This window comes from Brevundimonas sp. TWP1-3 (genome assembly GCF_049896085.1).
Lineage (GTDB): Bacteria > Pseudomonadota > Alphaproteobacteria > Caulobacterales > Caulobacteraceae > Brevundimonas.
Genome location: NZ_JAFCTP010000001.1, coordinates 387807 through 445477, shown reverse-complemented (window position 1 = coordinate 445477; position 57671 = coordinate 387807). Strand labels below are relative to the sequence as shown.

At 63.0% G+C, this 57671-nt stretch carries 49 protein-coding genes (2 of these 49 cut by a window edge); 22 read left to right on the top strand and 27 right to left on the bottom strand.

All coding sequences use genetic code 11. The features are described from left to right. Together ACP693_RS02215 and ACP693_RS02210 are read left to right on the top strand one after the other, a co-directional pair. Positions 1-116: the final stretch of a ferritin-like domain-containing protein gene (locus tag ACP693_RS02215; RefSeq protein ID WP_409717453.1), read on the top strand. The gene continues 385 nt to the left of window position 1, outside the view; only the last 116 of its 501 coding nucleotides appear in the window; the start codon falls outside the window, past its left edge; the stop codon is at positions 114-116. Between the two features lie 150 nt (positions 117-266). Next, positions 267-1619, top strand: a complete 1353-nt coding sequence (locus ACP693_RS02210; RefSeq protein WP_426019264.1) for a sensor histidine kinase — start codon at positions 267-269, stop codon at positions 1617-1619. Here ACP693_RS02210 and dapD read toward each other — a convergent pair whose 3' ends face one another. Genes dapD through argB form a run of 3 tightly spaced genes read right to left on the bottom strand, consistent with a single transcriptional unit; the run spans position 1620 to position 4086 of the window. After that, positions 1620-2489, bottom strand: coding sequence for a 2,3,4,5-tetrahydropyridine-2,6-dicarboxylate N-succinyltransferase (gene dapD, locus ACP693_RS02205; protein ID WP_426019267.1), 870 nt, complete (start codon positions 2487-2489; stop codon positions 1620-1622). Beyond that, the gene (locus tag ACP693_RS02200) at positions 2486-3127 is read right to left on the bottom strand and encodes a pyrimidine 5'-nucleotidase (RefSeq protein WP_426019642.1); all 642 of its coding nucleotides are present in this window, start codon (positions 3125-3127) and stop codon (positions 2486-2488) included. The genes dapD and ACP693_RS02200 overlap by 4 nt, the downstream gene beginning before the upstream one ends. Positions 3128-3156: 29 nt before the next feature. Then, complete coding sequence (gene argB, locus ACP693_RS02195; protein ID WP_426019269.1) at positions 3157-4086, bottom strand: acetylglutamate kinase; 930 nt, start codon at positions 4084-4086, stop codon at positions 3157-3159. A 156-nt stretch (positions 4087-4242) separates the two neighbouring features. Between argB and ACP693_RS02190 the strand changes: the two genes are divergently transcribed. Further along, positions 4243-5538: a glycosyltransferase family 4 protein gene (locus tag ACP693_RS02190; protein WP_426019271.1), complete on the top strand. Its 1296-nt coding sequence runs from the start codon at positions 4243-4245 to the stop codon at positions 5536-5538. Here the strand turns inward: ACP693_RS02190 and ACP693_RS02185 are convergent. The 4 genes from ACP693_RS02185 to ACP693_RS02170 all read right to left on the bottom strand — a co-directional run bounded on the left by ACP693_RS02185 (position 5507) and on the right by ACP693_RS02170 (position 13231). Next, the gene (locus ACP693_RS02185; RefSeq protein WP_426019273.1) at positions 5507-7627 is read right to left on the bottom strand and encodes a glycosyltransferase; all 2121 of its coding nucleotides are present in this window, start codon (positions 7625-7627) and stop codon (positions 5507-5509) included. The genes ACP693_RS02190 and ACP693_RS02185 overlap by 32 nt on opposite strands. 142 nt (positions 7628-7769) lie before the next feature. After that, a complete protein-coding gene (locus ACP693_RS02180) occupies positions 7770-9008 on the bottom strand; it encodes a methyltransferase domain-containing protein (RefSeq protein WP_426019275.1) in 1239 nt (412 codons plus the stop codon). Between the two features lie 51 nt (positions 9009-9059). Further along, positions 9060-9968, bottom strand: a complete 909-nt coding sequence (locus ACP693_RS02175) for an NAD-dependent epimerase/dehydratase family protein (RefSeq protein ID WP_426019276.1) — start codon at positions 9966-9968, stop codon at positions 9060-9062. A 2-nt stretch (positions 9969-9970) separates the two neighbouring features. Continuing rightward, on the bottom strand, positions 9971-13231 hold the full coding sequence (locus ACP693_RS02170) for a glycosyltransferase (protein ID WP_426019278.1): 3261 nt from the start codon (positions 13229-13231) through the stop codon (positions 9971-9973). A 125-nt stretch (positions 13232-13356) separates the two neighbouring features. Between ACP693_RS02170 and rfbC the strand changes: the two genes are divergently transcribed. Genes rfbC through rfbA form a run of 4 tightly spaced genes read left to right on the top strand, consistent with a single transcriptional unit; the run spans position 13357 to position 16757 of the window. After that, positions 13357-13929 carry a dTDP-4-dehydrorhamnose 3,5-epimerase gene (gene rfbC / locus ACP693_RS02165; protein WP_426019279.1) on the top strand — a complete coding sequence of 191 codons (573 nt, stop codon included), beginning with the start codon at positions 13357-13359 and terminating at the stop codon, positions 13927-13929. 14 nt (positions 13930-13943) lie between these two features. Beyond that, positions 13944-14999, top strand: a complete 1056-nt coding sequence (rfbB, locus tag ACP693_RS02160; protein ID WP_425986882.1) for a dTDP-glucose 4,6-dehydratase — start codon at positions 13944-13946, stop codon at positions 14997-14999. Next, complete coding sequence (gene rfbD, locus ACP693_RS02155) at positions 14992-15894, top strand: dTDP-4-dehydrorhamnose reductase (protein ID WP_426019280.1); 903 nt, start codon at positions 14992-14994, stop codon at positions 15892-15894. Before rfbB ends, rfbD begins: the two co-directional genes overlap by 8 nt. Next, on the top strand, positions 15891-16757 hold the full coding sequence (gene rfbA / locus ACP693_RS02150; protein WP_425986884.1) for a glucose-1-phosphate thymidylyltransferase RfbA: 867 nt from the start codon (positions 15891-15893) through the stop codon (positions 16755-16757). Before rfbD ends, rfbA begins: the two co-directional genes overlap by 4 nt. Before the next feature lie 42 nt (positions 16758-16799). Here the strand turns inward: rfbA and ACP693_RS02145 are convergent, their stop codons facing one another. The 5 genes from ACP693_RS02145 to putA all read right to left on the bottom strand — a co-directional run bounded on the left by ACP693_RS02145 (position 16800) and on the right by putA (position 23553). Then, positions 16800-17651, bottom strand: a complete 852-nt coding sequence (locus tag ACP693_RS02145; RefSeq protein ID WP_426019282.1) for a hypothetical protein — start codon at positions 17649-17651, stop codon at positions 16800-16802. Between the two features lie 5 nt (positions 17652-17656). Continuing rightward, on the bottom strand, positions 17657-18328 hold the full coding sequence (locus ACP693_RS02140; RefSeq protein WP_425986887.1) for an ABC transporter ATP-binding protein: 672 nt from the start codon (positions 18326-18328) through the stop codon (positions 17657-17659). Continuing rightward, on the bottom strand, positions 18328-19518 hold the full coding sequence (locus ACP693_RS02135; RefSeq protein ID WP_425986889.1) for a chain-length determining protein: 1191 nt from the start codon (positions 19516-19518) through the stop codon (positions 18328-18330). The genes ACP693_RS02140 and ACP693_RS02135 overlap by 1 nt, the downstream gene beginning before the upstream one ends. Next, complete coding sequence (locus tag ACP693_RS02130; RefSeq protein ID WP_425986890.1) at positions 19519-20298, bottom strand: ABC transporter permease; 780 nt, start codon at positions 20296-20298, stop codon at positions 19519-19521. 123 nt (positions 20299-20421) lie between these two features. Further along, positions 20422-23553 carry a bifunctional proline dehydrogenase/L-glutamate gamma-semialdehyde dehydrogenase PutA gene (gene putA, locus ACP693_RS02125; RefSeq protein ID WP_426019283.1) on the bottom strand — a complete coding sequence of 1044 codons (3132 nt, stop codon included), beginning with the start codon at positions 23551-23553 and terminating at the stop codon, positions 20422-20424. Between the two features lie 109 nt (positions 23554-23662). Here putA and ACP693_RS02120 point away from each other — a divergent pair, with 109 nt between their 5' ends. The 7 genes from ACP693_RS02120 to ACP693_RS02090 all read left to right on the top strand — a co-directional run bounded on the left by ACP693_RS02120 (position 23663) and on the right by ACP693_RS02090 (position 30814). Further along, the gene (locus ACP693_RS02120) at positions 23663-24124 is read left to right on the top strand and encodes an Lrp/AsnC ligand binding domain-containing protein (protein WP_035305865.1); all 462 of its coding nucleotides are present in this window, start codon (positions 23663-23665) and stop codon (positions 24122-24124) included. A gap of 124 nt (positions 24125-24248) precedes the next feature. Beyond that, positions 24249-26315 (top strand): sugar phosphate nucleotidyltransferase, encoded by a 2067-nt coding sequence (locus ACP693_RS02115; RefSeq protein ID WP_426019287.1) that lies wholly within the window; start codon positions 24249-24251, stop codon positions 26313-26315. Between the two features lie 108 nt (positions 26316-26423). Beyond that, positions 26424-27509 (top strand): glycosyltransferase family 4 protein, encoded by a 1086-nt coding sequence (locus ACP693_RS02110; RefSeq protein ID WP_426019289.1) that lies wholly within the window; start codon positions 26424-26426, stop codon positions 27507-27509. Between the two features lie 10 nt (positions 27510-27519). Next, positions 27520-29019, top strand: a complete 1500-nt coding sequence (locus ACP693_RS02105) for a phosphomannomutase/phosphoglucomutase (protein ID WP_426019291.1) — start codon at positions 27520-27522, stop codon at positions 29017-29019. Between the two features lie 70 nt (positions 29020-29089). Next, positions 29090-29353, top strand: a complete 264-nt coding sequence (locus tag ACP693_RS02100; RefSeq protein WP_426019292.1) for a DUF6894 family protein — start codon at positions 29090-29092, stop codon at positions 29351-29353. After that, complete coding sequence (locus tag ACP693_RS02095) at positions 29350-30093, top strand: Crp/Fnr family transcriptional regulator (RefSeq protein WP_426019294.1); 744 nt, start codon at positions 29350-29352, stop codon at positions 30091-30093. Before ACP693_RS02100 ends, ACP693_RS02095 begins: the two co-directional genes overlap by 4 nt. A gap of 52 nt (positions 30094-30145) precedes the next feature. Further along, positions 30146-30814 (top strand): Crp/Fnr family transcriptional regulator, encoded by a 669-nt coding sequence (locus tag ACP693_RS02090; protein ID WP_426019296.1) that lies wholly within the window; start codon positions 30146-30148, stop codon positions 30812-30814. On the opposite strand, the gene glmS is transcribed toward ACP693_RS02090, so the two are convergent. Continuing rightward, positions 30775-32589: a glutamine--fructose-6-phosphate transaminase (isomerizing) gene (glmS, locus tag ACP693_RS02085; RefSeq protein WP_426019298.1), complete on the bottom strand. Its 1815-nt coding sequence runs from the start codon at positions 32587-32589 to the stop codon at positions 30775-30777. The genes ACP693_RS02090 and glmS overlap by 40 nt on opposite strands. A gap of 162 nt (positions 32590-32751) precedes the next feature. On the opposite strand from glmS, the gene glmM reads away from it, so the two are divergent. After that, positions 32752-34101 carry a phosphoglucosamine mutase gene (gene glmM / locus ACP693_RS02080; protein WP_426019299.1) on the top strand — a complete coding sequence of 450 codons (1350 nt, stop codon included), beginning with the start codon at positions 32752-32754 and terminating at the stop codon, positions 34099-34101. A gap of 10 nt (positions 34102-34111) precedes the next feature. Here the strand turns inward: glmM and ACP693_RS02075 are convergent, their stop codons facing one another. Further along, positions 34112-34573, bottom strand: coding sequence for a hypothetical protein (locus tag ACP693_RS02075; protein WP_426019300.1), 462 nt, complete (start codon positions 34571-34573; stop codon positions 34112-34114). Positions 34574-34637: 64 nt separating this feature from the next. Continuing rightward, positions 34638-35363, bottom strand: coding sequence for a ribonuclease PH (gene rph, locus ACP693_RS02070; RefSeq protein WP_426019301.1), 726 nt, complete (start codon positions 35361-35363; stop codon positions 34638-34640). A gap of 98 nt (positions 35364-35461) precedes the next feature. Between rph and hrcA the strand changes: the two genes are divergently transcribed. Further along, complete coding sequence (hrcA, locus tag ACP693_RS02065) at positions 35462-36520, top strand: heat-inducible transcriptional repressor HrcA (protein ID WP_426019302.1); 1059 nt, start codon at positions 35462-35464, stop codon at positions 36518-36520. Continuing rightward, positions 36517-37158 (top strand): nucleotide exchange factor GrpE, encoded by a 642-nt coding sequence (gene grpE / locus ACP693_RS02060; RefSeq protein ID WP_426019304.1) that lies wholly within the window; start codon positions 36517-36519, stop codon positions 37156-37158. The genes hrcA and grpE overlap by 4 nt, the downstream gene beginning before the upstream one ends. A 24-nt stretch (positions 37159-37182) precedes the next feature. On the opposite strand, the gene ACP693_RS02055 is transcribed toward grpE, so the two are convergent. From ACP693_RS02055 to ACP693_RS02025, 7 genes are all read right to left on the bottom strand, one after another. Next, complete coding sequence (locus ACP693_RS02055; RefSeq protein WP_426019306.1) at positions 37183-39267, bottom strand: S8 family peptidase; 2085 nt, start codon at positions 39265-39267, stop codon at positions 37183-37185. Between the two features lie 240 nt (positions 39268-39507). Further along, positions 39508-40407, bottom strand: a complete 900-nt coding sequence (locus ACP693_RS02050; RefSeq protein WP_426019308.1) for a dienelactone hydrolase family protein — start codon at positions 40405-40407, stop codon at positions 39508-39510. Between the two features lie 140 nt (positions 40408-40547). Further along, on the bottom strand, positions 40548-42152 hold the full coding sequence (purH, locus tag ACP693_RS02045) for a bifunctional phosphoribosylaminoimidazolecarboxamide formyltransferase/IMP cyclohydrolase (RefSeq protein ID WP_426019309.1): 1605 nt from the start codon (positions 42150-42152) through the stop codon (positions 40548-40550). A gap of 80 nt (positions 42153-42232) precedes the next feature. Further along, positions 42233-44071 carry a heparinase II/III family protein gene (locus tag ACP693_RS02040; RefSeq protein WP_426019311.1) on the bottom strand — a complete coding sequence of 613 codons (1839 nt, stop codon included), beginning with the start codon at positions 44069-44071 and terminating at the stop codon, positions 42233-42235. Next, the gene (rpe, locus tag ACP693_RS02035) at positions 44068-44745 is read right to left on the bottom strand and encodes a ribulose-phosphate 3-epimerase (protein WP_426019313.1); all 678 of its coding nucleotides are present in this window, start codon (positions 44743-44745) and stop codon (positions 44068-44070) included. The genes ACP693_RS02040 and rpe overlap by 4 nt, the downstream gene beginning before the upstream one ends. Before the next feature lie 47 nt (positions 44746-44792). Beyond that, positions 44793-46133: an RsmB/NOP family class I SAM-dependent RNA methyltransferase gene (locus ACP693_RS02030; protein WP_426019315.1), complete on the bottom strand. Its 1341-nt coding sequence runs from the start codon at positions 46131-46133 to the stop codon at positions 44793-44795. 47 nt (positions 46134-46180) lie between these two features. Beyond that, positions 46181-48157, bottom strand: a complete 1977-nt coding sequence (locus tag ACP693_RS02025; protein ID WP_426019316.1) for a potassium transporter Kup — start codon at positions 48155-48157, stop codon at positions 46181-46183. A 168-nt stretch (positions 48158-48325) separates the two neighbouring features. Between ACP693_RS02025 and ACP693_RS02020 the strand changes: the two genes are divergently transcribed. Further along, a complete protein-coding gene (locus tag ACP693_RS02020; RefSeq protein ID WP_372691563.1) occupies positions 48326-48796 on the top strand; it encodes an Rrf2 family transcriptional regulator in 471 nt (156 codons plus the stop codon). A 7-nt stretch (positions 48797-48803) separates the two neighbouring features. Then, positions 48804-49601, top strand: coding sequence for an SDR family NAD(P)-dependent oxidoreductase (locus ACP693_RS02015; RefSeq protein WP_426019318.1), 798 nt, complete (start codon positions 48804-48806; stop codon positions 49599-49601). Positions 49602-49604: 3 nt separating this feature from the next. On the opposite strand, the gene lpdA is transcribed toward ACP693_RS02015, so the two are convergent. The 5 genes from lpdA to ACP693_RS01990 all read right to left on the bottom strand — a co-directional run bounded on the left by lpdA (position 49605) and on the right by ACP693_RS01990 (position 55591). After that, positions 49605-51002 carry a dihydrolipoyl dehydrogenase gene (lpdA, locus tag ACP693_RS02010; protein WP_426019320.1) on the bottom strand — a complete coding sequence of 466 codons (1398 nt, stop codon included), beginning with the start codon at positions 51000-51002 and terminating at the stop codon, positions 49605-49607. Next, positions 50999-51439 (bottom strand): hypothetical protein, encoded by a 441-nt coding sequence (locus ACP693_RS02005; RefSeq protein ID WP_426019322.1) that lies wholly within the window; start codon positions 51437-51439, stop codon positions 50999-51001. The genes lpdA and ACP693_RS02005 overlap by 4 nt, the downstream gene beginning before the upstream one ends. A gap of 132 nt (positions 51440-51571) precedes the next feature. After that, positions 51572-53215, bottom strand: coding sequence for a 2-oxo acid dehydrogenase subunit E2 (locus tag ACP693_RS02000; protein WP_426019324.1), 1644 nt, complete (start codon positions 53213-53215; stop codon positions 51572-51574). A 1-nt stretch (position 53216) separates the two neighbouring features. Then, positions 53217-54341 carry an alpha-ketoacid dehydrogenase subunit beta gene (locus ACP693_RS01995; RefSeq protein ID WP_426019326.1) on the bottom strand — a complete coding sequence of 375 codons (1125 nt, stop codon included), beginning with the start codon at positions 54339-54341 and terminating at the stop codon, positions 53217-53219. 2 nt (positions 54342-54343) lie between these two features. Further along, entirely contained in the window at positions 54344-55591 is a 1248-nt protein-coding gene (locus tag ACP693_RS01990) for a thiamine pyrophosphate-dependent enzyme (protein WP_426019327.1), read from the bottom strand. A 148-nt stretch (positions 55592-55739) separates the two neighbouring features. Here ACP693_RS01990 and ACP693_RS01985 point away from each other — a divergent pair, with 148 nt between their 5' ends. The 3 genes from ACP693_RS01985 to ACP693_RS01975 form a co-directional block, all read left to right on the top strand. Further along, entirely contained in the window at positions 55740-56228 is a 489-nt protein-coding gene (locus tag ACP693_RS01985; protein ID WP_135194232.1) for an Lrp/AsnC family transcriptional regulator, read from the top strand. A gap of 175 nt (positions 56229-56403) precedes the next feature. Continuing rightward, complete coding sequence (locus tag ACP693_RS01980; RefSeq protein WP_426019328.1) at positions 56404-57342, top strand: pirin family protein; 939 nt, start codon at positions 56404-56406, stop codon at positions 57340-57342. Between the two features lie 187 nt (positions 57343-57529). Further along, positions 57530-57671 carry the 5' portion of a WD40 repeat domain-containing protein gene (locus ACP693_RS01975; protein ID WP_426019329.1) on the top strand. The gene runs 824 nt beyond the window's last position, so 142 of the gene's 966 nt are visible here — the first part of the coding sequence; it begins with the start codon at positions 57530-57532; its stop codon lies off the right edge, out of view.

The following is a 57671-nucleotide window of genomic DNA, read 5'->3' as shown; positions in this document are numbered from 1 at the left end:
AGGACGCCGCCGCCCTGCTGGACGAGACATTGCAGGAGGAATCCCAGACTGACGAAGACCTGACCGGCATCGCCGATGCCGCCGTCAACGCCGCCGCCATGAAGACGGCCGCCTGATAGAACCGGAGGCGGTTTCGCGACCGCCTCCGACTTTTTTCTTTCAAGCCTTAAGTCCGAGACCGAACACAGAGCCTCTATAAAAGTCAGCGTTCACTGTATCTTAGGCGAACTGACCGAAGTTGCGTCATCGCCCTAGAGACCTCGACGATGACGCAACCAAAGACCGCCCGAGACCGGACCTTCCTGCAGCACCTGATCGAAGCCGGTCATATGCGGTACTGGATCATCGCCAGCTGGGCGGTCGCTCTGTTCACCGTCACCGACTTAAAGACCGCCGCCGCATGGTTCGTCGCGGCGACGCTCTCGGGCCTGCTGCGAACCTTCGTCGAGCGCGGACTGGTCATGTCGGATGCCGCGATGCATGGGCGGATCAAGCTAGGCGCCGCAACCCTCTCCTGCTTCGCCTGGGCGGCCGCGCCCTTGCTGGCCTTCCTCCATGGCGGAGCCTACGGCGTGCCGCTTGGCGTCGCCCTGCTTATCGCCGGCTATGTTCTGGTCTTCACCCAGATGCGCGCCGCGCCTCGCGAGGCCCTGATCGTCTCCGCCCCCTATTCCATCGTGGTGGCGATCCTGTTCGCCCATCTTTGGGGCACGCCGGGATTTTGGGTGGTGCTCAGCACGGTCCCCGTCCTGGCCCTGGCTCTGGTGATCAAGGTCGCCATCACCCAGATGAAGGACGGCGACCTGGAGGCGGTGAACCAGCGTCAGGCCGAACTGATCGCAGAGCTGGAGACGGCGCGCGACCGGGCCGACGCCGCCAGCGCCGCCAAATCCAACTTCCTGGGCGTCATCTCGCACGAGCTGCGTACGCCGATGAACGGGGTGCTGGGCGCGGCCCAACTGCTGCAGATGTCCAGCCTGGACGACCGTCAAAAGGAGTTCGTCGGCGTGATCCGCAACTCGGGCGAAGGTCTGATGGTGCTGCTGAACGACATCCTGGACATCACCAAGATCGAGTCCGGCAAGATGGAACTCGACATCGCCGACATCGAGACCGACACGTTGCTGACCCGGCTGACCGGGCCGTTCAAGGCCCAAGCGGAGGCGCGCGGCCTGACGTTCGCGACCGAGATCCGAGGCGATCTTCCGCCTGTCCTGAAGATGGACCCGCTGCGCCTGGCCCAGGTCACGCACAACCTTCTGTCCAATGCGATCAAGTTCACGCCGCAAGGCGAGGTGCGTCTGGTCGTCGAAAGCGAACCGCGCGCCGAAGGCCGCATCGCCCTGCGCCTCACTGTCTCGGATTCCGGCATCGGCATCGCTGACGACGATCTGTCGCGCCTGTTCCAGCCCTTCTCCCAGGTGGACGGCTCGTCCACGCGCCGGTTCGGCGGCACCGGCCTGGGCCTCAGCATCTGCCAACGCCTGGCCGTTCTGATGGACGGAGAGATCACGGTGACGTCGATCCCCGGCCAGGGATCGACCTTCACCCTTCACGCCACTTTCGATGCGCCCTCGATCGAAGGGGCCCAGATCGAAGCCGCCCGCGCGGCCGCCTGATCAGTCGCGCAGCAGTTCGTTGACGCCGGTCTTGGCCCGCGTCTGGGCGTCCACCCGCTTGACGATGACGGCGCAGTACAGCGACGGCCCGCCGTTGGGATCAGGCAGCGCACCCGGCACCACGACCGAATAGGCCGGCACCTCGCCGCGGAAGACTTCGCCCGTCGCCCGGTCCACGATCTTGGTCGAGCCCGACAGATAGACGCCCATGGCTAGGACCGCGCCCTCGCGCACGATCACGCCCTCGGCGACCTCGGCCCGGGCGCCGATGAAACAGCCGTCCTCGATGATGGTCGGATTGGCCTGAAGCGGCTCCAGCACACCGCCGATGCCCGCCCCGCCCGACAGGTGGACGTTCTTGCCGATCTGGGCGCAGGAACCAACTGTGGCCCAGGCGTCGACCATCGAACCCTCGTCCACATAGGCGCCGATGTTCACGAACGACGGCATCAGCACGACGTTTCTGGCGATATGGGCGCCGTGACGAACGATGGCGCCGGGCACCGAGCGGAAGCCCGCCGATTGGTAATCCGCCGCCGTCCAGTCGCCGAACTTGTTGGGCACCTTGTCCCAGAAGGGTCCGACAGCCGCAGGATGATCCGCCGACAACGGCATGACCGACGCAGGGCCGGCGCGCATGATCTGGTTGTCGTTCAGGCGGAAGGACAGCAGCACCGCCTTCTTCAGCCATTGATGTGTGGTCCAGACGCCGTCCTCGTCGCGCGAGGCGACGCGCGCCTGGCCGGAATCCAGCAGGGCCAGCGCCGTCTCGACGGCGTCGCGGACCTCGCCGTGTGTGGCGGCGGACACCTCGGCGCGCTGTTCCCAGGCGGCCTCGACGACGGATTCGAGATGCGACAGATCGGTCATGCGGCGTCCTTGAAGGTCAGGTCGGAGAGGAAGTCGAGAAGGTCGGGGGCCACATGGTCGATGTGGTCGCCCAGCGGCTTGCCGCGGCCGTCGCCGATCAGGACCGTGGCCATGCCCAGCGCCTTGGCTGGCTCCAGGTTCTTGGGCGTGTCCTCGAAAAAGGCGGCCTGGTGCGGGTCGATGTCGAACCGTTCCAGCATCCGGCGGAAGGTGGCGGGGTTCGGCTTGGGCGTTAGATCCCCGTCCTCGATAGCGAAGACGTCAGCGAAACAGTCGGCGATCCCGATCCGCTCCAGCACCCGATGCGCATACTCCCGCGCGCCATTGGTGAAGACGTAGCAGCGGCCGGGCAGGATCTTCAACCGTTTCGCCAAGCGTGGATTGGGCTCGACCCCGTCCAGCGGCACGTCGTGCACCTCGTGCAGGAACCGCTCGGTATCGACCGCATAGTTGGCCATCAGACCGGCCAGGGTGGTGCCGTGCTCGTCCAGGAACTGACGCTGCATCGCCGCCGCCGCCTCAGGCTCCAGCCCCACGGCCTCGACCACGAAGGCGTTGATCCGCGCCTGCACCAGCTGCATCAGCCCCTGCTCGCGCGGATACAGCGTGTCGTCCATGTCGAACACCCAGGCCCGCACATGCCCAAGGGATGCAGAATGGGGATCCGTCAAGACGCCTTCACCAGGGTGCCGGCGCCGAATTCGGTGAACAGCTCGACCAGCATGGCGTGGGGCCGACGACCGTCCAGAATGACCACAGCCTCGACGCCCGCACGCACGGCCGCCATGGCCGTTTCCAGCTTGGGGATCATGCCGCCGTGGGCGACGCCGCTGTCGATCAGAGCCTGCGCCTCCTCCAGCGTCATCTGACGAATGATGTCGCCGTCCGCGCCCTTGACCCCCGGCACGTCGGTCAGCAGCAGCATCCGCTTGGCGTTCAGCGATCCGGCGATGGCGCCCGCCACGGTGTCGGCGTTGACGTTGTAGGTCTGGCCGTCCTCGGCCACCCCGATGGGGGCGATGACCGGCACCCAGTCCTCGGTCTCCGACGCGATCAGGCCCTTGATCAGCTTGGGATCGACCTTGGTCGGTTCGCCGACATAGCCCAGGTCGACCTCGTGCTCGATCATGCTGTCAGGATCGCGCTTGGTGCGGCGCGTCTTCTCGACCGTCAGCAGGCCGGCGTCCTTGCCCGACAGACCGACGCCACGCACGTCCGCCTCCTTGCCGGCCATGGTGATCCAGTGGGCGATTTCCTTGTTCACCGCGCCCGACAGGACCATCTCGGCGACTTCCATCGTCGCCGGGTCCGTGACCCGCAAGCCATCGACGAAGCTGGACTTCACCCCCGCCTTTTCCAGCATGGCGCTGATCTGGGGCCCGCCGCCATGCACCACGACCGGGTTCACCCCCATCAGCTTCAGCAACACGACATCGGCCGCGAACTGGCGCGCCACGGCGCTCTCGCCCATAGCGTGGCCGCCGTATTTGATGACCAGGGTCTCGCGGTCATAGACCTGAATATACGGCAAGGCCTCGGCGAGCGTCTTCGCCGTCTCCCAACTGCGTTCTTCCGACTGGCGTTCTGTTTCGTTCATCACGCGCGCGAGATAGCGGGGGATGGGGGCGGTGTCACGATCAAAACCCCCGCATTGCTGAAAGGGTCGGCGTTGATGTAACGGCTCCTAAACCCCTACCCGGATTACTCCGGCAATCGCCGCGCATAATTCCTAGCTAAAAAAGAACGGGTCCCGATGACTACAGTTTGCATTGATGGCTTTAACCTTGCGCTCCAACAAGGGTCGGGAATTGCGACCTATGCTCGCAACCTTTTGATCGACCTAAATGCCATCGGCTACGAAACGCAGGTCCTTTATGGCCCAAAAGGGAAGAGAGGGAATGACGATGCCCTCAACGAAGCAATACTGGTTGACAGCGAACGCTCTGGAAAACCTCCAAAGCGTGCCTCCCGCTATCTTCGAACAATGGCAGCCACGGTTGGTGTATCTGCTCATTTCATTCCGCGTACCGGCCGTGTGATTTGGCCAGACGACGGAGCCGCGCAACCTCCTGCCGCCTCGTTTTGGAGCAGCCGCGACCTGTTTCGCACCTCCCATCGCGCATTTCAGCGGTACGGGACCACATCACGCCTGCATTTCACCGGCGCGCCCAAGCCAGATATAGTCCATTGGACTACTCCACTCCCCTTACACGCAGCAGGGTCGGTAAACGTCTGCACAATTCACGACCTTATACCCTTACGGCTTCCTCATAGCACCTCGGAAGACAAAAAGAACTTCTACGATTTGTTCAAAAAATCAGCCGCAACTTCGGATCACATTATTACCGTTTCCGAGACCACAAGGAATGATGTCATATCCTCTTTCGGAGTTCCGGAAGATAAAGTTACAAATGTCTATCAATCGATATCCATACCTAAGAACGCCCTGGCTTTATCAGACTTAGATGTTTCCACGCACTTATTTGACGTTTTTGGCCTAAAATGGAAAGATTACTTCATTCACTACGGAAACGTCGAACCCAAGAAAAATCTCGGACGCATATTTGAAGCTTTTTCTCAGGCCGATACTAGGAGAACACTGGTCATCATTGGCGGAAAAGGCTGGCTTCGTGAAAACGAAATATCTTTAATGCAACAAGTTATTGCATTGGAAAGTCCCTTATCGAAAAGAGTTATCTATCTAGAGTACCTTCCACTCATAACTCTGGTGGGTTTAGTGAGGGGCGCTCGCGCTACCCTTTTTCCCTCTCTATATGAAGGATTTGGCTTACCTATCGTCGAGTCGATGGCATTAGGCACTGCTGTAATGACTTCTAACTTGGGAGCACCGAAAGAAATCGCAGGCTCAGCAGCCGCTCTGGTCGATCCATTTAGCGTTGCGTCCATTAAACTCGGCATAGAAGCATTAGACAGAGACGACGATCTATTACGTGCACTCGAACACCACGGCAGAAAACGCGCGCTCCACTTTTCTCCAGAGCGCACCCAAGCGCGAATCAAAGAGGTGTACCGGCGGCTTCATCATTGAAAAGCCCATTTTCCACCCGTTTTAATGACCACGGCCTGCTCTTATTCGACCGCTCGACGTAGTCTACCATCGCCCTAAAGTTGGGCTTAGCGTAGCCACCCAATGGGCTGTGAATGTGACGAGACCATATCGGGCTAACGAATGGATCCTCGACAACAGCCCGTCCCCACCTGCGGCGCAATTCAAACAGTTCACCTTCGTCCCAAGCTATTTTGGCCTGAGTATCATTGAGTCCACGGGTCTTTGATTCCCTGTGAATGAGTTCTATTTCTGGGTCGTAGACAACAATATAGCCGAGCTCTCGGACACGGAGGCAGAAATCGACATCGTTGTAGCCAATCGGAAGTGAAACCTCATCGAAGCCTCCCGTCTTATGAAACAATTGGGCCGGGACGGCGAGGAAAGCCCCCGTCACAGCAGCTGCACCCCTGCGACAACTCCACCTCTCATTTGGTCCATTGTCAGATCTAGGGGAAAACAGACCTTCATGTTTCGGGGCGCCATTGTCGAATCCCAAAACAATTCCCGCATGCTGCTGCTGATCATCGGGATACCAGAGGCGTGCTCCGATTACGCCTACGTTTGGATCAGAAAAAATACGCCGTAGCTGATCGTCCCACCCATCGGACAACATGACGGTATCGTTGTTACAAAATACGACGATGCCTTCTTGCACGCCTGAGCTAGCCGTGTTGTTTAGCAGAGACCAGTTAAATCCTGCGTCATCCCTTATCGTTTTAATTCCATAAATGCGCTTCATTCGGTCGATGGCGACCTGCGTCTCTGGAAGATCGCTTCTATTGTCAACGACAATGACCTCGAGGCGAGCCCGAGATTTGCTACGAGCATAGAGACTTTCTATACATTCAACGAGCATGGATGACTGGTCTTTAGTCGGTATTATCACCGTCACTGGCAAATCCAATACCTGTTCGTTTCGCTTCAGAATTCGTATTGGTCTTATTGTTTCACTATTTTCTATTAACGATGCCGCATCAGGCAAAATTAGCTTGCTGGCCAAGCTCAGAGGTATGTGTGGAACAGGACAAATTCCTATCCGACTTTTGAGCAGCTTGTAGTGAACATAGTTAATGTCTGCGCGGCCGCCCTCAACAACTTCTAAATATGAGAGTGCCAGCTCATCAAATATTTTGATGCTGCCGGCTAGAAGTAAAGGCATCTGCGATTTAGCTTCCATCAATACAGGATCCGCCATTCCATATAAAGTTGGATCACTATATATCCGACCACAAGACCACTGCTCTCTCAGCCGGTCATGATCACAATACAATAGTTCAGCACCTGTTTGGCTAAGGCCCCAACCTAGCCATGACAAAGCTCGATCATCAAGAATGGTACCTGCAGCGATCGATACTACTACGTCATAGCTTTCGGCATGGACAGAGCCCAACAAGCCATCAAAGTCATTCTGAAATTTGATCCGCTCATCCGTACGTTGAAATGATGTGACGCTGTGAGAATTATCCGACATCCCCACTATGATTGCTGTCCAATTATCAGCCGATTGATCGATCAAACTCAAGAGCGTGCGCCGCAAAAGCGCAGGGTGTCCGACGCTCGCGTCTACGATTACTAAGTATTTTTTTGCAGCCACTAACGGTGCATCAGTGATCGGAAAGTCTCGCTTGAAAGCGTTCCACGCACCTCTCGGATAAGTCGAATTGGCGTTCCTTTGATTCAAAGCTGACATAACGTTCTGAAGGCTGGTTTCGAGCCTCAAGAGGTCGGACTGCATGATATCTGGACCCGAGAGAGTCTTAGCAACTCGTCCGTTGGCGCCCATTATCAGCAACATATAGCGCGCTTCGCGAGAATTCTCGTCAAGCTCTAATGCTTGGGCAAAACTCTCTATAGCGTCAGCAGACTTACCTACCTGCCGTAGCGCATGACCTAGGTGTATTAGGGTACTGGCTTTTGGTCCATTTTTGTCGATTATCTCACGATACCGAACAATTGCCTCGCCCGTCGCTCCGATATCCTTAAGGGCGTTTGCAAGCTTTAGCGCGGGACCAGATCTTGCAGGATCAAGCGAGCTTGCCATCTGATACGCGGCAATCGCAAGAGCCATGTCTCCTTCAGATGCGGCACGGTTTCCAATTCGCAAGGCGACATCAGCTTGTTTACGACCACCTCGGCGCGCGAGCCTGCTAAATCTCAGAATGGCGTTGCGTAGCTTGTCGATGGGGGTCACGCTGATGTACCATTCATATCTAAGGCCGCTTGGGGCTCGCTCGCATCAAGACTCTTCGATTTATCCAGCGCCTGAATCTTTGAACCTGCCATCTCGGCCCTTTTCTCGCTTGGCGCTGCCTTTCTAAATTTAGGCTAGCTTCATGCGCCTGGGATTGTTCAGCTAAAGAACCAAGCACTCGATCCCGCGTGTGTACCAAGCCCTCTGCATAGCCGTTCAGAACGTTCGCCGCTGCTCTAAACTCTTCTACATCCAAGGGATTGTTAACCAAGCTTCGCGCAAGTGTTGACTTTAGCCAACCCGGTTCTAGTTCGGGAATATCATAATCAAGCGGGCCTGCTCTCAGTTCAAAAAAATGTGAAACTTCATGATGGCGATGAATAACAGCCATTCTGGCCGAATAGAATTCGGCTCGCACTGTTCTCGACGAATGGTCAGATTTTTTCAAAAAGTCATAACCATCTGGCTTCCTGGCGACCACCACGAAACTCGCGGCTAAAGCTCGTCTAGCGTACTCCGTCATGTATTGATCAGGACACCCATCGTGATCGGACAGATGCGCAAGAAATTCGGTGAGTGACCCAGTCTTGAGCGCAGTCGCCAATGAGGGAGGCAGGAATCCTAAATATCGCTCAACCTGAGTGTGTATAGCGTTAGATGGACCCGCATATTTTGGTACTTGCGAGTCTTCGAGAATGAAATCGTCGCAAAGAACAGTTTCAACTGCCTGGGGCGTTAGATTAAAGTAATGGCTGGGAAATCCATGGTATCCCTGCATAAAAGCAGTGTCGATGACGAGCCTGCCCCCATCCTTCAAGACCCTTCTTGCTTCTTTTACAGATTTTATTGGGTCACGTAAGTGCTCAAACACCGCGCCAGAGACGACGAAATCTATGACTCCATCGGCAAACGGCAGAGCTTCAGCTTCAGCGACGATATCAACATTCTCGTTTGGTAGAACGTCCATCGATATCACGCGGCGATCAGATGCCGGTACGTTTCCCGAACCTAGATGAAGACATACACCATCAGATGAGAGCCATTCAGGCGGATAGTAACTGTCAATATTTTGCGATATTACTTGTGCCGACGGCGCAGCCAGGTGAAACGGCTTAACATCTCTGACAAGGATCGGACGGCCAGCGACTACGGGATAACGGTGATCGCCGCTAACCAACCAGTCGCCTTCGATCTTCAGTTCACCTTTAGTGATAGGACAACGAAGTATTGGCAACATCTCTCCCAGACTTTTAGCCATCGGCTGTAACCTCTCTAAAAATCTAAGATAATTTCTTGGTGATACACAAATTTAGCGAGTTCGGCACCGCTCACGCCACGTCCTCTCAATTCCTTGATCAAAATTGACCTTAGCGCTCCATCCCAACTGCGCGTGCGCCAAAGAGCAATCAAGGATATTTATAGGCACATCAGATTTTCGAGACGACTTGTAGATGACGTTAGAACTTATTCCCGACACCTTCTCGATCGCTGAGATGACTTCGTTTAATGTGCGGCCAATCCCAGATCCAATATTGTAGGTTTCATAGTCACCGCTATCATCCAAACATGTCGATATAGCCTCAACTACGTCATCTATGAATATGAAGTCTCTCACTATGCTACCGTCACCCCAAATCTCGATCGGCTCCCCGTTGCGGATGCGGTCAATGAATATGGGAATCACCCCCTGCGCCTTAGCCGCTGCTTGCGAGGGGCCAAAGGGGTTGGCGAGACGAAGGATCCGATGCTGCAAACCGAACTGATATTTATACACGGCGAGATAGCCCTCCAGAGAGGCTTTAACCGCACTGTACGCCGTCGTTGGACGCAGAAGCGCAGTCTCGGGCGTCGGCAGTAGATCAGGCGCTCCATAGATTGTTCCGCCAGATGACGTAAATATCACACGCTTAACAGACGCTTCGACGCACTTCTGAAAAAGCGCGACGCCGCCACGGAGATTCAGCTCCAGGTCCGCCAGCACATCCCCATTGGAGTTTGCTGGTCCACTGGATGACGCGAGATGGACGCAAACATCAGCATCCTTGACTAGGGCAGAGATGGCGTCGGACTCCTGAAGCGTCCCGACCAACACCTCGGCACCTTCGACGAATAATCCTGGCGCTCTTCGTAGACAGATGAGCGTATGGCCATCGGCTATGAGACGGCGGCACAGCGCTTTCCCAATAAATCCCCCACCACCAGTCACTGCGATCCGCATGGTTAGGCGCTCGCCGTTCTAACGGGCTTCGCCAAAGCCGTATCAAGCCGTTTGGCGAAGCTATCGACCGTGAAGTTCTTGAGAAAGACTTTCCTTCCCGCTTTTCCGATCCGCAAACACGCTCCGTCGTCGGCCAGCAACCCCGTCAGCGCAGCGGCGATATCTTGGGGCGAGTTGTGTTCCAGGATCACCGCAGATACGCCGTCCTTAAGGTATGCCGACGTTCCCGTCTGGCGGCTTACGACAAGGGTCTTTGCGAAGGACAAGGCGTCTAGAGAGACCAAAGGCAGCGTGTCATCTCGTGATGGCACCAGAACGACATCACACTCACGCAGTGAGGCTAGATACTCGCCGTATGATAACTCACCCTTCAAAGCGACCGTGGCAAAGCCCCGCGCCTTCTTGCCAATTGCATCTCGGAACCCCACGTCCAAGGTCCGCCCGTATGCAACGAAGTGAATTCTCGACTGAACTTCGGGAGGCAGCAGCAGCATAGCTTCGACAGCGAGATCCTGCCCCTTTCTTGGCTCGTACGAACCGAACAGTCCCACCCTGATTTTTACTTGTGCCAAAGCATCAGACGCATCTTCCACGCCATACTCAAGGACAAGAGGGTCCGCGCCGTAGGGCTCGAGCGCTTCAGCGGCCAGGCGGCTGCCGGACCAGATTGCGGCCGGCTTGAGCAGTGCCTCCTTGAAACCAGGCTCGGCCGCAAAATGATCGACTAGGGCCGTCTCGTGAGTGTACCAATAGACAGGCACCAAATCGCTGATCGCGCTGACCGTACGCCAACACACGATCGTATTCGCAATCACGATGTCGAAGTGAGATAGCGGCGCGGTCGCTGCATCGTGCCCGGTCAAGATCAATTCATCCACGACAACCGCAATACCAGCATCAAGCAGGCGTTGCCGCATCGGGCCGTCAGTCGGAGAAAACACCACGACGAACATCCCACTGGACTTAAGCGTGACGGCCAAATCGAGCGCTACTTTTGGAGCTCCGCTTCCAGTCAAATCATGCGAAATGATCGCCACAGATCTCGAATTAGAAGAATCATACGGCTCACCGTCAGGGAGAAGGAGACCGAATTCTTCTTGAGAATCAATATAGATTAAGTCTCGCATAGCCGGCGTAAAGAACGGATCTCTTGCGATAAACTGGCTCCAACGCCGCAATAAAAATACATCGGCCGTATCTTTTTTCTTCGGCGTTTTGACGTAGCTCTCGTCGCCAATAGACATATGACCAATATGTACCAACGTTGCGTGAGGATTATAGACGCAGCTATAGCCAGCCTCACGCGCCCTAAAGCATAGATCGACATCTGAGTGGTTTATCGGCGTGTTAAGGGCGTCATAACCGCCTATCTCGTTGAAGACATTGGCAGGCATCGCGAGCAACGCACCAATTATAACTGACACTTCCCTCACGCATTGCGCCATATTGAAATGGGCAGAAGTGTTGGAAGGATATGTGTGAAACGCCGTCCCCGTGAATCGCCGAACACCCGTGACTATGCCTGCATGCTGGATGGAGCCGTCCTCATACAGAAGCTTTGGCCCCACAACTCCCACACCAGGCAAAGTCAAATACTCTATGTGGCACTCAATCCAGTCTGGGGTTATGACACGGACGTCGTCGTTGAAAAATATCAGGTAGTCGCCAGAAGAGCTCGCTGCTCCGGCATTGCACTTCCCAGAAAAATTATAGGGCAAATCGTAAGCAGACCATTTAACCGCAGCATTTGAAATCTCGCGCATCAACTGATCGATAGTTTCCGATCTGGTGACGATGATTATTTCATAGTTCTTGTATGTGGACTTGCTCGTAATGGAATCGATCGTGGTCTTGATGTTTTCAATGTTGTCAGATGGGATTATGATTGACACTAGCGGGTGATCAATTTCAGAGCGGACCAACCGATTGCATGTCGGAAGCCCGACCGCTTCTCCTCCCCACCCCCTTCTATCGGCAGCATCCTGCAGGGCCGCCAAATTGCTGATGCGGGCATGAGGCTTCCCACCGGCCGCGCCCGACCCTTCGATTGCACGCCACCCATAAAGATAGCGCTCGACGTGAGCCACCTTAAGGTCCATCTCCGCCATGCGCAGCGCAAGATCGTAGTCTTGCGAAAAGTCATACTGAGAACGGAAACCGCCGGCTTTCAAAACTGCCGAGCGCCGATAAAGCGTCAGGTGGCCAGTATACATATAGTTCAAAAGAAACAGCGGCGACCAATCCGGCTTTGCAAAAAGCTCAGAAGGAACATTGCACTCATCGACCTTAAATTCGTCGCTGTAGAGCCAGTCTGGGTCAGTTCTGTTTATCTCACGAACCATCTCTTCGAGAGCGTCAGACGTTAGAATGTCATCGTTATCGACTAATGCGACATATCTTCCGGATGACATGGCCAATGCGTCATTAGATGCGGCCGATATCCCCCCGTTGTTCTGTCGCAACAGCACCTTGATACGTGGATCGTGAGATCCCAAACGCACCACAGCGTCTCTAGTCGATGCATTTGTGGAGCCGTCATCAACCAGACAAAGCTCCCAGTTTGCATACGTCTGGCGAAGAATTGAGTCCGCCATTTCAATAAGCCAACGCTCTTCAACGTTGTAGACGGGTGTCAAAATTGATATCAGCGGGCCGGTAAGGTCCACTGGCGGCATGTTGGCTAGCCGTGCCGAAATATCGGACATCTGCCGCGCCCGCTTTCGCTCCATCGGAGTCGCGTATACTGGCGCGGCAACGATGGCCGGGAGAGCCACCGTATCAGTTGCCTCCTCCGGCAAACTCGGTTGCGATTGATCCGGCTGATCTGCAGGAAGGATCGCGCGCGCCACATCGGCCGCAGCGAGAAGCGAACTAAGTTCGACATTTGCGTCTGTAATTGCCCCGCTCTGATGGGCCATCAAGTAAAATTTTGAGGCCTGCGGCAAGTCTCCTGCTCTTTTTGCTAGGTGACCGCGTGACATCATTAGATCAGGATCGTCCGATCTCAGTTCGGCTGCTTTGGCATACGCAGAACTCGCCGGGCCGATCTGACCCGCTTCCTTGAGCACATGCCCGAGCTGCACCCAGATTGCGTAGTCGCGCGGCCTACGAAGAAGATGGCGCTGATAATGAGAAGCAGCAGCTAGCCAATTTTTTTCTCCGCGTGCGAGATCGCCCTTTCGTCGCGCACTGCGCCCGATAGTTCCGCCACTCAAACGAGAGATTAGCCTGCGACCACGCGGCGGGATGACATTCAAGTTCATAAGTCTGTTTCTCCAGAGCGCACACAGCGCCGCGCACTCTGTGAAGGCTCTGCCATACACATTGACGCCGAGGTCGCATTTCGTTTAGGCCGTTGCAACCGACTTTATATCAATAGCGAGCGTTTATGCCCTGCCGCGTAATTTTTCTTCAGCCTCGCCGGTTTGGTGACGAACGGGGATGGTTTATGGAAACTTACTCTGAAGCGTCTGCGCTTGCGGCGGGTATTGATTCTCGTTTCGTGCAAGACAACCAGTCGTTTTCTGCCGCCGAAGGCACGATACGGGGCCTGCATTTCCAACGACCCCCATACGCCCAAGCCAAGCTTGTTCGCTGCGTGCGCGGGTCAATCATGGACTACGCCGTGGATGTGCGGCGCGGGTCGCCTACCTACGGGCAGTACGTCGCCGCAAAACTGACCGCAGAGGGCGGAGAGCAGTTGTTCGTTCCCATAGGGTTCGCGCATGGCTTCGTCACGCTCCAACCGGATGTCGAAATCGCCTACAAGGTGTCTAACGTCTATGCGCCGGACTGCGATGGAGGCATCGTCTGGAACGATCCGACAATCGGCATCGATTGGCCGTTGCCGGTTTCGGGCGCAGTCTTGTCTGACAAGGACAAGATCCTCCCCACCCTGGCTGAATTCGACAGCCCCTTTGAGTATGATGGCTGGCCGCTTGAGCCGCTGCCCATACTCTAACAGAAAGACCCCCAATGCGTATTCTGGTCACCGGCGGCGCCGGCTTCATTGGCTCGGCCCTCGTGCGGCGCTTGATCGAACACACGGATCACCAAGTTCTAGTGTTTGACAAGCTGACCTATGCTGGCGTGCTCAGTTCGCTTCAGACGGCGGCGTCCAGCGAACGCTATTCCTTTGTTCAAGCCGACATCTGCGACGCCGAGGCCGTGTCAAAGGCCCTGCGTGAGTTCAAGCCCGATGTGGTCGCGCACCTGGCGGCCGAGAGCCATGTCGATCGTTCGATCGACGGCCCTGGCGAGTTCATCCAGACCAATATGGTCGGCACCTTTGTGATGCTAAACCAAACTCTCGGGTACTGGCGAGAATTGGATGAGACGGGCAAGGCGGCCTTCCGTTTCCACCATATATCGACCGATGAAGTATTCGGCTCTCTGGGCGAGGACGGCTTCTTCACAGAGACCACGCCCTATGATCCCCGATCACCCTATTCTGCATCGAAGGCAGGGTCGGACCATCTGGTGCGCGCTTGGGGTCATACCTACGGCTTGCCGGTGTTAGTAACCAATTGCTCCAACAACTACGGCCCCTATCACTTCCCTGAAAAGCTGATCCCGCTGATCATCATCCGGGCCTTGAACGGCGAGCCCCTGCCGGTCTATGGCGACGGATCGAACGTGCGCGACTGGTTGTTCGTCGATGACCACGCCCGAGCACTGCAAGCCGTGTTTGAGACCGGCACTCCAGGCGAGACCTACAATGTCGGCGGAAACGCAGAGAAAAAGAACATCGATGTAGTCACAACCATCTGCTCTATCTTGGACCGGCTGCGGCCCAAGGCAGATGGTAAATACATCGACCAGATCACTTATGTGACAGACCGTCCAGGCCACGATCAGCGCTACGCTATCGACGCCTCGAAGATCCGATCAGAGCTTAATTGGACGCCGTCGGTGACCTTCGAGCAGGGTATCGAACAAACGGTGGCCTGGTACCTAGAGAACCAAGCCTGGTGGCAAGACATTCTGGACGCCCGCTATTCGACACAGCGTCTAGGCGTAGCCAATGCCTGATCCTGTACACATCCTAATCACAGGCGGCGCCGGCCAAGTGGGGCTCGAACTGCAGAGTGCCGACTGGCCTCAAGATGTGGTCCTCCACGCGCCGTCACGGGCCGAACTGGACTTGGGTGATGCCGGCTTAGTCCGCGCCGTTCTCGCCGCCACCCCATTCGCCGCGGTGATTAACTGCGGCGCTCACACCGCCGTAGATAAAGCCGAGACTGAGGTGGCCGTCGCCTTCGCGGCCAACGCCATGGGACCCGCCGTGCTGGCCGACGCGACGCGGGAGGCGGGCATCCCGTTGATCCAGGTCTCGACGGACTATGTTTTCGATGGGTCCAAGGATGGCCCGTATGTCGAGACGGATCCGGTGGGCCCGCTAGGCGTTTATGGCGCGTCCAAGTTGGCGGGCGAACTTGCAGTCCTCCAAGGCAATCCTCGGTCGGTCGTGTTGCGCACGGCTTGGGTTCTGAGCGTCCACAGAGCCAATTTCCTAAAAACCATGCTGCGCCTCGCTGCAGATCGGCCCGTATTGCGTGTCGTTGGCGACCAACACGGCTGCCCTACCTCGGCGCGCGACATTGCCGCCGCCCTGAAGACCGTCACATTAAAAATGATCGCTGACCCGCATGCGCCGACGGGAGTCTACCACTTCGTTAACACCGGCGACACGACCTGGGCGGGGCTAGCCTCTGAGATTTTTGCGCTCAGCGGCGCATCCGGCGGACCATCCGCGACCGTCGAAGCGATCGCCTCGCGCGAATACCCCACCCCGGCCAAGCGCCCGGCCAACTCGCGCTTGGCGACAGATAAATTAACCCGAGACTTCGCGATCACGCCTCGATCTTGGCAGGACGCCGTCGCAGAGATCGTCACCGAACTACACGCTGAAAGGACCTTCTCATGAAGGGAATCATCCTGGCCGGAGGTTCGGGCACCCGCCTGCACCCCATGACCTTGGTTACGTCAAAGCAGCTGATGCCGGTCTACGATAAGCCGATGATCTACTATCCGCTGTCAACCTTGATGCTGGCAGGCATCCGGGAGGTGCTCATTATCTCTACCCCCCGAGACATCCCTAGCTTCAAGACATTGCTTGGTGACGGCTCGCAGTGGGGAATGGAAATTCAGTACGCCGTTCAGCCCAGCCCAGATGGGCTGGCCCAAGCTTACCTCATCGGCGCGGATTTTGTCGGAGCCAATCCCTCGGCGCTCATCTTGGGGGACAACATTTTCTACGGCCACGGCATAAATAACCTCTTCACCAGCGCCATGGATCGGCCTGATGGGGCTACGGTGTTCGCGTATCACGTCAATGATCCGGAACGCTACGGAGTGGTCGAGTTCGACGAACATATGCGCGCCCTGTCCATCGAGGAGAAGCCGGCCGCGCCGCGTTCTAGCTGGGCTGTTACCGGTCTCTACTTTTATGATTCCGACGTGGTGAACGTCGTTCGAGACATCAAACCTTCACCGCGCGGTGAACTGGAGATTACCGACGTCAATCGCGTTTACCTCGAACATGGCAAGCTGTCGGTCGAGATTATGGGACGCGGCTACGCTTGGCTCGATACAGGAACGCCGGACAGTCTGCTGGAAGCCGCTGAATTCGTACGGGTCTTGGAGAAACGCCAAGGCTTCAAGATCGCCTGTCCCGAAGAGGTGGCCTTCGAGAAAGGCTTCATCACTCAATCTGAGCTTGAGAAGATAGCCAATTTGGCTGGAAAAGGAACCTACGGCGAATACTTGAGAGCTTTGGTTTATCGCTGATTGCCGTTGACACAAAAGACCGCCCTCCGTCCACCTTCTACTTTACTTAGAATTGGGCGAACTCCTGATATAGCATCCGGCAAACACAACTTTGCCCTCAAATGCCGGATGCGTCAGAATTCTAAATTGTGCAGCGCCAATATTAGACCATTTCTTCCGTAACTTAACGTCATACCAACCTCGTTTTTTTATGACGCCACTCCACGAGACGATATCCACGCCCCCGACGCCCCAGTCGACTACCAGGTTAGCCTGTGAACCAAACGGGTCCACGAATATCTTTGCGTGAACTTCCCAGTCTCCGGGTGGAAGATCTATATGTGGCCCATGGATTAGCCAGCGGCTGCGTCCTGTGAGATCAAACGCGACGCTGTTATCAAGGCGCTGGGCTGAGGAGTCAGTCTCAAATAGACTCAGAGGCCAGATAGTCTCCCCAGCAAACCCGGGTACATACATCGACAAAACGTCACAGCTTTGATTGGGCTCATCATTACGTTTTGGTTCAAACGTAAAACTTTCGAAGCCGTCAAGATATATAATATCTTTTCGAACATCAAAACATGGCGCGCCTAAAGACGACAGTAATGAAGATGCGGCGTGTTCGCTCGCCGTCCGCTGGATCGCTTCTTTTAAGGAGAGCCCATTTCTCTCAAAAAAGCTGACACCATTACCCGTGTCGTCGGAAACCACCATCCAAGGCGCTGGAGCAAAGGCATCTGCTGCATTCAACAGATTACAAAGTAAAAAGTCGGGTCGCTCATTCTCGAAATCCGATTTATTGAGCGAGGTATTTATTCTTGTGTCTAAAAAGTTGAACCCTGCTCCATTGGCCTTGGAGATGAATTCATCTACCCAAGAATCAGTGAGGTCTGAGCTAATAATAAATATATTCATTAATTCTATGCTCGAAGCCAACTATAAACGTCAATCGCTTCGTCAATATCATTAAATATTTTGGCTTGGCCGTTCTCAACGATCAACGCTCTGCTACAAAGGTTCCGAACCATAACCATGTCATGGGATGCCATTATAAATGCACGATTAGATCGGGTGTGAAAAAGCTCAGCATTACACTTGGCTTGAAACCGCGCATCACCAACGGAGACTAGCTCATCGATCAAGTAACAATCAAACTCGATGGCTAAGGATAAGCCGAATGCAAGCCTTGCTCTCATACCAGATGAGTAATGCTTCACAGGTTGCCGCAGGGCAATTCCTAGCTCCGCAAAATCATCAACTCGGTCTCTAAGTTCGCTATATTCCCGGTCGTAAACTCGCGCCAAGAAGCGAATGTTGTCTAGGCCGGACAAACTGCCTTGGAATCCCCCTCCGAATCCGATCGGCCAAGATGAGGTCATGGACCAATCTACTCGGCCCTCGTCCGGATCCAATATGCCGCCCAAAATCCGAATGAGCGTCGACTTGCCCTGGCCGTTACGGCCCAGCAGCGCCAATCGTTCGCTTTTCTTGACCGTAAAGCTGAGTTTTTGGAAAACAGGACTGCCTTTTTTCCCAGCGAAAGAGTGGCTCAGTCCAGTAACCGCCAAGCCGACCTCATCGTCTCGAAGCATCAACTCTGTCCATGCTCGCGTACTCCCGCCCACACCAACCAACCCACGCCGTACGTTATCAGACACGATGCAAAAATCGTCAGCAGCCTGAGCCATCTCTTTGGCAGAGAGGGTTCATCGGGAAGATTTGGATTTACTACGCGCTCTAGGTAAAGCTTCTTTCTAGTGGAATCGAGCTGAGCGGTATTGAGCGCAATACTAGCAGCGGACAGCTCTCGCTCTGCGAGCTCCCTTTCCAAGACCAGGCTTTCGTACTCACTGATCTTCCCTGATAGTGAAGAATTGTTGCCCGCAATTCGTCGCCGCTCTTCACTAACCTGCCCCTCAAACGCTGCAATTCGTCGATCTAGAGATGGCAACTGCGGGCTGTTGGGCGCTTCTTCGGCCAACTGCGATCGTTCTGCACGCAGGTTCGCCAGTGAAACCAGCAGTTCGCCGATAAGGTCTCCTCCCGCAAGTGCCTCGCGCTGCGGATCTATAATCTGCTCGCGGTTCCGAAAGGCGCTCAACTGAGTTTGCGCCGAGGTCAATCTATCACGCGCTTGCGCCTGCGCATCGATAGCGTTCGCGACTGCGTCCGTCCCTGCACGCGCATTAAGCCTATTTACTAAACCCTCACCACCCACGAGGAGCTGAGTGGCTGCCGCTTTGGCATCTTGAGGATTAAAGGCTCTTACTCGAATTGTGCTAATCCCAGTTGTAGAGTCGTAGCCTACAGTTACAAAGCGTTGAAATGCCTCAAATGTCCCTTCTTTAGTGCGCTCCTCCCAAGGCGATGGATACCTCGAGATGAAATCGGCACCCCTTCTGGATAGAAACCCATCCACATCCACTACCTTCGATAACTCTGCTACTCCGTCCCGAGATCGAATGTACTCATGCACTGCGAATGCATCAGTTTGGGTCGATGACAAACCCACACCCTGAAGAGCCACCCCGAGGGAAGACGGTTGGGCTTGGTTCGACGATCGAACAATGAACCTCGCCTCAGAGACATAGATCGGGCTGGCGATAAGAAAATAGTAGAACGCTCCGAGCGCAGTGGGGGCAACGACCACCGATGCAAAGGCCCAAGGGAACCGTCGTCTTTGACGCCGGCTATCCGTTGATGAACTCAGCGAATCCATGTCGCCAGCATAGGTGACTTGCGAGCCGCTCTGAATTTGATCTTGGTCGTGACGGTTAGGCATCTACTCGATATCCACCAATCGCTTCGCGCGTGCTAGCAATAAAAGGCCTATGAGATTGAGGAGCGTTCCCCAGGCCAAGGGATACCACCATGTGTAATAGGTTTTCACAAACTCACCGAACACGCCCGCACGCACCATCTCCACAGTATGTGGGATCGGCACCCACAACAGCACTTCTCTGTATCCAGTAGGAATAAAAGAAAGCATAAAGAATGCACCGGACAGCGGTATTAGAATATAAGTGATAACCGGGACTAGTCGCTCCACCACATCAGAGTAAAGCGCCATACCGCTCAGCGTCAATGCTAACCCCATGGAAAGCCAAGCCAGCGAGAACCAGCCAGCGTAAAGTATCATTGGGTCTGACGGCAGATGAACCTGGCCCATACCAAACAGTATGGCATAAACTATTATGAACGCGACTGTAGTACCTGCAAATTCTAATATGTTACGAGAAAGATATATATGCAGTATGCGGACACTTCTGTGATGGAGAAGACCTATGTTGGCTTGAAGCGCAGTTAAACTCATCGAAATGGCATGCCTAAGTAACAACAAGCAAACGTACCCTGTCATCACAAATGGCCCGACACGTATTCCATGTTCGTATTCCGGCTTGATCGCCGACCAAAGAACGAGAACACCAATACAGAACAATAGGGGCTCACCGACCAGCCAAAGAAATCCGATGCCCTCGCGACCATACCGGGTCACAATTTCGCGCATCATAAGCGCCCCGATAATACGCGCGTGTTTGGAAAGGGATTTAAACAGGTTCAAATCTCGCACTAGGGCAAAGAGATCGGCGCGTCTCCACAGGCGACGGCGCTGGCTAGGCTATTCCTGTTGCTTGTGCAACAGGCGATATTAAGGCGCAGACTGAGCCGTAAACCGCAGCACTAGCTATAGGTTCAGCAGCGCCGGATCCCCACCCTGCGCGGCGATGTTCACGCTGATCGCTTTTTCGGCCGCGTAGCGGATCAGGCTGTTAGGCCCGCCGGCCTTCGGCCCCGTGCCCGACAGGCCTTCCCCCCCAAAAGGCTGCACGCCGACGACGGCGCCGGTGATCGAGCGGTTGACGTAGACATTGCCGGCCGGAACCAGGTCGATCACTTCGGCGGCGAAGGCTTCGATGCGGCTGTGAACGCCCAGGGTCAGGCCGTAGCCGCGCGCGGCCAGCTTGCCGGCGACCGACTTCAGGTCGGACGGGGCGTAGCGATAGATGTGCAGGATGGGGCCGAACACCTCGCGTTCGAGGAAATCAGGCGTGGAGATTTCGGCGATTGTCGGGGCGAACAGATCGCCTTTTTCGGCGCCGAGCGGCAGGTCGGCGCGGGCGATGATCTTCGCTTCCTTCGACAGGCGTTCGACGTGAGCTTCCAGGGCGCGGCGCGATTCCGGGTCGATGACGGGGCCGATGTCGGTCTTGGGATCGGCGGGGTCGCCGACGGTCTGGACGGCCAGGGCGCCCTTCAGGCCCTCGATCAGGGCGTCAGCCGAATCCTTGGGCACATAGAGGACGCGTAGGGCCGAGCAGCGCTGGCCGGCCGAGCCGAAGGCCGACTGGATCACGTCGTCGATGACCTGTTCCTTCAGCGCTGTCGTGTCGATGAACATGCCGTTCAGACCGCCGGTCTCGGCGATGAAGGGGATGATGGCGCCGGGGCGGGCGGCGATCGAGCGGTTGATGGCCGCGGCCGTGTCGGTGCCCCCGGTGAAGGCGACGCCGTCGATTCCGGGGTGGGTGACCAGGGCCGCGCCCACCGTCTCGCCGCGCCCTGGGACCAGGGCCAGCAGGTCGGGGTTCAGCCCGGCCTTGTGATAGAGGCGCACGGCCTCGGCGGCGATCAGGGGGGTCTGTTCGGCGGGCTTGGCCAGGACGGCGTTGCCGGCGGCGAGAGCCGCAGCGATCTGGCCGGTGAAGATGGCCAGGGGGAAGTTCCAAGGGCTGATGCAGGCGAAGACGCCGCGTCCGTGCAGGAACAGCTGGTTGGTCTCGCCGGTCGGGCCTTTCAGCGTCTCGGGCGCGGTGAAGTCGCGTTCGGCCAGCAGGGCGTAGTAGCGGCAGAAGTCGGCGGCCTCGCGCACCTCGGCGACGCCGTCGTTCAGGGTCTTGCCCGCCTCGCGGCTGAGCAGGGCGACCAGGCGGTCCAGATCGGCTTCAAGCGCATCGGCCATGGCGCGCAGGATGACAGCGCGTTTGGCGCCGCCCTGACGGTCCCAGTGAACCTGGGCCTCAGCGGCGGCCTCGACGGCGGCGTCGATGTCAGCGGCTTCGGCCTCGGAGACATGGCCCAGCACCTGCGACCGGTCGAAGGGGTTGGTCACGGGCTGGGCATCGATGCCGGCGCGCAGGCGGCCAGCCACGATGGGGCCGGAGGTCAGTTTTTCGCGATCGACCCCTTCGAGCGCCTTGGCGTGGGCTTCACGGTCGGCGGCTTGGGAATAGTCGCGGCCGAGGGAGTTCTGACGATCGCCGTACATGTCTTTCGGAACCAGAATCTTGGGGTGACGGTCGGGCGCTTGCTCGACCAGGGAGATGGGATCGGCCGCGACAGCCGAGGCGGGCACGCGCTCGTCCAGCAAGGCGTGGACGAAGGAGGAGTTGGCGCCGTTTTCCAGCAGGCGCCGCACCAGATAGGGCAGCAACTCCTCATGACCTCCAACGGGAGCATAGGCGCGGACGATGACGGTCTCATCAGCCCAAGCCTCGTGCGCCGCGTCGTAGAGCGCCTCGCCCATGCCGTGCAGGCGTTGATGCTCGACCACCACGCTCCGCTCGCGGGCCATGCGGCGGACGGCGGCCAGGGTGTGGGCGTTGTGGCTGGCGAACTGGCTGTAGATCGCCGGCGCGGCCTCGATCATGGCCTTGGCGCAGACGAGATAGTTCAGGTCGGTCGCCGCCTTGGTCGTATAGACCGGATAGTCGGTGCGGCCGAAGACCTGGGCGCGCTTGATCTCGGTGTCCCAATAGGCGCCCTTGACCAGCCGCACCATCAGGCGGCGGCCAGAACGGCGAGCGAGGTCGGCGACCCGTTCGATCGTCTCCAGACCGCGCTTCTGATAGGCCTGAACCGCCAGACCCAAGCCGGTCCAGCCGCCCAGCGACTGCTCGTGCGCCAGACGGTCCAGCAGCTTCAGCGACAGGGCCAGACGGTCCGCCTCCTCGGCGTCCATCGTATAGTTGATGTCGTATTTGGCCGCGATCTGGGCCAGGCGCAGGATGCGGGGATACAGGGTCGCCCAGACGTCGTCCTCGTGCGTCGCCTCATAGCGGGGCGACAGGGCGGACAGTTTCACCGAGACGCCGTGTCCGTGTTCCGGCCCCTGCCCCTTGGATGTCTTGCCCACGGCCTCGATGGCGTCGGCGTAGATCTTCTCGTAGCGGTCAGCGTCGGCGACGGTGCGGGCGCCCTCGCCCAGCATGTCGAAGCTGCACAGCCAGCCTTCCTTGTTCGACCGCTTCAGCGCCCCCTGGATGGTGCGGCCGACCACGAACTGTTCGCCCATGATTTTTACGGCGGTCGCCACGGCCTGGCGGATGACCGGCTCGCCCAGACGGCCGGCGATCCGCTTCAGGAAGCCGGGCAGGTCGCTGCGCGCCTCGTCGTCCACATCGACCAGTTTGCCGGTCAGCATCAGGCCCCAGGTCGAGGCATTGACGAACAGGCTGTCGGACTGGCCTAGATGGCTGGCCCAGTCGGCGGAGCCGATCTTCTCGGCGATCAGCCGGTCGCGCGTCTCTTCGTCCGGCACGCGCAGCAGGGCCTCGGCCAGACACATCAGGGCCAGGCCCTCGCGAGTGCCCAGCGAAAACTGTTGCAGGAAGCTCTCGACCACCCCCTGCTTCTTCTGGCTGCGGCGGGCGTGCTCGACCAGGGCCGTCGCCTCCGCCACCACGGCGGCGCGCTCGGCGGCGTCCAACGGCATGCGGGCCAGGTTGGCGGCGACGGCCTCGCGTTCGTCGCGGAACTTGTGCGCGTCCAGACCGTCCCAGGCGGCCAGGCTCGTGGGCGTGAAAACGGGCGAGGTCATCGGCGGAAAATCCTGTGGATTTCCGCCGTATAGGCCGGAGTTCATTGAAGGTGCTTCGTATGATACGAGGCCTGACCGAAGATCGTTCGGTGCAGAGCTTCGATTTCCGATGATCGATATAGACGCCGTCGACCGCCGCATCCTGCGGGTGCTCCAGACCGACGGCAGGCTGTCGAACGCCGAACTGGCGCGGCAATGCAACCTGTCGCCCGCCGCCTGTTTCGAACGAGTCCGCCGCCTGCGCGAAAAGAAGATCATCACCGGCTACGCCGCCATGATCGACCCGGCCAAGGTCGGCCGCGACCTGCTGATTTTTGTGGAAGTGCTGCTGGACCGCACCACCGGCGACGTCTTCGAAGCCTTCGCCGCCGCCGTGCGCAGCCAACCCGAAGTGTTGGAGTGCCACATGGTCGCCGGCGGCTTCGACTATCTGATCAAGGCCCGCGTCGGCGATATGGACGCCTATCGCGCCTTTTTGGGCGATGTGCTGGTGCGGATGCCGGGCGTGCGGGAGACTCGGACCTATGCGGTGCTGGAGGAGGTGAAGTCGACGACGGTGCTGCCGCTCTGAGGCACGACCGGCGGGGCTACGAACAACCTCTGCGCACCTCTTTGCAATGATGGATTTGAGCGGCTTCGCAAACTAAGGACTCCTCCTACTGGACTTGCACGATCCAATCGGAGCAGCTTTGACCATGGCGATGATTTATCCGGTTATCATGTGCGGCGGGGCGGGCACGCGTCTCTGGCCCGCTTCTCGCCCCTCACGCCCCAAGCAGTTCATTCCGCTGGCAGGCAATCGGTCACTGTTTCAAGACGCGGTGGAGCGCGCCCTTCCGTTGATGGAGCAGGGCGGCGAACTGATTGTCGTGGGTGGAAAGCAACATCGCCTAGAGATTTTGGCCCAACTGGACGAGGTTGGCGCGAAGGCCACCATCTTCCTGGAGCCCGAGGGCCGCGATTCCGCCGCGGCAATGGCTGTCGCAGCCCTGTGGACCGCTCAACAGCACCCGCGAGCCGTCAATCTCTTCGTCGCCTCCGACCACCACATTCCCGACCATGGCGCATTTCACGCAGCAGTGCAGGAAGCCGCCGCAGCTGCAGACACGGGTCGCATCGTCACCCTGGGGGTCGTGCCCACAGAACCGTCCTCCGCCTACGGCTACATCGCACCGTCCGGGGCAGGCCTCACGGACGTCGCGGCCTTCGTCGAAAAGCCCGACGCCCTTACGGCCGAACGCCACATCCACAACGGCTATCTGTGGAACAGCGGCAACTTCATCGTGCGCGCAGATGTGCTGATCGAGGAACTGTCCCAACAGGCGCCAGCAGTCCTGATCGCGGCCAGAGACGCCCTGGAACACGCGGAGTTCAACGGACGGTTCCGGTTGCTCGGGTCGCAGTTCCTCAACGCTCCGACGATTTCGATCGACTATGCGGTGATGGAAAAGACAGGCCGGGCGTCGGTCCTTCCCGTGCGGTTCTCCTGGTCCGACTTGGGGGCCTGGGATGCCGTGCAAGCCTCCGGCGAAGGCAGCGTCGGGTTACATGTTCTGGAAGACTCGGAGGGTTGCCTGGTCCGGTCATCCGACGGTGTCATGGTCGCGGTTATCGGTCTGCGGGACGTGGGCGTCATCGTGGAACGAGACGCTGTTCTGGTCACCGACCTGAAGCGCAGCCAGGACGTCAGGAAGATCGTCGAACGGATCGGAAAACTATCGCCGTCGCATCTCGACTTTCCGGCTCTCACCCCTGAGTTGCTGAAAAGCGGTGCTGAGCGGCTGGCGACATGGTTGCGTCAGTCCGCGCTTCCCGTTTGGTGCACGTTGGGACAGGGGACGTCCGGAGCCTTCGAAGCCCTTCTGAGCACGAGCGGGCGTCGCATTGCGACATCGCCAGTTCTGCAAGTCCAGGCGGCGCAGCTGGAAGCCTACGCCCTAGCCGGTCGCCAAGACTGGCCTGGGCCATGGCGGGCGGTGGTCGAAAAAGGTCTGCCGCACCTGCCATTGGACAGCGATCAATCCGAACTAGGCGATCATAGTGGCTTTCCTGTCGCCTTGGCGGCTATTTTCGCAGCGACAGGCAACCCCTCGGTGAAGCGCGACGCCACCACCCTTCGCGACCGTCTTATAGGCGACCAGACCTCCCCCCCCGACCAAGCGAAGTCTCTCATCCTGCTGGAAGGCGCGCTTGCTTGGGCGGGCATAAGCACCGACCCAGGCTGGCGGCGGACTGCAGACCAGATCGTCAGCCTGATGCAAGCCGCATCAGACATCGATCATCCAGCGTCGCCTGGCGACCTGTTCTATCGGGCTTGGCTGCTGGCCCGCTACAGCCGATTGACATCCGACACTGCCTCACTCGTGAATGCCCGCAAGCTCTTCACGGCTGGGCTTCAAGGGATCGACTTGAACCGCGGTGTCGCCGTGGAGTCCGTCAGCGACCAAGGCCTCATCCAAAGGGGTCGCGCCCGGCTTTGGTCACAGACTCAATGGCTCAAGGCGTCACTGATCCTTGCGTCTATGGCTGACGACGCCCCCTGCGCGGCCTCGCTGGAACAGGCAGGGTGCGCGCTTCGCGCCGTATGGCTTTTCCTTACGCCTCAAGGCCTCTGGCGCGACGCCATGCTCGAAAGCGGCGACTTTATAGACGAACCATCACCGGCCTTATCGCTCCGCTCGATCATGACGGCTCATATCCAGCTTCGAGAAACGCTGGGGGCCTTGGCTCACGATGGAGACAATGCCCTTCGACTGTCCTGAGCCGAACGACAACCATACCGCGACGATGGAAATCGCTGTCTCGCCTTCGTCATTCGAACCGTCTAGAAGTTCCGCCCTTACTCAACGGCTCAGGGTCCGCCCGCCTCAATGCGCATCGTTCTGGCCACCGACGCCTGGGAACCTCAGGTCAATGGCGTCGTCCGCACCCTGACCCGCACGGTCGCGGAATGCCGCGGCATGGGCCATGAGGTCGAGGTCATCGAGCCTAGCCTGTTCAAGACTATTCCCTGCCCGACCTATCCGGAGATCCGGCTGGCCTTGGGTGCGGAGGAAGAGATTCGCGAAATGCTGCGCGCCTTCGAGCCTGAGGCTGTGCATATCGCCACCGAGGGTCCGATCGGCATCGCCACGCGTCGCATCTGCGTGGAATGGAAGCTGCCCTTCACGACCAGCTACCACACCAAATTCCCCGAATATGTCTCGGCCCGTTTCCCGATCCCGGTCCAGGTCGGCTATGCCTATATGAAATGGTTCCATAAGCCGTCGGGTCGGCTGATGGTGGCGACACCGACCCTGCGCGACGAACTGGTCGAGCATGGGTTCAAGAATGTGTCTCCTTGGTCGCGAGGCGTCGACACGGACGTGTTCAATCCCGACCTGGAACGGATTTACGATGAGCTTGGGGGCAAGAACTGGCCCCGGCCGTTCTTCCTCAACGTCGGTCGCGTGGCGGTCGAGAAGAATATAGAATCTTTCCTTCAGCTCGACCTGCCCGGCACCAAGATCGTCGTCGGCGATGGACCCGCCCGCGCGGAGCTGCAGGAGAAGTATCCCGAGGCCAAATTCCTGGGCGCCCGGTTTGGTGACGAGCTGGCCCGCTGCTTCCGCGACGCCGACGTCTTCGTCTTCCCCAGCTGGACCGACACCTTCGGCCTGGTGATCCTGGAAGCCATGGCCGCCGGCACGCCGGTCGCCGCCTACCCCGCGCATGGCCCGATCGATATCATCCCCGGCTCGAACGCCGGGGCGATCGACAAGGACCTCAGGACCGCCTGCCTGGAGTGCCTCGAACTCGACCGCAAGGTCGTGCGCGCCTATGCGGAAAAGTTCAGCTGGCGCGCCTCAGCCGATCAGTTCGTCGAGAACCTGCAACCCTATCCCGAGCCGGAGCGCGGCCGTTTCTGGCGTCGCCTGCGCCGCATCGCCCGTATTCGCAAACGCGCCGCCGCCTGAGCCCCACAGAATGCTCAAGCCCCGGCAGGACCTCACGCCGAACACGGCGGATTATGAAAATCTGGCCTTTGTTAAGCCCACTGGTTTCCGCGAATACGATGCGCGTTGGATCCTGGAAAAGGAGATCAATCTCCTTGGCATTCAGGCGCTGGGACTGGGCCTAGCCACTTATGTCCACGAGATCGGCGTCGCGCCGAAGATCGTCACCGGCCATGACTTCCGCGGCTACAGCCTCAGCGTCAAACAAGCCCTGATCCTGGGCCTGCTGGAAGGCGGGATGGAGGTTCTGGACGTCGGTCTGGCCCTGTCGCCCATGGCCTATTTCGGCCAGTTCGAGCTGGACGCCCCCTGCGTGGCCATGGTCACCGCCAGCCATAACGAGAATGGCTGGACCGGCGTTAAGATGGGGGCGAACAAGCCGCTGACCTTCGGCCCCGAAGAGATGAGCCGGCTGAAAGAGATCGTGCTGAACGGCGAGGGCGTGGCCCGGGCGGGCGGCAAACTGGTTCGGGTCGAGGACTTCCGCGAAACCTATGTCGCCGACGTCGCCTCCAAGGTTCAGATCAAGCGGCCGCTTAAGGTGGTCTGCGCCTGCGGCAACGGCACAGCAGGCGCCTTTGCGCCCGACGCCTTGCGCCGGATGGGCGTCGAGGTGATCGAGATGGACACCGATCTCGACTACAATTTCCCCAAATACAATCCGAACCCCGAAGACCACGCCATGCTGGTGCAGATGGCCCAGCGGGTGCGCGAGACAGGCGCAGACCTGGCTCTGGGCTTCGACGGCGACGGCGACCGCTGCGGCGTGGTGGACGACACTGGCGAGGAGATCTTCGCCGACAAGATCGGCCTGATGCTGGCCCGCGACCTGTCCAAGGTCTATCCAGACAGCACCTTCGTGGTCGATGTGAAGTCGACCGGCCTCTACAAGACCGACGAGGTCCTCAAGGCCAATGGTGCCGAGGTCGTCTATTGGAAGACGGGGCACTCCTACATCAAGCGCAAGACCGCCGAACTGGGCGCCCTGGCCGGCTTCGAGAAATCGGGACACTTCTTCATGGCCGGCGATCTGGGCCACGGCTATGACGACGGCCTGGTCGCGGCCGGGGCGGTCCTGGCCATGCTGGACCGCAATCCGGGCAAGAAGCTGAGCGAACTGAAAGCCGCCCTGCCGGACGCCTGGACCAGCCTGACCATGTCGCCCCATTGTGACGACGAGCTGAAGTACGGCGTGCTGGAGCGGATCGTGAAGGAATATTCGGATCTGGCGGCCGCAGGCGCCGAGATCCTGGGTCGTAAGATCCTTGAGGCCATCACCGTCAACGGCGTGCGGGTGCATCTGGAGGACGGATCCTGGGTCCTAGTCCGCGCCTCGTCGAACAAGCCGGAACTGGTGGTGGTGGTCGAGAGCATGCGGTCCGAAGACGACATGCGAGATCTCTTCCGCAAGGAGATCAAACCCCGCCTTGCCGCCTATCCGGAAATCGGCGCCTTCAACCAGGAAATCTGAAAGATCACAGAGGGCTGAACCAATCGGCCCCGTGACCGCTTCCTCCCTCGGCTGCTGCCAGGAGGAAAGATTGCCGCGCTACTTTTTCCATACCCAAAATGGCGACTGCATTCGCGACGACCAGGGCGAGGAGCTGAAGAGCGTCGATGCCGCCAGAGAGGAAGCCGTCGCCGTTCTGGGCGAAATCCTGCGTTATCGTGGCGCCTCCTTCTGGACGACCCGCGCCTTCAGCGTCATCGTCACGGATGCTGAGGGCCAGACGGTCGTCAGCGTCACCGCAGCCGCTTCCGACGATGCCCCTGACGGCTGGAGCCTGATGGAAAGCGCCCAATGAGCAAACTTCAAGCCGCGCCCAAGATCACGACACTGGTCGAGAAACTGTCCCTGCGTGACCGCATCTCTCCCGAAGAGATCGAGGCCCTGCAGAAGGCGCTGGAACCGCCCAAGACGGTCGCCGCCGGCTCGGACATCGTCCGCGAACATACCCGGCCGCTGCACAGCACGCTTCTGATCTCCGGATTCTCCGCCCGCTATTCCACGCTGGCGGATGGCGCGCGCCAGATCACCGAGATCAACGTAGCCGGCGACTTCATCGATCTGCACAGCCTGTTGATGAAGCAGATGGATCATGGGGTCGTCGCCCTGACGGAATGCGTCGTCGCCGAAGCCCCGCATAGCGGACTGATCGACATCACCGAGCGCCATCCTCATCTGGGTCGGCTGCTATGGCTGGACACCATCATCGACGCGGCCATCCACCGACAATGGCTGGTCGCCATGGGTCGGCGCAGCGGTCTGGGTCATCTGGCCCACTTGGTATGCGAGCTCTATCTGCGTCTTCAGGCCGTCGGCCAGACCGGTGACCTGACGTTCGATCTGCCCCTGACGCAAGCCGTCCTAGGCGACGCGCTGGGACTGTCGACAGTCCATGTCAGCCGCCTGATCTCGGAACTGCGCGGCGAGGGGTTGATCCACTGGTCGGGCGGTCGGATCGACATCCTCGACTGGCGACGCCTGGCCGAGATCGCCGAGTTCGACCCGACCTATCTGAGGCTTCAGAGCGACCCCGTCTGACCCCTTAACGCATGTTATCGCGCAGAACGCCGTTTTGCGGTCTATGCGATCCATGTCCATTTCGAACCTCGCGCGATCCCTGCTTTCCCTGCTGGCCGTTCAGGGATTGGACGAAGGCGACGCCTTCGACGCCGTGCCCGGCCAACGCACCGCCCTGACGCGTGATGGCGAACCGCTGGTGACCTTCATTCTCGACGGCGTCGCCGCACGCATCGGACCCAACGAGACACTGTCACGTGGTCTGGCCTCAAGCGACGATCTGATCAACTTCGATGCGGTGCTGGGGCGGGGCGAAAAGGAAGTCGCCCTGTGGCTGACGGCGGGACGGTTCCTGACGGTGCCGGCGCGACGGTTGGTCCAGCGCATCGATCGTGACACCCTGGTCGAGGCGACCCTGACCGACCTTCGTCAACGCAACGCCGCCCTTCAGGCCGAGCTGGGGCGTCATGCCGAGCTCAAGGTGACCCAACGCCTGGCCGCCCTTATCCTTGACGTTCACGACCAGGGCGGCGGCGACACGGTATCCCTGCGCCAGAGCGACCTGGCCGACCTGATGGCGGTGCGGCGCGCCAGCGTCTCGACCGCCTGCACCGAACTGTGTGCGGCCGGCGCGCTGCGCCTGCGGCGCGGCGCGATTCAGATCGCCGATGTGGAGGCCCTGCGCGAGACGGCGATCTCGCCTCACTCCACCGTGACGGACTTGGCCAGATTGCGGGGCTGATCGACGTCGGTGCCCTTCTGAACGGCGGTGTAATAGGCCAGCAGCTGGACCGGCACGGCATAGACCAGCGGCGCGATCAGGGGATGGCAGTCAGGCGCATGGATGCGGCGGATGCCGGCGCCGTGCGGGTCTGGCGCTTTTTCAGGGGCGATCATGATGACAGGACCGCCGCGCGCGGCGACTTCCTGCAGGTTCGAAGCGGTCTTTTCGAACACCTCGTCCAGCGGGGCCAGGGCGATGGTCGGCGTCTCCTCGTCGATCAGGGCGATGGGACCGTGCTTCAGCTCGCCGGCGGCATAGCCCTCGGCGTGGATATAGCTGATCTCCTTCAGCTTCAGCGCGCCCTCCATGGCCAGGGGGAACATGGCGCCCCGGCCCAGGAACAGGACGTCGTCGGCCTTGGCCAGGTCCTGAACCACCGCTCGGATGCTGTCGCCCATCGTCAGGGCCTCGGCGATCAGACGGGGGCTTTCGAACAGGGCCTTGACCAGCTCGGCCTCCCGGGCCGCATCGATCCGGCCGCGCGCCACGCCCGCTGCGACGGCCAGCGCCAGCAGGGCGGCGACCTGGGCGGTGAAGGCCTTGGTCGAGGCGACGCCGATTTCCGGCCCGGCGTGGGTGGGCCACAGCACGGCCGCCTCGCGCGCCATGGAAGAGGAATGGACGTTGACGACGGCGGCGGTGTTCAAACCCTGCGCCTTGCACCAGGTCAGGCTGGCCAGGGTGTCGGCGGTCTCGCCCGACTGGCTGACGGCGACCGCCAGGGTCTTTTGCGTCACCGCCGGGGAGCGATAGCGGAACTCGGACGCGATCTCGACGTCGCAGGGCAGACCCGCCAGCTTCTCGAAGGCGTAGCGGCCGATCTGACCGGCGTAGAAGGCGGTGCCGCAGGCGACGATCTGGATGCGGTCGATGGCGGCGAAATCGACGGTGTTGGTCTTGGCCGTGCCGGTCACCAGGTCGAGATATTCCGACAAGGTGTGCTGGACGCTGTCGGGCTGTTCATGGATTTCCTTTTCCATGAAGTGGCGATATTCGCCCTTCTCGACCATGGCCGAGGAGGCCGAGACCTGGACCACTGCGCGATCGACCGGCTTTCCGGTCACGTCGAACATCTGGGCCCCGGCCTTGGTCACGGCGACGTAATCGCCCTCTTCCAAATAGGAAATCTTCTGGGTGAACGGGCCCACGGCCAGCGCGTCCGAACCCAGATACATCTCGTCCTCGCCCCAGCCGACCACCAAGGGACTGCCGCGCCGGGCGCCCAGGATCAGGTCGTTCGTCCCGTCGATCAGCACCGCCAGCGCATAGGCGCCGGTCAGGCGGTCCAGCGTGATCTTGAACGCCTCCAGGGGGCTGCGGCCCGTGTTCAGTTCGGCGTCCAGCAGGTGGGCGATGACCTCGGTGTCGGTCTGGCTTTCGAAGACATGGCCCTCGGCGGCCAGTTCCGCCTTCAGCTCGGCGAAGTTCTCGATGATGCCGTTGTGGACCAGGGTGACGCGCCCGGCCTTGTGCGGGTGGGCGTTCGCCGTCGTGGGCGCGCCGTGGGTGGCCCAGCGGGTATGGCCGATGCCGACCGTCGCCGTCATCGGCTGTTCGGCCAGAACGGCCTCCAGATTGCGGATCTTGCCCTGGGCCCGGCGACGCTCGACCGCGCCATCGACAACGGCGGCGACGCCGGCGGAGTCATAGCCGCGGTACTCCAGCCGCTTCAGGCTGTCGATCAGCCGGGGAACGACAGGTCCGTTGCCGGTGACGCCGATGATGCCGCACATAAGCGAAGGCTCCGAGAGGTCAGGGAAAGGGGCGCCGCTTTGCACTGGCGGCGATCCGGGGCTAAGCCACACATCAAGCCCCACCGGCCGTCTATGCAATCTTAAGGCGGGCCGCATCAAAAAAGGGGTTTCGGAACGTTACCCGAAACAAAGGACCAGGCCTTGGGCGACAGAAAATACTTCGGCACCGACGGCATTCGCGGGCGTGCCAACACCTATCCGATGACGGCAGAGGTCGCGCTGCGCGTGGGTCTGGCCGCCGGGAAATTGTTCCGAACCGACGATGACCGCCGCCATCTGGTGGTGATCGGCAAGGACACCCGTCTGTCGGGCTATACGATCGAGCCGGCTCTGGTCGCCGGCTTCGCCTCGGTCGGCATGGACGTGCGCACCTTCGGCCCCGTTCCCACGCCGGGGGTGGCCATGCTGACCCGGTCGATGCGCGCCGACCTGGGGGTGATGATTTCGGCCTCGCACAACGACTATGCCGACAACGGGATCAAGCTGTTCGGGCCGGACGGCTACAAGCTGTCGGACGAGATCGAGCTGAAGATCGAGGCCATGATGGACCAAGGCCTGGACCAGGGTCTGGCGCCGTCAAACAAGCTGGGTCGGGTCAAGCGGATCGACGACGCCCAGGCCCGCTATATCGAGATCGCCAAACAGGCCTTCCCCAAGCGGCTGACGCTGCAAGGTCTGCGCATCGCGGTCGATTGCGCCAACGGCGCCGGCTACAAGGTCGCGCCCACCACCCTGTTCGAACTGGGCGCCGAGGTCTTCCCCGTCGGGGTGACCCCGAACGGGACCAACATCAACGCCGAATGCGGCTCGACCCATCCGGCGACCCTGGTCGATGCGGTCAAACGCTACCGCGCCGACATCGGCATCGCCCTGGACGGCGACGCCGACCGGTTGATCATCTGCGACGAAAAGGGCCAGGTCGTGGACGGGGACCAGATCATGGCCTTGGTCGGTCTGGACTGGGCCAGACGCGGCCTCCTGACCGGCGGCGGCGTGGTCGCCACCGTCATGTCCAACCTGGGGCTCGAACGGAAGCTGAAGTCAGAAGGCCTGACGCTGGAGCGGACCAAGGTCGGCGACCGCTATGTGATGGAGCGGATGCGCGAGGGCGGCTTCAACATCGGCGGCGAACAGTCGGGCCATATCATCCTGCACGACCACGCCACGACCGGCGACGGCCTGATGGCGGCGCTGCAGGTGCTGGCCGTCCTGGTCGAATCCGGCAAGCCGATGAGCGAACTGGCCCGCCAGTTCGATCCGGTGCCGCAAAAGCTTGAGAACGTCCGCTTCACCGCCGAAAAGCCGCTGGAGACCGACACGGTCAAGGCCGCCATCGCCGAGGCCGAGGCGGCGCTGAAGGGTCAGGGGCGGCTGCTGGTGCGACCGTCGGGCACGGAAAAACTGATCCGCGTCATGGCGGAAGGCGACGACGAGGCGCTGGTGAAGCGGGTGGTGGCGGATGTCGCCGGCGCGGTGCGCGCCGCCGGCTGAGGGTCGACCCTTAAGGCTTGCACGCCGCCGGCGGATCGCCGTCGCGTTCCCACAGCTTGCAGGACCGGTCGATCTCGCCCTGGATCAGGTCGCAAGGGTTGGCGGCGTTGCAGGGCGGGCGCGTCGCCGGGCTGACCTGGATGCAGCGCTCGACCAGGCGGGCCGAGGCGGCGGCCCCGATGGCTTCACGACACGGAACTTCGCTGACCGGAACCGGCTGAGGCGCCATGTCCGGCCCCTCGGGGATGCCGGCCTGGGGCTCCTCGGCGGGCTTTGCCGGCGCCTTAGCCGGAGCATCCGCCTTGGCAGCCGGCGGAGCGACCGGCGCGGTTTCCGACTGTAGAGGAACTGCATCGATCACGTCGGTGTTCGACGCCGACTCATTGGACGCGGGCGCTCCGGGGCCGGAGGGCTGACAGCCGGCCATCAGCACGGCGCAGACGGCAAGCGAAAGCCATTGGGATCGACGCATCGACTTGTCTCCGGTCAGGACCAACCGGGCAAGAATGCCTGCCTGCGACCGAGGGCGAAACCCCCTATCGCTTCACGGCCGCCAGCGCCGCCTTCTGCAAGGCGAACAGTTCGGTGCAGCCGGTCTCGGCCAGCGAGAACAGCCGGTCGAACTCGGCGCGCGAGAAACCGCGCTTCTCGCCCGTGGCCTGGACCTCGACGATCTGGCCCGAACCGGTCAGGACGAAGTTCGAATCCGCCTCGGCCTCGGAGTCCTCTTCGTAATCCAGGTCCAGAACGGGCACGCCGTTGCAGATGCCGCACGACACGGCCGCCACCTGGTCCAGGATCGGGTCGGATTTCAGCACGCCCTCGTCGCGCAGATAGTTCAGGGCCGAGGCCATGGCGACCCAGGCGCCGGTGATGGAGGCCGTGCGGGTGCCGCCGTCGGCCTGGATCACGTCACAGTCCAGCACGACCTGACGCTCGCCCAGGGCCTTCAGATCGACGACAGCGCGCAGGCTACGGCCGATCAGGCGCTGAATCTCCTGCGTCCGGCCCGACTGCTTGCCGGCGGCGGCTTCGCGGCGGCCGCGGGTGTGGGTGGCGCGGGGCAGCATGCCGTATTCCGCCGTGACCCAACCCTGGCCCTTGCCGCGCATCCAGCCGGGAATGCTCTCCTCGACCGAGGCGGTCACCAGCACCTTGGTGTGGCCGAAGGTGATCAGGCACGAGCCCTCGGCATAGCGGTTGACGCCGGTCTCGATGGTCACGGGACGCAGTTGGTCGTCGGTGCGTTGCGAATGGCGCATGATGAGTCCTTGGAAGCTGAGGCGGCGGTGCTTATCCTGAAACCGTGAGCCTGTATGCCCCCAAAACCCCGCCGTTCGATGGCGCCCAATCCCCAGGCATGGCCTTAGCGGGACTGGCGGGGCTGGACGCACGCGCCCGCGACATCTTCCGCCGCATCGTCGAGAGCTATCTGGAGACGGGCGAGCCGGTCGGATCGCGCACCCTGTCGCTGGGCGGGATCGCCCTGTCCCCGGCCTCGATCCGCAACACGATGCAGGACCTGACCCTGGCCGGGCTGCTGGCTGCGCCGCATACCTCGGCGGGGCGTATCCCGACCCACGCCGGCCTGCGGCTGTTCGTGGACGGCCTCTTGGAAGTCGGTGACCTGACCAAGGAAGAGCGGCGCGAGATCGACGGACGGCTGGCGGGGCGCGGGCGCAACTTCGAATCCGCCTTGGACGAGGCGTCCAACCTGTTGTCCGGCCTGGCTGGGGGCGCGGGGGTGGTTTCCAGCCCCGTGCGCGATTCCGGGGTCAAGCACGTCGAGTTCGTGGCCCTGGGCGGGGATCAGGCCCTGGCGGTGATCGTCGCCGACGACGGCACGGTCGAGAACCGGATCATGACCCTGTCGGCGGGCGTCACGCCGTCCACCTTGGTCGAGGCCTCCAACTTCCTCAATGCGCGCCTGCGCGGCCGGCCCTTCGCCGACGCCAAGCGCGAGATGACGCACGAGCTTGAAATCGCCCGGCGCGAACTGGACCAGACCGCGGCCCGCCTGGTCGAGGACGGGTTCGCCGCCTGGTCAGGGGGCCCCGACCGCGAGCGCGCCCTGATCGTGCGAGGACGGGCCAATCTGCTGCAGGACGGCGAGGGGCTGGCGGACCTGGAGCGAGTGCGCGTCCTGTTCGACGACCTGGAGCAGAAGGAACAGCTGATCGGCCTGCTGGACGGCGTCGATGCGGCCCAGGGCGTGCGCATTTTCATCGGCGCGGAAACACGGTTGTTTTCACTTTCGGGTTCCGCCGTGATCGCGGCGCCCTATATGAGCGGCCGACAAAGGGTTCTGGGCGCCATCGGCGTCATAGGCCCCGCAAGACTGAACTACGCCCGTGTCATTCCGTTGGTGGACTATACCGCCCGGGTGCTGGGCCGGATGCTGGACGGGAACGACAAGTGAGCGACAAACCCCTTAACGACGAATTCGACGCCCTGGATGCGGCCGAGACCGACGCCGAACACGGCCTGGACGCCCACCCTTCTGAAAATCGGGGTGACGATCTGACGCCCCTGGACGCCGTCATCGCCGAGCGCGACGAGTGGAAGGACCGCGCCCTGCGCGTCGCCGCCGAGATGGAGAACCTGAAGCGCCGTTCGGAGACGCAACAGAACGACGCCCGCGCCTTCGCCATCCAGCGCTTCGCCAAGGACCTGCTGGGCGTGGCCGACAATCTGGAACGCGCCCTGATGGCCGCGCCCAAGGACGCCGAGGGCGCCACCGCCGGCCTGGTGACCGGGCTGGAACTGACCCAGAAGGCCCTGCTTCAAGCCTTCGACAGCAATGGCCTGAAGCGCGTCGCGCCGGAAGCCGGCGAAGCCTTCAACCCGCACCTTCACCAGGCGATGATGGAACAGCCGTCGGACACGGTGCCCGCCGGATCGGTGCTCCAGACCATGCAGTCGGGCTTCGAACTGTTCGGCCGCACCGTCCGTCCCGCCATGGTCATCGTCGCCGCCAAGGGCTCCGGCGCGCAAAGCCCCAACCCCTACGGCGCCGCGCAGGCGCCCGAAGGTCAGGCCTTCGACGGCAAGGCCTGATCCCGGGTCAGCGGGCGGCGTCGGTCAGAACTGACGCCGCCAGGCCCCGATCAGTGCGAACTCCAGCGCGGCGTCCGCCACATGGCGCGGCTCGCGGCTGGCCACGGCCTGCAATGTCATGCTGGAGCCGTCCCACAGCCGACGCTCGCCGCCCAGGATGAAGTCGATCTGGCGACCGCTGGGCGACGCCGAGAAGCTGCGCCGCGAATAGGTCAGCGGGTCGAAATATTCGACCGGCACATCGGCCAGCAGCGCCAAGAAGGTCCCGCTCTCGATCCGAAGCGGCTGCGACAGGGTGAAGCTGATCCGGTCGCATACCATCGTACAGCCGGTCAGCAGGCCCAGCCGCCAGTTCGAACTGATCGCCGCCTGATCCATCGACAGGAACCGTCCCTCGATCTGCGTCGACCCCATGCCCGCTTCGCCGATCAGTCGCAGACCCGGCCTCAACGTCCAGTCGCCGCCCACGGCATAGAAGCTGGTGCGCGACGGCAGGGCGAAGTCCGACCCGCCGGGCAGGAAGGCGCCCAAGGGCCCAAGACGTTCATCCAAGGCGCCGACGCTGAACGACAGGCCGCCCTCGGCGCCCCGCCATCCGATCGCCGCCCGACTATAGGTCGAGGCGTCCTCCTCCACGCGGCGCAGGGGCATGCGGCGGTCGCCGCCGCCGCTTTCGGCCGACACGGTCACGGCGCCGAACCGCATCGCGCCGCGCACCGCATGGTCGGCCTGGGCCAGGGATGCAAACCCATCGCCGGCCGAGCCTTCGAACGGCGACGCCGCCCCGCCCTTGCCCTGCCAGACGGAGAAGTTCATCCGGCCGGTTTCCAGGTCCAGCATCGCCTCCTGGCGCGGTTCGTCGCCCATCCACGGCGCATCATAGAGGTCGTGGCGCGGCGCCACGGGTTCGGGCGTCGCGCTGGGCTGGGCCGCGATCAGGTTCAGCCGTCCGCCGCCCGGTAGGGCCAGGGTGGTGGTGGCGGTGGTGTTCTGTTCGAAGGGCGCGGCCTGATAGGATCGGCTGGGCGCCGTCGGATAGGCCCCGCCAAGCTGGACCGCGAACATCCGGTCATAGGCGTCGTACAGCACCGTGTTCAGCGCGCTCTGACGCAGGAAGGCGTCGCCGAAGGCCGCCCCGACGAAACTGCCCGGCTCGCTGAGGGTCACGATGGAGCTTCCGTCCGCCATCGGGGTCGAGGTCGTGCCGACCGGCCGGAAGGCGCCGGCCATGTCCAGCAGGCCACGTCCATAGACGATGTCGGTTCCTGGATCACCCGCATCCCGCGCCGTATCGACTAGAATGGCCAAGGCTGCCCGAGCAGTCAGATTGGGGAAGGCCTGCATCAGCAGGGCCAGGGCTCCCGAGACATGGGGCGCCGAAAACGATGTGCCGTTGACCCGCCAGCAGGACGTGCCTTCGCAGCCGGTGATGACGTCTTCGCCCGGCGCTGAAATATAACCGACCGCCGTATCGCCGGCCCGGTTGGAGAAGCTGGACATCACATCGGTCGCGCCATGCGAACCAACGGCGATCACGCTGCCGGCGAAGCGGGGGTCGATGGCGTAGCGCGCAGGCCAGCCGGGATTGGCCTCGCCGTCATTGCCCGACGAGGCCACGATCACTGCGCCGGAGTTCACGGCGCGCAGCAGCGCCGCCTCGAACGCCGACCCCAGCCGCCCGTCGCCGCCCAGCGACATGTTGATGATCTTGACCCCGTTGGCTACGGCGTAGTCCAGGGCGCGCACCAGGTCCGAACTGCTGAAACAGACCTCGGTGTTCTTGTCCGTGCAGTCCGAGATGTCGGTGCGGATCGACAGGATGGTCGACTGATAGGCCACGCCGATCGTGCCGAAGCCGTTGAAGTTCGAGGCGATGACCCCCGACACCCGCGTGCCGTGGCTGCCTGAGGCGACATAGGGGGTGTTGCGGCCCGCGACCACGTCGGTCGAGGCGCTGGATATCCGCCCTTCGAGCTCGGGCAGGGTGTTGGCGATGCCGGAATCGACGACGGCGACGGTGACGCCCGAGCCGGTCGCCCCGGCCTGCCAGGCGACCTGGGCCTTCATATTGGCCAGGCCATAGTTCCGCAGATATTCGCTCGATGTCACCGAGGGCGGCGGCGGGGGTGGCGGAGGAGGAGGCGGGGGCGGGGGTGGCGGAGGAGGAGGCGGTGGAACAGGGGGCGTGATCGTGCCACCACCACCACCGCCGCCTCCCCCGCCGCCGCACGCGGCCAGCGGAAGGAACAGCAGGCTCAGGCCCAGAACGACCACTCCGCGACGCCGCAATCCGTTCATATCCAACCCCTCACTCAGGCCGCCCTCCGCAGCCTTCACATCAGTAACGCCCTAATTCTTTAACGCTTTATCGAAGGTCGCCAGCAGTTTGGACCAGCCGTCCCTGGCGTCCGTCTCGGAATAGCTGGCGCGGTAATCGGCGTGGAAACCGTGCTGGGCGTCGGGATAGACGACGATCTGGCTGCCGCTCTGGCCCGCACGGGCCAGGGCCTCGCGCATACGCTCCACGCTGGCCAGCGGAATGCCCTGATCCTTGCCGCCATAGAGGCCCAGCACCGGCGCCTTGAGGTCGTCGGCGATATCGACCGGCCAGGGTTGACCCGACGAGATCTGCACCGGCGTCGCATCGGCGGCGGGCGCCAGACGGCCGTACCAGGCCACGCCGGCGCCGATGGCGGCGAAGCGGGCCGCCGCCTGCCACACCACCTTGCCGCCCCAGCAATAGCCGGTGATCCCGACCTTGCCGTCCTTGGCCCACGCCTGCTGGCTGGCCCACTCCAGCGTCGCCGACAGGTCGCCCATCACCTGCTCATAGTTCGCGGCGCCGACGATCTGCATGATCCGCTGCATGTCCGACAGGGGCGCGGGATCCTCGACCCGGTTGAAGAAGGCGGGCGCGATGGCGGCATAGCCCTGTTTGGCCAGGCGGCGGCAAATGTCGCGGATATATTCGTGGACGCCGAAGATCTCGGACACGACGACGACGACCGGAAAAGGCCCCTCGCCCGTCGGCCGCGCGACATAGGCCGGAAGCTGGAACCCGTCCGGCGCGGCATAGGTCGTGGTCTCCGTGGCAAGACCCGCGTCGTCGGTCGTGATCGGCTTGGCCTCCTTGGCCAGGGCCGCGACGGCATAGCCGGAGAACAACAGCCCCCCGAGCGCCCCCAGGCTTCGTCGGCTCAGCTTCAGGTCGTCGGCGGTCTGGCCTTCGGGACGGATCAGAACGGTCATCGGCAGGGGCTCCGGTCATCTGTCAGATGAGCTGACAGTGGCCCCGGCCGTTATCCGCGTCCAGTCACGAAGACGCGCAAGGAAGGGCGCTCAAGCAGCGAGACGCCGCGCGTCGAGCGGTAGCGCCCTTCCTTCCCAGATCAGTGCCTGAAGACGCGCACGCCGGTGAAGGCCATGGCGATGCCCTTTTCGTCGGCGGCGGCGATGACCTCGGCGTCGCGCATCGAGCCGCCGGGTTGGATCACCGCCGTGGCGCCGGCCGCGACCGCTTCCAGCAGGCCGTCGGCGAAGGGGAAGAAGGCTTCGGAGGCGCAGGCCGAACCCTCGGCCAGGGACTGGGTCAGACCCTTGGCTTCTCCGGCCTCCTTGGCGCGGATGGCGGCGATGCGGGCGCTGTCGAGGCGGTTCATCTGACCGGCGCCGATGCCGGCCGTCTGGCCGTCCTTGGCGTAGACGATGGCGTTGGACTTGACGTGTTTGGCCACGGTGAAGGCGAACAGCATGTCCTGGATCTCGGTCGGCGTCGGCTGGCGCTGGGTGACGATCTTCAGGTCCGACGGCTTGATCAGCGACCGGTCGCGGCTCTGAACCAGGAAACCGCCGGCGACCGAGCGGAAGACCTCGCCCGGCCCATGCGGGTCAGGCAGGCCGTCCGTGATCAGCAGACGCAGGTTCTTCTTGGCGGCGAAGACGGCCTTGGCTTCCTGGTTGGCGCCGGGGGCGATGACCACTTCGGTGAAGATGCCGGTGATGGCGCGGGCGTCGTCGCCGTTCAGCGGGCGGTTGACAGCGATCACGCCCCCAAAAGCGGAGACGGCGTCGCATTCCAGCGCGCGGGCGTAGGCTTCCGAAAGATCCTTGCCCACGGCCACGCCGCAGGGGTTGGCGTGTTTGACGATGACGACGGCGGGCTGTTCGAACTCGGCGACCAGCTCATAGGCGGCGTCGGCGTCGGCGATGTTGTTGTAGCCCAGCTCCTTGCCCTGGATCTGGGTCGCATGGGCCACGCCCGGACGGGCCTCGCCGGTGCGATAGAAGGCGCCGGTCTGGTGCGGGTTCTCGCCGTAGCGCAGGGTCTGGGCCAGCGAACCGGCGATGGACTTGCGGGCCGGGGCGACGTCCTCGACCTGGCTTGCGAACCAGCCGGAGACGGCGGCGTCATAGGCGGCGGTGCGGGCGAAGGCGCGGGCGGCCAGACGTTTGCGCAGGGCCAGATCGGTCGAACCGTCCGCCTTCAACGCCTCCAGGATCAGGCCGATGGACTCGCCATCGACTGCGACGGCGACATAGCCGTGGTTCTTGGAGCCCGAACGGATCATGGCCGGGCCGCCGATGTCGATGTTCTCGACCGCCGCCTCGAACGACCCGCCCGCCGCCACGGTGGATTCGAACGGATAGAGGTCGATCCAGACGATATCGATGGCGCCGATGCCATGGTCGGTCATGGCCTGGGCATGGTCGGCCGCGTCGCGCACGCCCAGCAGGCCGCCGTGGACCACGGGGTGCAGGGTCTTGACCCGGCCGTCCATCATCTCGGGGAATCCGGTCAGATCGGCCACGTCCTTGACCGGCAGGCCGAGCTTTTCGATGGCCGCGCGTGTGCCGCCGGTCGAGACCAGTTCGACGCCCAGGTCATGCAGGGTGCGAGCGGCGTCTTCCAGCCCGGTCTTGTCGGACAAGGAGATCAGGGCGCGTTGCGGCTTCACCTGATCGGGCGCGGGCGGAAAGTCGGGAGCGGCGGGCATGAGGCGGCGTCCGTGAAGGCTGGGGGAGGATGGCGCGCCGTCTAGACCCAAACCGGCGTCACGTCACCCCACGGACGGTTTCAGCTCGGATCGCCGCTCGCGCCGGCAGGGCTCAGCTTCCAGCGGATCTTGCTCTCGCTGTCTGTCCGGGCCGAGCCGCGCACCACGATCTGCAAGCTGCGGCGCGTCAGGCCGGCGTCGATATGGACGCTGGGTTCGATGGCCACATCCGGTCCGTCGGTCCGGAACCACCAGCCCCGGCCCGAGGCGCCGCGCAGCAGGATCGAGCGGCGGTCGCGCGCCAGCGAGGCCTGTACCCCCGGCTCCAGATGGAAACGGATGGCGTAGGGGGCCGCGATCTGGCGCACCATCTCCTTGCGGCCCGGCGTCGGGAACAGCTTCTCCTCGGCCCGCAGCTCGTCCAGCCGCTGGTCGAGATACAGCCGCCGCTGATGGTTCAGGCCGAACAGCTCGTTCCAGCCATCGTGCTCCATCTCCAGCCAGACCGCGCCGTCGCCGTCGCGCAGGTCCGTCGTCACATGGATCGGCGGTCCGACCAGCCGCGGGCCCAGCAGGTCGCCCTTCCAACCGCCCAGCGGCTCGTTCAGCGACCGCTCGCCCAGGGTCAGGGTCGAATGGGCGGGCGTCAGCCGCAAAGCCTGACGATCGGTCGAGGCCGGGGTCCAGCCCGAGCCGGTCACCAGTCGGTCCTTACCGCAGGCGATCTCCAGCGCCATCGGCTGGGCGCAGGCGGCCGCGCCCCAGGCGCCTCGGGCCGGCGGGGCGGCGTCCGCCATGATGGTCAGCAGCGGGCTGGCGATGCGCGTCAGGCCGGCGACCGTGCCGGCGGGCGAATGGGCGGTATCGCCCTTGGCCGGGGCGGCCTCGTCGTCATGGGCGCGGGCCGCCGCGACCCGTTCGGCGCTGGACGGACCGCCACCCTGGAAGCTAGCCAGACGGCCGTCGGGCAGGGTCAGAAGGCGCAAGCCCTGCGTCAGCCGCGCGATGGCCGCCGAAACGCCGTCCGGCGTCGGCTCGGACAGTTGCGACAGGGCGTCGTCCAGCGTCAACAGATCGAGCAGAAGCTCCAGCCCCGCCTCGGGACTGCGCGTGGTATGACCGCCGTCGTCCTGGACCGTGGCCTTCAAGGCGCCGTCCAGCCGCCCCAGCGCGCGACGACGCAAGGCCTGCCCCGGCGCGCCGGCCAGGACGGAGCCGCCGATGGCCGCCGCCGTCAGCCTTTCGGCCCGGCTGGCCAGCCCGCCGGGCGGTCGCAGCAGCTGACGCGTCTGGCGCGCCAGGCTGTCGGCCAGCTTCAAACGCTCGGCCTCGGTCGCGACGGCGCCCATCCGACGCGCGCCGCACGCCAGATTGACCACCCGCCGCCCCAGGATTTCCGGTCCCCAGGCGAAAGGCGACCAGCGGGCGAAGGCGTCGGCCCAGGCCAGGGTCAAACGCAACGCCTCGCGCGCGCCCCGTTCTCCCTGGGCCATCAAGCCCGGCAGCCAGGCGAAGGCGTGAAGTTCAACGGCGAACGGCCGCGAGGGGCTGGGCCGGTTCCACGGATCGGACGGCGCCTCGACCTCCATCGAGGCCCCCGCCAGCATGAAACGTCCGGCCAGGACATTGCGGCCCGGCGCCGCATCATGGGGGCGGAAGTCGCGCGGCGTGGCGGCGAAGGCCGTCACCTTGCCGCCGCCCAAGGTCAGTCCATAGCCGGGCAGGCCATAGAGCTCGATCCACAGCTGTCGCGTCGCCACCCGTCCGGCGATGGCCGGCCACAGGCCTGGCCCCGCGATCGTATCGCCCGAGCGTACAGGCGTGCGCACCGGGGCGCCGGGCAGGCCGGGGATCTGGCCCGAGGCGACGTCCAGCGTGGTTTCCTGCCCGCGCGGGGCGAAGGGGCCGAGCGGACTCACAGCACGTTCTGAGGGGTGGCCGGGGCGGCTTTCAGGGCGGCGATATTGGCCGCGTAATCGCCCTTGAACACGAAGGACCCGGCGACCAGCGCATCGGCCCCGGCGGCGACGCAGGCCCCGGCGTTGGCCGAGGTCACGCCGCCGTCCACCTGCAGGTGCGCCGCCGAACCGGCCCGGTCCAGAATGGCCCGCGCGCCGGCGATCTTGCGCAGCGAACTGTCGATGAACTTCTGGCCGCCAAAGCCCGGATTGACCGACATGATCAGCACCAGATCGACCAGGTCGACCACCTCTTCCAGGATCGACAGCGGCGTCGCCGGATTGAACACCACGCCCGCCTTGGCGCCCAGCTGGCGAATGCGGCCCAGGGTGCGATGCAGGTGCGGCCCGCTCTCGGGATGGACGGTCAGGACATCGGCGCCGGCTTCGCGGAACGCCTCCAGCCACGGATCGACCGGCGCGACCATCAGGTGCACGTCGAACGGCAGGCTCGTGTGCGGCCGGATCGCCTTCACGATGTCGGGGCCAAGCGTGATGTTCGGCACGAAATGCCCATCCATCACATCGACGTGGATCCAGTCGGCGCCCGCCGCCTCCAGCGCGCGGACTTCTTCACCCAGCCGCGCGAAATCGCTGGCGAGGATCGACGGGCAGATCAGAGGGGTGAGGGCCATGGCCTTCCGGATAAGGCGGGTTGCGGGCGGGAGCAAGGCAGTCCCGCTCAGGAAACCCGTTCCAGCTTGGCGGCGAAGAAGCCGTCCAGGCCGCCGTGTTCGGCCCACATGGAGGGCAGGATGCGCAGCCAGCCTTCGGGCGTCAGGGCCTCTGGCGGGGCGCCCAGGGCGGCCGGGTCGGCGGCGACGGTGCGGAAGGCGGCGTTGCGGCGCAGGAAGGCGATGATCTGGGTCTCGCCCTCCTCGCGTTCCAGCGAACAGGTGCAATAGACCATCCGGCCGCCCGGCTTGACCCGTTCGGCGGCGACATCCAGCAGGCGGTGCTGGACATCGGCCAGTTTGGCGACCTCAGCCGGCTTGGTGGCGCGCAGGACTTCCGGGTTGCGGCGGAAGGTGCCGGTGGCGGTGCAGGGCGCGTCCAGCAGGACGGCGTCGAAGGTGCGGTCGTCGTCCCAGTCCTCGGCGGGAACGGCGATCACCTCGGCGGTCAGGCCCGTGCGCTCAAGGTTCTGGGTCAGGCGTTTCAGGCGCGGGGCCGAACGGTCCAGGGCCACGACGGACGCGCCGGCGGCGGCCAGTTGCAGGGTCTTGCCGCCCGGCGCGGCGCACATGTCCAGGGCGGTCTCGCCCGGTTTCACGTCCAGCAGGCGACCGGGCACGGCGGCGGCGGCGTCCTGAACCCACCAGTCGCCGTCGTCGAAGCCGGGCCAGGTCGCCACGTCGCCGCGACGGCCGGTGCGCACGGTTCCACCCGTTAAGGCTTCGCCCTCGACGGCGGCGGCCACGGCGGCGGGATCGACACCGGGCTTCAGGCTGAGATCGGTCGCCGGCTCTTCACGCGCGGCCAGGGCCAGACCGGCCAGCGCAGCCTCGCCATAGGTCGCCTTCCAGCGGGCGGCGATCCAGTCGGGCAGATTGCTCTCGGCCGTCGTCAGACCGGGCCCTTCACGCCCCACGCCGCGCAGCACGGCGTTGACCAGGTTCTTGTACGGCCGGGTCTTGGGATCGCGCTCGGCCAGCTTCACCGCCGTCGAGACGGCGGCGAAGGCGGGCGTCTCCAGCACCAGGGTCTGGGCCAAGGCGATGCGCATCAGGGTGCGGACCGCCTCGGGCGGGGACTTCTGCAGGCGACGGTTCAGAATCTGGTCGATCTCGCCCAGACGCCGCAGGGCCGCCATGGCGACGGCGCGGGCGAAGGCGCGGTCCACGGGCTCCAGCGCGCGGGCGGCCGGTTGAGACAGAGCTTCGTCCAGGCCGTTGCGCTTCTCAAGCGCGGCGTTCAGCAGGATGCCGGCGACCACGCGGGCCTCGACGCCGATGTCGTCCTGGGACGGGGCAGCGGCGGCGTCCACGGCCGGAGCGGGGCGCGGGCGACCCTTGACAGCCATGCGGCGCCCACGCGCCTGCGAACTCTGTCCGCCTCGTCCCTCAGCACTCATACGGCCACCTGCGCGCCCAGCTCGACCACGCGGCCGGGGGGAATATGGAAGAAGTCGGTCGGATTGGCGGCGTTGCGCATCAGGAAGATGAACAGCCGGTCCTGCCACAGGGGCATGCCCTGTCGCGCCGAGGGGATCAGCGAGCGCCGGCCCAGGAAGAAGCTGGTCGACATGATGTCGAACTTCAGCCCCTGCTTGCGGCACAGACCCAGCGCACGCGGCACGTTAGGCGTCTCCATGAAGCCGTATGTGACCGTGACCTTTTTGAAGTCGTCGTTGATCGGCTCCATCTTAACCCGGTCGGCCTCCTTGACGCGCGGCCGTTCGGAGGTGCGCACGGTCAGGATGACGTTCTTCTCGTGCAGCACCTTGTTGTGCTTGAGATTGTGCATCAGGGCGACGGGGGCGACGTCCGGGTCGCTGGTCAGGAAGATGGCCATGCCCGGCGCGCGGTGCGGCGGACGGGCCTGAAGCATCTCGATCAGGTCGTTCAGCGGCAGGCTGTCCTTGCGCGTCTTGGCGGTCAGGATCTGGGTGCCGCGCACCCAGGTCCACATGATCACCACCAGACAGGCGCCCAGCACCAGCGGCATCCAGGCGCCGTCGGGGATCTTCAGCAGGTTGGAGGTCAGGAAGACCCCGTCGATGAAGGCGAACGGAATGAGCGTTCCGGCCACCGCCCACATCGGCCATTTCCAGCCCTTGCGGATGACGGAGTAGGCCATCAGCGTATTGACCAGCATGGTCCCCGTCACCGCCACGCCGTAGGCGGCGGTCAGGTTATGCGAGCTCTGGAACACGACCAGCAGCACCAGCACCCCGATCATCAGGAAGGTGTTCACCGCCGGCACGAAGATCTGCCCGGCCTGGGTCTCGGACGTGTTCCTGATGTCGATGCGGGGCAGAAGGCCCAGTTGCACCGCCTGCTGGGTCACCGAGAAGGCGCCGGTGATCACGGCCTGCGAGGCGATCACGGTCGCGGCGGTCGCCAGGATCAGCATGGGCCAGTAGGCGAACTGGGGCACCATGTTCCAGAACGGATTTTCTGCGGCGGCCGGATTGTCCAGGATCAGGGCGCCCTGACCCAGATAGTTCAACGTCAGGCAGGGCAGGACGAAGGCCAGCCAGCCCATGCGGATCGGCGCCTTTCCGAAATGGCCCATGTCCGCATACAGGGCCTCGGCTCCGGTCACGGCCAGGAAGACGCTGCCCAGGATGATGAAGCCCAAAAAGCCATCATTGATCAGCAGCATGACGCCGTAGTGGGGCGACAGGGCGCGCAGAACGCTAATGTCGTCGAAGATATGATACAGACCCAGCGCGCCCAGGCTCAGGAACCAGACGGCGGTGATCGGCCCGAAATATTTGGCCAAGCTGGCCGTGCCGCGCGACTGGACCATGAACAGGGCGATCAGGATGCCGGCCGAGATCGGCACGATGAAGGCGTCCAGCTTGCCCGCCAGACCCGGCGCGTCCTGCAATCCCTCCACCGCCGACAGCACGGAAATAGCGGGCGTGATGATGCCGTCGCCATAGAAGAGCGCCGCGCCGCAGACGCCAAGGACAAAGATCCAGGCGCTGCGACGACCGACCGCGACCTGGGCCAGGGCCATCAGCGACAGGGTGCCGCCCTCGCCCTTGTTGTCGGCGCGCATCAGGAAGAAGACGTATTTGAACGTCACCACGACCATCAAGGCCCAAAAGGCCAGGGAGACGACGCCGATCACGGCCAGGTCCCCGCCGACGCCCGACTGGGCATGGGCGATCGCTTCGCGCAGGGCGTAAAGCGGACTGGTGCCGATGTCGCCGAACACCACGCCGATCGCGCCCACGGTCAGAGCCCAGAAGCCGCCGTGCTTGGCGATCTGGCCCCCGGGGGCGTGGGACTCGGGTCCCGTGGCGTGGGTGGGTTTGTCCGGCGTGTTCGACGCGGCGGGGAGAGCGCCCGCGTCGTGGGGAGTATCCCCGGCCATGCGTATCCTCCGGGTCTCCGACGCGGCGTCGGTCCCTTCAAAGCGGCGAGCCTTTAGGCTCATTCCGCGCGGTCTTCAATCGTGCCGAGGGGGATTCGGTTTCGGCGTTCTGCGGATCGATTTGTGATTCAGGCCATGAGCGCCTATTTTCACACTAGGAACAAAACCATGTCAGACAGCCAGCGCTTCCCCGTCGCCGCCCACGCCCTGGCCTATATGGCCCACAAGGGCGCCTATGGCCCTGCCCAGGCGGCGCCCAGCGGCGTGCTGGCCTCGTCGATCCCGACCAACCCCGTCGTGGTCCGGCGCGTCACCGCCCTTCTGGCCAAGGCCGGGCTGATCGCCACTCGTCCCGGCGCCACCGGCGGCTCGTGGCTGCTGCGCCGGCCCGAGGACATCCGGCTGGACGAGGTGCTGAAGGCCGTGAACGGCTGCGCCCACATCGGCTCGCCCCCGGCCGGGGCCAAGGGCTGCCCGATCAGCGAACATATCCCGCGTCAGGTCGCCAAGGCCCTGACCGCCGCCGACGAGGCCGCGACCGAGGCCCTGTCCAAGATCACCATCGCAGACCTGCTGGCCGAGAATCCGATCTCGCTGGCGGCCTACACGCCGCACAAGTCCTGCCCCGTCGCGGCCTGACGGTCGGATGAGCCGCACGGTTCTGGTCACCGGCGCCTCGGCCGGCATCGGCGCGGCTCTGGCTCGGATCTATGCGGCCAAGGGCTGGAACCTGATCCTGACCGCGCGTCGTGAAGGCCCGCTGCAGGCTCTGGCCGACGAACTGACCGCCGCCCATGGCGTGACGGCGACCGTCATCCCCGAAGACCTATCGGATCCAGCCGCGCCCGAACGGCTGGTCGCCGCCGTCGCATCGCGCGGCCTGAGCGTCGACGGCCTGGTCAACAATGCGGGTTTCAGCCGGGTCACCGGCTTTCTCGACACGGACCTCGCTGCCCACCGCGCCATGATCCAGGTCATGCTGACCGCGCCGGTCGAGCTGTCGCGCCTGCTGCTGCCCGGCATGATCCAGCGTGGATTTGGCCGCGTGCTGAACGTGGCCTCTCTCGCCGGCCAGATGCCCGCGACGGGGGGCGACACCCTGTATGGCCCAATCAAGAGCTTCCTGATCAAGGCGTCGCAGGGCCTGTATCTGGAGACCTTGGGAACCGGCGTCCACGTCACGGTGCTGAACCCCGGCTACACCCTGACCGAATTCCACGACGCCAACGGCTCGCGCGATCAGGTGTCCAGCGCCTATCCGGCCTGGATGTGGATGGACGCCGCCCGCGTCGCCCGGATCGGCTACGACGCCTGCGAGGCGAACCGGCCCAGCGTCACGCCCGGCGTCATGAACAACCTCATGGCCGGCCTGGCGCGATTCCTGCCCGACGGCATGGCGCTCCGCATGGTGGCGAACCACGCAAAGCGGCTAGAGCGGCTTTAGACCTTAGATGTGGATCGCGTGCCCCAGCGCCCGCAGCGACGCCTCGTGGAAGGCCTCGCCCAGGGTCGGGTGGACGTGGATCGTGCCCGCCACATCGTCCAGCACCGCCCCCATCTCCAGCATCTGGGCGAAGCTGTTGGACAGTTCCGACACATGCTGACCCACCGCTTGGATACCCAGGATGCGGTGATCCGCCTTGGAGGCGATGACGCGAACGAAGCCGCCGTCCTCGCCCGCCTCGATGGCCAGGGCCCGGCCGATGGCGGCGAAGGGGAAGACCGCCTGGATCACGTCGTCGCGGCCCGCGACATCGTTCGGGCCCAGACCGGCCGAGACGATCTCGGGCTCGGTGAAACAGACGGCGGCGATGGTGACGGGATCGAACACCCGGTCGTGGCCGGCAATGATCTCCGCGACCACCTCGCCCTGGGCCGAACCCTTGTGCGCCAGCATGGGTTCGCCGGTCAGATCGCCGACGGCCCAGACGTTCCGCATGCTGGTGGCGCAGCGGTTGTCGATCTTCACGAACGGCCCGGCCATGGCCACCCCCATGTTTTCCAGACCCCACCCTTGCGTGCGCGGACGACGGCCGACCGTCACCAGCACCTTGTCGGCGTCCAGTTGCAGCGGTTCGCCGTCCCTCGTCGTGATCGACAGCTTGCCGTCCCCGAACCCGCCGGCGCGCGCGCCTAGGTGCAGTTCCACCCCGTGCGTCTCCAGCCATTTGGCGACCGGATCGGTCAGGGCCTTGTCGTAAAGCGGCAGGATCCGCTCGGCCATTTCGACGATGGCCACCTCGGCGCCCAGCTTCCTGAAGGCGATGCCCAGCTCAAGCCCGATATAGCCGCCGCCGACGACGACCAGCTTCTTCGGCACGTCCGACAGGCTCAGCGCCTCGGTCGAGGAGATGACGTCCCCGCCGAACGGCAGGAAGGGCAGTTCGACCGGCTCCGATCCCGTGGCCAGGATGACGTGTTCGGCCGTGATGCGGATTTCGCCGTCGTCGGTCTTCACCACGCAGGTCTTGGCGTCCTCGAAGGCCGCCCAGCCCTTGATGACCTTGACCTTGGCCTTCTTCAACAGAGCCGCGACTCCCGCGTTCAGCTTACGGACGATGCCGTCCTTCCACTCGACCGTCTGTTTCAGGTCAATGGCCGGCCCCGCCGCCGTGATGCCCAGCGTCCCGCCGCCGGCAGCCCTGGCAACGGTCTCGAACTTGCCCGCCGCATGGATGATGGCCTTGGACGGAATGCAGCCGACGTTCAGGCAGGTGCCGCCCAGCCCATCGCCGCCGTCCACCAGCACGGTGTCCAGCCCCAGCTGGCCGCAACGAATGCCCGCGACGTAGCCGCCGGTGCCTGCACCGATGATGAGGACTTTGGTTTTCAGGGTCTGGGTCAACGATAGGCCTCAAGGCGGGAGCTGAACTGCGAAGGAACTTGCTGGGGCTCGAAAACGCGGACAGCGCCGGTTTCTGTTTCCATGGCCAGTACGATGTCGCCGGGTTTGACGCGTTGGAAATCAACGCAGATCATGCCCTGATAGCCGCCCAACGGACGGGCGCTTTCCGCCGCCGTCAGTATGTAGGTCTCCTGCGGCTCGCCTTGAAGCGTCTCCAGCCTGGCGATGGTCGCCCTGGACTGAATGACTTCGATGGTCGGCGTCCGGCTCGGCTCCGGCAAACGCTCCACCGTCGTCACGCGCCCGATGAACAGCGCCGGTCCATCGGCGCGTAGCAGAGACGACCAAGACGGCGGCGGCTCGGGAATGCAGGCCTGAGCCGACGAGGCGAAGACGCCGACGCTGAAGGTCAGCGCTTTGATTTTGACTTGCCGCATCACACTTCCCTTCCGATCCTGATGATCCTCTCTTGCAGAGGAGAGAGGATCATCAGGAGCTATGGCGCCCATTTCGAGGTGATAAGCCCAAGATACTGGCGGACGTCGCTTTCCCGCTCGGAATGATCGGTATCAGCTCATCCACAACGTCGCCGGGTTTTCCAGCAGGCCCTTGATCCGCTGGACGAAGACCGCCGCATCATGCCCGTCGACGATCCGGTGGTCGAAGCTGGACGACAGGTTCATCATCTTGCGCACGACCATCTGGCCGTCCTTGACCACGACCCGTTCGGCGATCTTGTTGGGGCCGACGATGGCGACCTCGGGGTGGTTGATGATCGGGGTGTGGACCACCCCGCCTAGCGTCCCCAGCGAGGTGATGGTGATGGTCGAACCCGACAAATCCTCGCGCTTGGCCGAACCGTCCTTGGCCGCGCCCGAGACGCGCGCGATCTCCAGCGCCGTGTCATAGGGATCGCGCGCCTCGGCGTGGCGGACCACCGGCACCATAAGGCCGTTCGGCGTCTGGGCGGCGATGCCCAGATGGACCGGGGCGTGCTGGGTCAGGACGCCCGCCTCGTCGTCATAGGTGGCGTTGATCTGCGGCTGGTCGCGCAGGGCGACCACGATGGCGCGGGCGATGAAGGGCAGCAGGTTCAGCTTGGGCTGATCCTTCGCCTTCGTGGCGTTCAGGTGGGCGCGCAGCTCCTCCAGCGCCGTGACGTCGATCTCCTCCACATAGGTGATGTGGGGAATGCGGCGCACGCTCTCGGCCATCTTCTCCGCGATCTTGCGACGCAGGCCGATGATGCGGACCTCGGTGGTTCCTTCGGCCTTGGCATAGGTCGAGGCGCCGCCAGACGGGGCGGACGCCGGTTGCGAACCCCCGCGCGCGATGAAGCCGTCCAGGTCCTCATGCGTGATCCGCCCGGCCGGGCCGGAGCCGGGGACGAAGGTCAGGTCCACGCCCAAGTCCCGCGCACGGTTGCGCACGGCGGGTGAAGCGGACGGCCGCTCGCCCGGCGCGCGGCCGGTCAGGGCTGGGACAGGCTTGGACGGGGTCGTCGTCGAAGTCTTCGAAATCGCACTCGCAATCGTCGAAGTCACAGCGGAATCTGTCGTCGAATTCTCTGCCGGTTTTGGGGCCGGTTTCGACGCCGCGACGGGCGTCGAGACATTGCCCCGACCCTCGACATCGAAGGCCACCAGAGGCCCGCCGACCGGCACCGACTTGCCGGCTTCGCCGTACAGGGCGACGACCGTTCCGGCGACCGGCGAGGTGATCTCGACCGTGGCCTTGTCGGTCATGATGTCAGCGATGATCTGGTCTTCCTCGACCGCATCCCCGACCTTGACGTGCCAGCCGACCAGCTCGGCCTCGGCCGTGCCTTCGCCCACGTCAGGCAGTTTGAAGACGTAGTTTCCGACAGGGGCCGGTGCAGGCGCCTCCACCGGCGGGGCCGCGACTTTCGGGGCTACAACGGGCGCCGGCTTGGCGGCGGCCGGAGCGGGCGCGTCCTCTGCATTCCCCGATCCCTCGACCTCGAACTCCACCAGGGGTCCGCGCACCGGCACCATGGCGCCGGGTTCGCCGTGAAGGGCGACGACCTTGCCGGACACTGGAGCCGTGATTTCGACCGTGGCCTTGTCGGTCATGATGTCGGCGACGATCTGGTCCTCGGCGACGATGTCGCCGATCTTGACGTGCCAGCCGACCAGTTCGGCCTCGGCGGTGCCTTCGCCCACGTCGGGCAGTTTGAAGACGAAACGACCCATCTTAACGACCTCCCGTCATGACGCTCTTCAAGGCGTCTGCGACCCGTTGCGGTCCGGGGAAATATTCCCATTCGAAAGCATGGGGATAGGGCGTGTCCCAGCCGGTGACCCGCGCGATCGGCGCCTCCAGATGATAGAAGCAGCGCTCCTGCACCAGGGCCGACAGTTCGCCGCCGAAGCCCGAGGTCTTGGGTGCCTCGTGCACGATGACGCAGCGGCCGGTCTTCTTCACGCTGGCCTCGATCGTTTCGATGTCCAGCGGCACCAGGGTGCGCAGGTCGATGACCTCGGCGTCCACACCCGCGTGTTCGGCGCCGGCCAGCGCCACCCAGACCATGGTGCCATAGGCCAGGATGGTGACGTCGTTTCCTTCGCGCATGACGCGCGCCTTGCCGATAGGCTCGACATATTTGCCGGTCGGCACCTGGGCCAGGTCCTGCGCCTTCCACGGCGAAACCGGCTTTTCGTGCCAGCCGTCGAACGGGCCGTTGTAGAGGCGTTTCGGCTCGAAGAAGACGACCGGATCGTCGTCCTCGATGGCGGCGGTCAGCAGGCCCTTGGCGTCATAGGGGTTGGAAGGAATGACGACCTTCAGGCCCGCGATATGGGTGAACAGACTTTCCGGCGACTGGCTGTGGGTCTGGCCGCCGAAGATGCCGCCGCCATAGGGGCTGCGGACCACGATGGGGCTGGTGAACTGGCCGCCCGAGCGATAGCGCATCTTGGCCGCCTCGGAGACGATCTGGTCATAGGCCGGATAGATGTAGTCGGCGAACTGGATCTCGACGACGGGACGCAGGCCATAGGCGCCCATGCCGATGGCGGCGGCGACGATGCCGCATTCGCTGATCGGAGCGTCGAAGCTGCGGGTCAGGCCGTGCTTCTGCTGCAGCTTGTCGGTGACGCGGAAGACCCCGCCGAAATAGCCGGCGTCCTCGCCGAACGACAGGACATTGGCGTCCTCGCTCATCTTGACGTCGATGGCCGAGTTCAGGGCCTGGATCATGTTCATCGGCACGACGCCGGTACCCGTTGGTTCCGAGGCGGGGGCGGCGTTCTGGTCGATCATGTCCGGCTCGACGCCGTCGTTGCGATCGGCGTCGGTGAAGGTGGTTTGCTCAGCCATGGTCAGACCCCCACCTCGCGGCGCTGTTCGATCAGCCGCCAGTCTTCGGTCGCATAGACCTCTTCGAACATCGTCTTCACGCTGGGGCGCGACTGGCCCAGGGTGCCGATGGCCTCGGACTCCTTACCAGCGGCGCGGACCTGTTCGACGGCCTCGCGCAGGGCCGTGGCGTGGCGCTCGTCGTCCCATTCGCCGATGACGGTCAGGTGCTGGCGCAGACGGTCCAGCGGGTCGCCCAGCGGCCATTTTTCGTGCTCGTCGCCGGGGCGATAGCGGCTGGGGTCGTCGGAGGTCGAGTGCGGCGCGCCGCGATAGGTGAACAGTTCGATCACCGTCGCGCCCTGGTTGGACCGGGCGCGCTCCTCGGCCCACTGGGTCGCGGCCCAGACCGCCAGGAAGTCGTTGCCGTCCACCCGCAGGGCCGGCAGGCCATAGCCGATGGCCTTGGAGGCGAAGGTGGTTTCCAGCCCGCCGGCGATGCCCTGGAAGGAGCTGATGGCCCACTGGTTGTTAACGATGTTCAGGATGACGGGCGCGCGATAGACGCTGGCGAAGGTCAGGGCGTTGTGGAAGTCGCCCTCGGCCGTCGCGCCGTCGCCGATCCAGCTGATGGCGATCTTGTCGTCGCCCTTGTAGGCGCTGGCCATGGCCCAACCGACCGCTTGCGGCACCTGGGTGCCCAGATTGCCGCTGATGGTGAAGAAGCCATAGTCCTTGGCCGAATACATGATCGGCAGCTGGCGGCCTTTGATCGGGTCCGCCGCGTTCGAATAGATCTGGTTCATCATCTCGACCAGCGGATAGCCGCGTGCGATCAACAGACCCTGCTGGCGATAGGTCGGAAAGCCCATGTCCTCGCGCGACAGCAGCATGCCCTGGGCGACCGCGATGGCCTCCTCGCCGGTGCACTTCATATAGAAGCTGGTCTTGCCCTGACGGTGGGCGCGGTGCATCCGGTCGTCGAAGGCGCGGGTCAGGATCATGGCCTTCAGGCCGCGACGCAGCGTCTCGGCATCCAGGCGCGGGTTCCACGGCCCGACCGCATTGCCCTCGTCGTCCAGCACCCGAATCAGGCGGAAGGCGAGGTCGCGCATCTCATAGGGCGTCGATCCGACCTCGGGCCGTTCGACCACGCCGGCGGGGTCCATCAGCAGGTGGCTGAAGTCCGGCGCATCGCCGGGTCGGCCGGACGGTTCCGGCACGCGCAATGACAGGGGCTGACTGTTCTTTTTCACGTTTTCGTCGTTCATGCGGGCGTCCATATCCATTCGGGGTCCGTCCGTGTTTCCTCTGGACGTGTGATAACACGGCCCCTAAGCAGGTGCTCGCTCAAATTGACCTTGCACAATCCCGATATCGGGTATTTTATTTCGCGATAATCATAATCGGAGAAACGCATTGGCCGACGAACTCGACCCCATCGACGCCCGCATCCTGGATATCCTGCAACAAGACGCCGGGCTGTCGGTCGCGGAGGTCGCGGATCGCGTCGGACTGTCGGCCTCGCCCTGCTGGCGGCGGATCAAGCGGCTGGAAGATTCCGGCCTGATCACCAAGCGGGTCACCCTGCTGAACGCGCAGCTGCTGGGCCTGGACTTCGAGGTCTACGCCATAGTCAAGCTGATGCTGCCCTCGGCCGACAATCTGAACCTGTTCGAAGCCGCCGTGGCCAAATGGCCGGAGGTGGTCCAGTGCGCCACCATCACCGGGCGCGAGGACTATGTGCTGCGCATCATCACCTCGGACATGCACGCCTTCGACCTGTTCCTGCGCGAGAAACTTCTGGCCCTGGGCATCGTCTCGGACTGCGAAAGCCACATCGTCACGCGCGGCGTGAAGAATGTGACCGCCCTGCCTCTTGGCATCATCACGCCTCACGTCGGATAACGTCGCTCAGGCGGGCCGATCCGCTCGGAGCCTGATCCGTTGAGGAAGAGTCGCTTCGCGATTCTGCCGATGCGGTGAATCAGGCTCCAAGTTCAAGCGAGAGCCTGATTCACGCCTCAGTCGGAACCGCAAAGCGGTTCCGCCGAAAGACGATCAGGCTCAGAGGACCACGACCATGATCGAACTGGTGATCGACGCGCGCCGCAAGGACCTGGGCGGGTTCGAGGTCGGGCGCGTCCTGCCCTTCCATTCGCGCCGGATGGTCGGGCCCTTCATCTTCCTGGACCAAATGGGGCCGGCCGAGTTCGCAGCCGGCGCCACGGCCATCGACGTGCGGCCGCATCCGCATATCGGCCTGTCGACCCTGACCTATCTGTTCGAGGGCGAGATCATGCACCACGACAACCTCGGCTATGATCAGGCGATCCGGCCGGGCGAGGTCAACTGGATGACGGCCGGCAAGGGCATCGTCCATTCCGAACGCACCGATCCGCTGAGAAAGAGCACCGGCGGGCCGATGCACGGCATGCAGGCCTGGGTTGCCCTGCCCGACGAGGCCGAGGACATCGATCCGGCCTTCCATCACCTGGGCGAGGACGCCCAGCCGGCCTATGAGAACGAGGGCCTGTTCGCGCGTCTGGTCGCCGGCGAAGCCTACGGCGCCGAGGCCGCCGTGCCTGTCTCTTCTCCGCTTTTCTATATCCATTGGGAGCTTCAGCCTGGCGTTCGCACCGCCCCGCCATCCGGCAAGGGGGCGGGAGGCATGAGCGAGCGCGCACTCTATGTGGCCAAGGGCGCCATCGAGGTTGGCGACCGCACCTTCCACGAGGGTCAGATGATCGTGCTGGAGCCGACGGCCGAACCGACCGTAAAGGCCCTGGTCCAGTCGACCGTCATGGTGCTGGGCGGCGAGCCGGTGGGCGAGCGGCTGATCTGGTGGAACTTCGTCGCCTCCAGCCAGGCCCGCATCGATCAGGCCAAGGCGGACTGGAAGGCCGGCCGCATGAGCCTGCCCCACGCTGACGACCTGGAGTTCATCCCCCTGCCCGACGAACCCGCCAAGGCCCAGGCCGCCCCGGCGCCGGTCGAACCCAAGCCAACCGACCCGGTCTAGCCTTTTCCCTCCCCTTCATGGGGAGGGGCGGCGAAGCGAAGCGTAGCCGGGGTGGGGAACTCAGGGACCTCGCTGACGCCCTTACGGACCCCACCCTGATCGCTGCGCGATCGTCCCTCCCCATGAAGGGGAGGGAGAATAAAAGCCGCTATTTGCCCCCGCTCCCGCAACCCGCTAACGCGTCCGCATGAACTTCGATTTCGACGCCCAGGTCACCGCCGCCCTGTTCGACAACGCCGGCGCCGTCTTCACTCTCGGCGACGGCTCTGTCCGGTTCGAGGACCGCACGCGGGTCGAGGCCCACGACGGCGCCGTGCTGTGCGCCTGCG

What these genes read in the sequence shown, in the direction of transcription:
- hrcA (WP_426019302.1), top strand. Translation starts at nt 35,462, where the DNA reads ATGGCCTTAGCGGGACTGGCGGGGCTGGACGCACGCGCCCGCGACATC.
- ACP693_RS02180 (WP_426019275.1), bottom strand. Translation starts at nt 9,008, where the DNA reads ATGGCTAAAAGTCTGGGAGAGATGTTGCCAATACTTCGTTGTCCTATC.
- rfbB (WP_425986882.1), top strand. Translation starts at nt 13,944, where the DNA reads ATGCGTATTCTGGTCACCGGCGGCGCCGGCTTCATTGGCTCGGCCCTC.
- ACP693_RS02175 (WP_426019276.1), bottom strand. Translation starts at nt 9,968, where the DNA reads ATGCGGATCGCAGTGACTGGTGGTGGGGGATTTATTGGGAAAGCGCTG.
- ACP693_RS02115 (WP_426019287.1), top strand. Translation starts at nt 24,249, where the DNA reads ATGGCGATGATTTATCCGGTTATCATGTGCGGCGGGGCGGGCACGCGT.
- ACP693_RS01980 (WP_426019328.1), top strand. Translation starts at nt 56,404, where the DNA reads ATGATCGAACTGGTGATCGACGCGCGCCGCAAGGACCTGGGCGGGTTC.
- ACP693_RS02015 (WP_426019318.1), top strand. Translation starts at nt 48,804, where the DNA reads ATGAGCCGCACGGTTCTGGTCACCGGCGCCTCGGCCGGCATCGGCGCG.
- ACP693_RS02140 (WP_425986887.1), bottom strand. Translation starts at nt 18,328, where the DNA reads ATGCTTCGAGACGATGAGGTCGGCTTGGCGGTTACTGGACTGAGCCAC.
- ACP693_RS02005 (WP_426019322.1), bottom strand. Translation starts at nt 51,439, where the DNA reads ATGCGGCAAGTCAAAATCAAAGCGCTGACCTTCAGCGTCGGCGTCTTC.
- rfbD (WP_426019280.1), top strand. Translation starts at nt 14,992, where the DNA reads ATGCCTGATCCTGTACACATCCTAATCACAGGCGGCGCCGGCCAAGTG.
- rph (WP_426019301.1), bottom strand. Translation starts at nt 35,363, where the DNA reads ATGCGCCATTCGCAACGCACCGACGACCAACTGCGTCCCGTGACCATC.
- ACP693_RS02120 (WP_035305865.1), top strand. Translation starts at nt 23,663, where the DNA reads ATGATCGATATAGACGCCGTCGACCGCCGCATCCTGCGGGTGCTCCAG.
- ACP693_RS02170 (WP_426019278.1), bottom strand. Translation starts at nt 13,231, where the DNA reads ATGAACTTGAATGTCATCCCGCCGCGTGGTCGCAGGCTAATCTCTCGT.
- ACP693_RS02105 (WP_426019291.1), top strand. Translation starts at nt 27,520, where the DNA reads ATGCTCAAGCCCCGGCAGGACCTCACGCCGAACACGGCGGATTATGAA.
- ACP693_RS02110 (WP_426019289.1), top strand. Translation starts at nt 26,424, where the DNA reads ATGCGCATCGTTCTGGCCACCGACGCCTGGGAACCTCAGGTCAATGGC.
- putA (WP_426019283.1), bottom strand. Translation starts at nt 23,553, where the DNA reads ATGACCTCGCCCGTTTTCACGCCCACGAGCCTGGCCGCCTGGGACGGT.
- dapD (WP_426019267.1), bottom strand. Translation starts at nt 2,489, where the DNA reads ATGACCGATCTGTCGCATCTCGAATCCGTCGTCGAGGCCGCCTGGGAA.
- ACP693_RS02090 (WP_426019296.1), top strand. Translation starts at nt 30,146, where the DNA reads ATGTCCATTTCGAACCTCGCGCGATCCCTGCTTTCCCTGCTGGCCGTT.
- purH (WP_426019309.1), bottom strand. Translation starts at nt 42,152, where the DNA reads ATGCCCGCCGCTCCCGACTTTCCGCCCGCGCCCGATCAGGTGAAGCCG.
- ACP693_RS02075 (WP_426019300.1), bottom strand. Translation starts at nt 34,573, where the DNA reads ATGCGTCGATCCCAATGGCTTTCGCTTGCCGTCTGCGCCGTGCTGATG.
- ACP693_RS02000 (WP_426019324.1), bottom strand. Translation starts at nt 53,215, where the DNA reads ATGGGTCGTTTCGTCTTCAAACTGCCCGACGTGGGCGAAGGCACCGCC.
- ACP693_RS02185 (WP_426019273.1), bottom strand. Translation starts at nt 7,627, where the DNA reads ATGGCTCTTGCGATTGCCGCGTATCAGATGGCAAGCTCGCTTGATCCT.
- ACP693_RS02095 (WP_426019294.1), top strand. Translation starts at nt 29,350, where the DNA reads ATGAGCAAACTTCAAGCCGCGCCCAAGATCACGACACTGGTCGAGAAA.
- argB (WP_426019269.1), bottom strand. Translation starts at nt 4,086, where the DNA reads ATGAACGAAACAGAACGCCAGTCGGAAGAACGCAGTTGGGAGACGGCG.
- ACP693_RS02190 (WP_426019271.1), top strand. Translation starts at nt 4,243, where the DNA reads ATGACTACAGTTTGCATTGATGGCTTTAACCTTGCGCTCCAACAAGGG.
- ACP693_RS02030 (WP_426019315.1), bottom strand. Translation starts at nt 46,133, where the DNA reads ATGGCTGTCAAGGGTCGCCCGCGCCCCGCTCCGGCCGTGGACGCCGCC.
- ACP693_RS01995 (WP_426019326.1), bottom strand. Translation starts at nt 54,341, where the DNA reads ATGGCTGAGCAAACCACCTTCACCGACGCCGATCGCAACGACGGCGTC.
- ACP693_RS02135 (WP_425986889.1), bottom strand. Translation starts at nt 19,518, where the DNA reads ATGCCTAACCGTCACGACCAAGATCAAATTCAGAGCGGCTCGCAAGTC.
- rfbC (WP_426019279.1), top strand. Translation starts at nt 13,357, where the DNA reads ATGCCCTGCCGCGTAATTTTTCTTCAGCCTCGCCGGTTTGGTGACGAA.
- ACP693_RS02020 (WP_372691563.1), top strand. Translation starts at nt 48,326, where the DNA reads ATGTCAGACAGCCAGCGCTTCCCCGTCGCCGCCCACGCCCTGGCCTAT.
- ACP693_RS01990 (WP_426019327.1), bottom strand. Translation starts at nt 55,591, where the DNA reads ATGAACGACGAAAACGTGAAAAAGAACAGTCAGCCCCTGTCATTGCGC.
- ACP693_RS02145 (WP_426019282.1), bottom strand. Translation starts at nt 17,651, where the DNA reads ATGAATATATTTATTATTAGCTCAGACCTCACTGATTCTTGGGTAGAT.
- ACP693_RS02050 (WP_426019308.1), bottom strand. Translation starts at nt 40,407, where the DNA reads ATGACCGTTCTGATCCGTCCCGAAGGCCAGACCGCCGACGACCTGAAG.
- ACP693_RS02025 (WP_426019316.1), bottom strand. Translation starts at nt 48,157, where the DNA reads ATGGCCGGGGATACTCCCCACGACGCGGGCGCTCTCCCCGCCGCGTCG.
- ACP693_RS02210 (WP_426019264.1), top strand. Translation starts at nt 267, where the DNA reads ATGACGCAACCAAAGACCGCCCGAGACCGGACCTTCCTGCAGCACCTG.
- rfbA (WP_425986884.1), top strand. Translation starts at nt 15,891, where the DNA reads ATGAAGGGAATCATCCTGGCCGGAGGTTCGGGCACCCGCCTGCACCCC.
- glmS (WP_426019298.1), bottom strand. Translation starts at nt 32,589, where the DNA reads ATGTGCGGCATCATCGGCGTCACCGGCAACGGACCTGTCGTTCCCCGG.
- rpe (WP_426019313.1), bottom strand. Translation starts at nt 44,745, where the DNA reads ATGGCCCTCACCCCTCTGATCTGCCCGTCGATCCTCGCCAGCGATTTC.